The following is a 45,411-nucleotide window of genomic DNA, read 5'->3' on the forward strand; positions in this document are numbered from 1 at the left end:
GGTCGTCCTCGTCGTAGCGGACCTCTTTGAAGTCCACCGTCCGCCACTTCAGGTCGCCCAATTCGTAGTCGAAGTAGCGGTCGACCGGACCCGTGTACACCACTGGCACGCCGGCCGCGTTCAGCGCGGCCTTGTTGTACGGCTGGGATGCGTCGAAGAAATCCACGCCCAACTCCACGGTGATGCGCGGATCGTCGATCATCCGCTCGAACCAGGCCGTGTACCCATCCTTCGGCAGGCCCTCCCAGGTGTCCTTGAAATACCGGTTGTCGTAGTTGAATCGTACCGGCAGACGATTGATGATCGACGCGGGCAGCTCGCTGGGGTCGGTCTGCCACTGCTTGGCCGTGTAGTTTTTGATGAACGCCTCATACAACGGGCGTCCAATCAACGAGATGCCCTTGTCGTTCAGGTTCTGCGGATCCTTGCCTGCCAGTTCGCCCGCCTGCTCCTCGATCAGCGCCTTGGCTTCAGCCGGCGTGTAGTGTGCACGGAAGAACTGGTTGATCGTGCCCAGATTCGTCGGCAGCGGATATACCTCGCCGTCATGTGTGGCGTACACGCGATGCACGTAGTCCGTGAATTCGGTGAAACGGTTGACATACTCCCACACGCGCTGATTCGACGTATGGAACAGATGCGCACCGTACTTGTGGATTTCGGCACCGGTCTCTTCGTCGAAGTACGAGTACGCGTTGCCGCCGATGTGGTCGCGCACGTCGATGATATGCACGCGCGCGCCAGCCTTCTCCACTGCCTGCTGCGCCACCGTCAGACCGAACAGGCCCGCGCCGACCACCACCAAATCCGGATACGTCACATCCTCAGCCATCATCACTCCTTCAGTCGTAGGGCTGTTGTCGGCCGGCCGCGGAACGGCACGGACCTCGTGTGCGTTTCCCTCCATGCTACCCACCGCCTTGGCCCAACCGCGGGTGGCACGGTTGGCTGCGCATGGAACGGACAAGCGGAAGCGGTCACGATATCGCGCGGTCGGCGTGCGGAAGGCACGCGGAACGCAGAGTCCTCGTCCCGGCATGGTGTACACTGGTGCAAGCCTCCATGTGGCGTTATGTCACCCAACTCCCCCAGGGCAGGAATGCAGCAAGGGTAAGTGGCCTCTGACGGGTGCGTGGAGGTTTTTCGTATCCGATCGCTGTTTGTGCGGATTCCGACGCAAGGAACGGTAGATATCTACCCTGTCGGGAGTCATCTCGTAGAGTCGTGGGTATGACAGACGAACAGCAGATGCATTCAGAATCGCCGCAGGCCAAGCAGGCCGCGCCGGCGTTGGATTTTGCGCCGATGAGCACGCCGGAGTCCCCGGTGGTGGTCGATCCCGCGGCGCCGGTGAATATGCTGGCGTCCAATACCGGTGAGCATGGTCCGTCCGCGGTGCCGCTGCCGGGATCCGCGGCCGTGTTGGATGATGCGGCGGTGGAGCAGGGGCTGGCGCGGCTCGACCCGTTGACGGTGCGGCCACGCATCTCCAGCCGCGTGCTGTGCGTGGTGTTCGCGTTGATGATGGCGGCCATGGCGGCGGGCGTCTGGTGGCTGGGGGTGTGCACCGAGGATGGGCAGGCCTATGACGATATGGTGTGGAGCCATCTGGTGGAGCGGCTGCCGGATTGGCTCGACCCGGTGGTCGGTGTGTTCACCGTCTCCCTGGTGGTCCAGATCATCAGCGCGGTGTTGGCTGTGGGGGCCGTGATCGTGGCGATCGTGCGGAAACGTTGGTGGCTGCTGGGGCAGTCGGCGGTGTTCGCCGTGCTGTGTTTGGCGTCCTCGCTGCTGAAGGAGCATCTGCCGCGTCCGTTCATCATCCATGTGGAGGCGCCGGAGGTGAATTCCGCGCCGTCGGGACATACGATACTCGCCGCGGCGGCGGGCATCGCCCTGCTGTGCGTGGTGCCGCGGGCCTGGCGCGCGCTGACGGGCGTGATCGGCGCCGTGTTCGCGCTGCTGGTCGGGGCCTCGGTGGTGGTCGGGAAGTGGCATCGCCCGACGGATGTGGTGATGGCGTTGTGCATTGCGGGGGCGATGGCGATGCTGACGTTGGCGTTCACCCGGACCTCCGGCATGGACGAGCCCGGTAAACGCGCCTCGTCGCCGGCGGTGCAGATCGTCGGCACGGTGATGATCACCGGTGGCGTACTGCTGCTGGCCTATACCGCGTATGTCATCTGGCAGATCGTGCCGGGGCTGGAACTGAGCGCCGAATGGTGCATCGAGGGGGCCTGTGTGTCCGCGATGACCGGGGTGTCCGGCATGGCGCTGCTGGTGTTCGGCATGACGTTGGCCATGCGGCAGATCACGGCTTCGCCGTTGACCAGACTCGGCCTGGTCGGGGCGCCCCCGGCGCCGCCCCGCCGGTGATGCCGTGCCGACGGCGGCCGTCCGCCACACTGGGGATTTGCCGATAGTTGTCGGGACATGAGTAAGATGACGTGCAAACGCAAGTCGTAAGGAGAAGACATGGGTAACGGCACCAAGCTCGTCATAGTGGAGTCTCCCACCAAGGCCAGGAAGATCGGGGGATACCTGGGCAACGACTATACCGTGATGGCGTCGGTGGGCCATATCCGCGATCTTGCACAGCCCAGCCAGGTGCCCGCCTCCGCCAAGGCGAAGTTCGGCAAGTTCGGCGTCGACGTGGAGGACGGATTCAAGCCGTACTACATTGTGGGCAGCGAGAAGAAGAAGACGGTCGCCGAACTCAAGGCCGCCCTGAAGGACGCCGACGAGCTCTATCTCGCCACTGATGAGGACCGCGAGGGTGAGGCCATCGCCTGGCATCTGGTGGAGACCCTCAAGCCCAAGGTGCCGGTCAAGCGCATGGTGTTCCACGAGATCACGCCCGAGGCCATCAAGGCGTCGCTGGGCAAGACCAGGGATGTGGACGCCCATATGGTCGACGCGCAGGAGACCCGCCGCGTGCTCGACCGTCTCTACGGCTATGAGCTTTCCCCGGTGCTGTGGCGCAAGGTCGGGCCGGGCCTGTCCGCAGGGCGCGTGCAGTCCGTGGCCACCCGTCTGATCGTGGAACGCGAACGCGAACGCATGGCGTTCGTCCGTGCGCCGTACTGGGATGTGAGCGCCACGCTCGCCGCCCCTGACACCGAAGGGCAGGAGGTGCGCTTCGCCTCGCGCATGGTGTCGTTGGATGGCAGGCGTCTGGCCGGTTCCAAGGACTTCGATACCACCGGCCAGCTGACGCCGGACGGGTTCGCCGGCAACGTGCGCCAGCTGGACGAGACCCAGGCCACGGCCGTGGCCACAGCGCTTGAACAGGCCGCGTTCACCGTCATGTCGATGGAGACCAAGCCCTACCGCCGTCGTCCGCAGCCGCCGTTCACCACCTCCACGCTGCAGCAGGCGGCCGGCAACCGGCTGGGCATGAGCTCGCGCCAGACCATGCGCGCGGCGCAGGGGCTGTACGAGAACGGCTATATCACCTACATGCGTACCGATTCGGTCACGCTCTCGCAGGAGGCCATCGAGGCGGCGCGCAATGCCGTGGAGTTCCATTTCGGCAAGGCCTTCCTGTCCGAGGGGCCCAAGCAGTACACCACGCGGACCGCGGGCGCCCAGGAGGCGCATGAGTGCATCCGTCCGGCGGGCGCGCGGTTCCGTGATCCGCAGGAGCTCGCCACCAAGGTGCCGGCCGACCAGTTGAAGCTGTACACGCTGATCTGGCAGCGCACGCTGGCCTCCCAGATGGCCGACGCCACCGGTTCGACCGCCACCGTGAGGCTGTCGGCGCCCGCCGGAACCTACGGCGAGGCCGTGTTCCAAGCCTCCGGCACGGTTATCGAATTCCCAGGCTTCATGAAGGCCACCGGGGAGGGCCGTCGCGCGTCCGCGGAACCCAAGACCGAACAGGCCGCGCAGCCGGCTGGCGGCGCGGAACCCTCCGCAAGCGCGGCTGCCGCGTCGCAGGCAACCGGCCGTACCGCCAAGACCAAGCAGGCCGAGTCCGACGAGAACGCGTCGCTGCCCCCAATGCGTACCGGTGACGTGCTGCACGCGGTCGCCGTGCAGGCGGACGGGCACGAGACCCAGCCCCCGGCACGCTACACCGAGGCGTCGCTGGTGCGGACCTTGGAGGCCAAGGAGATCGGCCGCCCGTCCACATACGCCAGCATCATCTCCACGATCATCGACCGCGGGTACGTGTATGAGCGCGGTCGCGCGCTGATCCCCTCGTGGCTGGCGTTCGCGGTCACCAAGCTGTTGGAGACCAAGTTCCCCAAGTACGTGGACTACCAGTTCACGGCCGACATGGAGAACGGGCTGGACCAGATCGCGCACGGGCAGGAATCCGGCCGCGACTGGCTGACCCGGTTCTACTTCGGATCCGGCGATGGCGCGGCCGCGAACGCGGACGAGGCGCATGCCGGCCTGCAGCAGCAGGTCGCACAGCTGGGCGAGATCGACGCCCGGGCCATCAACACCATCGAGATCGGCGATGGCCTGCACGTGCGCGTCGGCCGGTACGGCCCGTATCTTGAGGACATGAACCATCTCGACGATCAGGGCAACCCGAAGCGCGCATCGCTGCCGGACACGCTCGCCCCCGACGAGCTGACCGTCGAGGTCGGCCATGAGCTGATCGAGAAGAACGCGGGCGGCCCTCGCGCACTGGGCGTGGACCCGGCGACCGGCGGCACCGTGGAGGTGCGCAACGGCCGTTTCGGCCCCTACGTGGCGCTGGTGCCGCCCGAACCGGCCGCGCCCGCCGCCGGGGAGTCCTCCGACACGAAGCCCGCCAAGCGCGGTACCCGCAGCAAGGCCGCTTCGGCCCCCAAGCCCAAGATGGCGTCATTGTTCAAGACCATGACCCCGGAGACCCTGACCCTTGAGGATGCGCTGAAACTGCTGAGCCTGCCTCGTGAGGTCGGCACCGTGGAGGAGACGAACGCCGAAACCGGCGAGGTCTCGCAGGCCGTCATCGCGGCGAACAACGGCCGGTACGGCCCGTACCTGACCAAAACTGGCGCGGACGGCAAGTCGGAGACGCGCTCGCTGGGCAGCGAGGACGAGATCTTCACCGTCGACCTGGAGAAGGCCAAGGAGCTGTTCGCCCAGCCGAAGTACGGCCGCGGCCGCGGCCGGGGCGCCGCCAAGCCGCCGCTGCGCGAGTTGGGGCCGGATCCGGAGACAGGCAAGGCCGTGACCATCAAGGACGGCTTCTACGGCGCATACATCACCGACGGCGAGACGAACCGCACGCTGCCCAAGCAGTACACCCCGGAATCGATCGATCCGGCCGAGGCCTTCCGCCTGCTCGCCGAGAAGCGAGCGGCCGGCCCGACCAAGCGCCGGACCCGCCGCACGGCGTCGTCCAAGTCGTCCACGGCCAAGAAGACCACGACCCGCAAGACGACGACAAAGAAGAAGTCCACGGCCGCCAAGACCAAGGCCGAGTAGTTCGCGTCGGACTGACGGGAGCGTTGCGCGAACCGTGGTGTGTCGTCTTGGTGGAACCGTATGAAAGGGAAGTCGATGGCAGGGCTGTTCATCTCGTTCGAAGGGGTCGACGGCGTGGGCAAGACCACGCAGGTCGGCCGGCTGCGCGACTACGCCCTGTCGCTGGGCTATGACGTCGTCGTGACCCGCGAACCCGGCGGCACGCCGCTGGGCCGGGCCCTGCGCCAGCTGTTGCTGCATGGCGTGCCCTCCGGCGCGGATGACGATGCCGCGGCAGCGCCGCAGCCCGCGTCCGCCGCCGACATCGCGCCTCGGGCCGAAGCCCTGATCTTCGCGGCCGACCGCGCCCAGCATGTGGCGGAGAAGATCCGGCCGGCGCTGGAACGCGGGGCCGTGGTCATCACCGACCGGTACCTCGACTCGTCGCTGGCCTACCAGGCGGGCGGGCGTGAGCTGACGCCTGCGGAGATCCGGAACCTCAGCCTGTGGGCCACCGGCAACCTGCTGCCCGACCGCACCTATCTGCTGGATATGGACCCCTCGCAATCGCATGAGCGGCTGACCCACAGCGCTGATCGCATGGAGGCCGCCGGCGACGATTTCCAGAACCGCACGCGGCGGGCGTTCCTGGACTTGGCCCAGGCCGAGCCGGAGCGGTTCCTGGTCGTCGATGCCGCGCGTCCCGTGGAAGAGGTATGGCGGACGATCCGTGCCGATATCGATGCCGTGCTGGCTCGCCATGCGGTGCCCTTGTCCGACCCGAGCCGTACGCCGGGGGATGCCGGCCGGGTTCCCACAGGGGCCGAGGGAGGTGCGCGATGAGCGTGTGGGATGCCATCGTCGGCCAGCGGCAGGTCGTTGAGCAGTTGAAAGCCGTTGCCGCCGGCGATCCCGCGTCCATCGCCCAATCGTGGCTGATCTGCGGGCCTCCCGGATCCGGACGCTCCAACGTAGCGCGCGCGTTCGCCGCCGCATTGGAAAGCCCCGACCACGGGCTCAGCGACGTCCCGACGCGCACGACCGAGCAGATTCTGGCCGGCACCCATCCCGATGTGACCGTGCTGGCCACGAACAAGGTCACAATCGGCATCGACGAGGTGCGCGGCCTGATCGCCAAATCCGAGCAGATGCCCAGCACGGCGCCGTGGCGGGTCATCATCATCGAGGATGTGGACCGCATGCTGGAACGGTCCACGAACGTGCTGCTCAAGGAGATCGAGGAACCCAGCGAGCATACGATCTGGCTGCTGTGCGCGCCCAGCGCCCAGGACGTGCTGCCGACGATCCGCTCGCGCACCCGCATCGTGAACCTGGCTGTGCCATCCACGCCGGCGGTGGCAGAGTTCCTGCAGCGCCATGACGGCGTGGACCAGCACCTGGCCGCACGCGCGGCACGCCTGGCGGAGGGGCATATCGGGGTGGCGCGCCTGTACGCCACGAACGAGCGGGTCATGACCGATCGCGACGAGCTGGTCGTGGGCGTGCTGAATCTCAACCGTGCCTCGGACGCCGTGCTGTTGGCCGGCCGGCTGATCGAGAACGCGCAGGAGCAGGCGCAGGAGGACGTGAACAGGCAGGCCGCGGCGGCGGAGGCCGATTTCCGGCGCGTCAACGGCCTGGGGGAGAAGGACCGCATCCCGCCCGCACTGCGCGGCGCATACAACGCCATCGCCAAGAAGGACGAACTCAAACGCCGCGCAACCCGCCGCAGCCGCGATGTGCTGGACCGGGCCCTCAACTCGGTCGCCAGCATCTACCGTGACGTGGCCGTCCTGCAGAACAACGCGGAGGATGCGGTCGGGTTGATCAACTTGGAGAACCGGGCGTCCATCACCGAGCTGTCGGTGCGGCTGAGCCGCGCGGATGCCGTGCGGCGTCTGGAGGACATCGCCACGGCGCGGCGCAGGCTCAACGGCAACGGCAACCCGACACTGGTGTTCGAGGCCCTGTTCTGCGCGTTGATGCCGTAAGGCGGTTCGCACTACCTCGGGGTTCGGATGCGGGAGGGGCCATATTCCTGACCTCCGATATTGAAAACCGAGGTAGTGCGAACCTATACTTGGGCACATGAGAATCACAGCCGATTTCACCGTCATTCCGGACGTGTTCGCCAAGGCGGCGGACCCCGAGTACAAGACCGCCGGCACGCCGGTCGTGTCGTTCCCCTTCTACATCGAGGACTTCGATAAGTCCCGCATCAAGTACCTGCATTGGGAGTTCCTCGACCCCGACTCGATTCCCGTGTGCGGCTTCGAGTGGATCCATTGGTCGGTGGCGAACCTGCCGGTGGATGCGCTGATGTTCGACTTCAACGATTCGCGCGCGCTGCAGATCCCGCCGGACTTCTCCCGCCAGATGCCCGCGATGGTCCCCGAGGCCGTGCAGGGGCGTACCTCCGCCGCCTCGCGGTTCGTCGGCGAGACCGATCCGTCGGTCACGATGCGCTACAACGGCCCGAACCCGCCGGACAAGGACCACGAGTACTACCTGCACGTCTGGGGCACGTCCAAGCCGCTGCCGGGCCTGAACCAGGGCTTCTGGCTCAACGAGCTGCAGCACGCCATCCGCGATTGCGGCGAGACCCCGGACCAGGCCGGCATCTTCCTGACCGGCAGGGCCTGAGACCCTGGCTGGGGCGAATCCATGTTGCCAGCCGGACGTCGTGCGCGTGCCGCTGTGCCGTTGGTCTAGAATCGTCTCGGTTCTGTCTGCAAGGCCGCACGGCGGCCAACCTCCCCATGGCGGGGACGGCGCACAATGAAAGGAAATGAAGGTACATGGCCTGCACCACGATTCTGGTCGGCAAGGATGCCAGCTACGACGGCTCCACGATCATCGCCCGCAACGAGGATTCGGCGAACGGCGAGTTCTGCCCGAAGCGTTTCATCGTCGTCAAGCCCGAGGAACAGCCGCGGCGGTACCGCAGCGTGCTGAGCCACGTGGAGATCGACCTGCCGGACGATCCGATGCGGTACACCGCCGTGCCGAATGCGGACCTCAAGGAGGGCATTTGGGGCGAGGCCGGTGTGAACGAGGCCAACGTGGCGATGAGCGCCACCGAGACCCTGACCACCAACGAGCGCGTGCTGGGCGCCGACCCGTTCGTGGAGCTCGTGCCGGCCAAGGGCAAGGAAGGCGAGGAGGGCTATGTGCCCGAGGTCCCCGGCGGCATCGGCGAGGAGGATTTCCTGACGCTGGTCCTGCCGTACGTCAAGACCGCGCGTGAGGGCGTGCTGCGCCTGGGCGCGCTGCTGGAGGAGTTCGGCACCTATGAGATGAACGGCGTCGCGTTCTCCGATGTGGATGAGATCTGGTGGCTGGAGACCGTCGGCGGCCATCATTGGATCGCCAAGCGCGTGCCCGACGAGGCGTACGTCACGATGCCGAACCAGCTGGGCATCGACGAGTTCGACCTGGAGGACGCCCTGGGCGACCAGGAGAACCACATGTGCTCCGCCGACATGGCCGAGTGGATCGCCGAGAACCATCTGGACCTGTCCGTGGAGGCGACCACCCCGTTCAACCCGCGCGACGCGTTCGGCTCCCACTCCGACGCCGACCACGTCTACAACACGCCGCGCGCCTGGGTCATGCAGCGCTTCCTCAACCCGTATGACGAGGTGTGGGACGGCCCGGACGCCGACCACAAGCCGATGAGCGACGACATCCCGTGGGCCCGCCAGCCGGAACGCAAGATCACCATCGAGGACGTCAAGTACGTGCTCAGCTCGCACTACCAGGGCACCCCCTACGATCCGTACGGCAAGCTGGGCGACGAGCACACCCGCCACATGTTCCGCCCGATCGGTATCAACCGCCAGAGCCAGCTGGCCGTCATGCAGATCCGCCCGTACTGCCCGCAGGCCAGCCGCGCCCTGCAGTGGATCGCCTACGGTTCCAACCCGTTCAACACCCTCATGCCGTTCTACGCGAACATCGACGCCACCCCGAAGTATCTGGAGGACACCACCACCCGCGTGACCACCGAGAATTTCTACTGGGAGAACCGCATCATCGCCGCGCTGTGCGACGCCGCGTTCGCCGACACCTCCAACGCCGTGGACCGCTACCAGGAGAAGACCGGCGGCTGGGGACACCGCCATGTGGCGCAGACCGACGCCGCGATCGCGGATCTGCTCGCGTTCGAGCCGTTCGAGGCCGAGGCGGATGACGACGATCTGGACGATGTGCAGCCGATGGAGCCGGACGATATCATCGCCGCCGTGCGTAACGACGAGGTCCGCGCCGCGCTGACCGACGCCAACCAGAAGCTGGCCGACTTCCTCAAGGAGGAAACGGACAAGCTGCTCGACTCCGTGCTCTACACCACGAGCATGAAGATGAAGAACGGCTTCCACATGTCCGACTTCTGATCGGTCTTCTTCGGGGGCGGTGTTCCCTCCGGGCGGTAGTCTGGTGGCATACCCGTATATCCGCATGAAAGGACGGCAATGACCGGTATCGAAGAGTTCACCAGCCAATACGGCCTGGTCAGGAAGATCGACGCATTCGGCTATCTGGATTACCTCAAGTCCAACCCGGATGCGCCGCGCAAGCACGGCAAGGTTGTGCTGGTCACTGCGGATACCCCGCTCAAGGCCTCTCGTGGCGAGGGCAAGACCACCACCACCATCGCGCTGATCGATGCGCTGAACGCGCGCGGCATCGATGCGGCCGCCGTGCTGCGCCAGCCGAGCATGGGCATCACCGCCGCCGGTTCCAAGGGTGGCGCGTCCGGTGGCGGCAAGGCGTCGCTGACCCATCCGGAACTCATTGACTGGGGTCTGACCGGCGAGATGGCCGCCATCGCCGCCGCGCAGAACCTGCTGGTCTCCTTTGCGGAGAAGGCCGTGGACGAGGGCCGCATCGACACGATCCTCGTGCCGCGCGTCTCCGAGGTGCCCTCGCGCTCGCTGCGTCAGATCACCGTGGACAGCGGCAAGAACAACGTGGCCGAGCGTGTGGTGCTCACCCCGACCTGCGAGATGATGCAGATCGTGGTCGTCTCCCGTTCGATGGAGGAGATCGGCGAGCGTGTGGCCGCCATGATCGCGGGCACCAAGGACGGCAAGCCGGTGGCCTTCGGCGAGTTCATCGACCTGTGGCGCATCACCAACATGCTGGCCGACGCCGTCAAGCCGGCCCTGACCGAGACGCTCAACGGTTCGCCGGTGTATGTGCACGGCGGACCGTTCGCCAACGTGTCGCTCGGCATCCCGACGCTGGTCTCGGTTCAGATGGCGTGCGCGCTGCACGACGTGGTGATCGTCGAGGCCGGTTACGGCGCCGACGCGGGCGCGCAGAAGTGGCTGGACATCGCCTGCCGCGAATACGGCGCCCAGTGGCCGTCCGCGGCCGTGGTTGTGACCCGTGCCTCCACCTGGCGAGACGATCCGGCGCTGTCCTGGCGCTACCCGTTCCATGTGCAGCGTCTGGAGAACTACGACATCCCGACCTTCCCGCTGATCAACCTGTGGGAGGGCGAGGACGACCAGATCGAGGGCCTGAAGGCGGTGGCCGTGGAGCAGCGGTTCCGCGAGCCGATTCTGGGCAACCTGTTCCGCGACGGCGGCGAGGCGCTGGCCCCGCAGCTTGACGGCTTCATCGAGGCGCTGACGAATGCGCCGATGGCGCCGCAGTTCCACAGCCGCAAGGGCATGGACCTGGTGGAGAATGTCAAGTGGATCGCCAAGAGCGCGTATGGTGTGCCGGAGGATCGCATCCTGCTCAAGGACGGCTTCATTGACTCGCTGACCGCCGCGCGCGAGCTGTGCCGCGAGGCGGGCGTCAGCTTGGATGATCTGGCGGTGGTGGCGGTCAAGTCGCCGGCCACGATGACCGACGACGACACCAAGCCGGAGGAGGAGCGCACGGTGACGCTCAAGAAGGTCGAAGTGCATGCGGGTGCCGGCGTGGTGCATGTGAACCTGACCACGTCGCTGACCACCCCGATGCCGAAGATCGTCTGATCGCTGCGACTACGCGAAACGGCCTCCCACCCCCGATGGGGCGGGAGGCCGTAATCGTATGGGGTGAGGCCGGGACTAGAAGTTGCCGCCGTTCCAGCCCCAATCCGTGGTGGCCGTATAGCGGATGTAGGTGCGATCCTGTGGAATGCCCAGCTCCTGCTCCAGCGCGGCCATGATCTGCCGGGTCAGCTTCTCCCATGCGGAGCCCGGCACGGAGGAGCCGAAGACGTTGACCTCCACATAGGCGGCGGGCTTGGAATCGTCGCCGGCGAAGTAGATCGGCATATTGTCCTCGAACGGGCACATCAGCCAGCCCTCGGACTTGCCGGGCACCGCGGTGATGGCCTTGCCATAGGCGGACTTCAGCGCCTCACGCTGCTCGGGCGTGGTGGGAACGGACACATGGGTATGGATGACGGGCATGGGAACCTCCTTCTATCGGCTGCAATGATGCTTACCCGCCAGTGTAGTCCCGTATGCTGCACACGCGTTGACTTGTCGTTTTGGCCGAATCGGGGGATTCTTTCGATGGTAGCGTTCCCATAGAACCCAAAACGAAAGAATCCCCCGAATCGGACAAAAGGCGTGTGGGCGCAAGGAGCGCGTGCGGGCGCCACCCGGTCACTGCCGCCTAGTTAAATGGGCGGATGTGAGAAAGCTTATTGAACAATTGATGAAGTTCGGTGTGGTGGGCGTGATCGCCGCCGTCATCGACTTCGGCGTCCTGAATCTGCTGGTCGGCGTCTTCCATATGCACAACGTGATCGCCGGCACCATCTCGTTCCTGGTTTCGCTGGTCTTCAACTATCTGGCCAGCATGAAGTTCGTGTTCAAGCACCGTGAGGATATGGCCCGCTGGATGGAGATCCTCATCTTCGTCGGCGCGTCCCTCATCGGCCTGTTCATCAACGCGGCCATCATCTGGCTGTCCACCTACGGCATGAACCGCGATGCGTTCATCAGCCAGCACGCCGAGTACCTGCTGCGCACCAACGTCGGCAAGATCGTGGCCACGGTGGTGGTGGCTATCTGGAACTTCGTAATCCGCAAGTGGCTGCTGGATGATACGCACACCAACGCCATGAACCGGTTGAAGCGCGCGGACAACCGCCTGACGGCCGAACAGCTGGAGGAGAAGTGGCAGAACAGCTTCTCCCACAAGCTGGGCGTGTGGTCGCTCGAACATACCCCCAAGGGCTGGTCGAAGTAACCCCGGTCCCTTAGCCTGTTCCGCCCCGCAACGGCGCTCAGACCGCCAGTTCGGTCAGATCCGGGGTCTCAGTGCTTTCCTTGATCTGCTTGAAGCCCACGAACGCAATGGCCAGCGACGCCAGCGCCAGCACGGTCACCACCATGAACCCGCCATGCGCGCCGAACCGGTCGATGAACTGCCCGGCGATGGCGGAGCCGGCCGAGGAACCGATCGAATTCATCGCGCCCATCCAGGCCATGCCCTCGGTGAACCGGGTCGGCGGCACCAGATGCAGCATGAGCTGGTTGCCGTTGACCCAGGTCGGCGCCTGGCATACGCCGATCAGCAGGTAGATGAGCATGATCACCCACAGATGCTTGGCGAACAGGAACGATCCGATGCCGATGTTCACCACGGCCAGGCAGAAGTAGAAGCGCTTCCACAGCGGGATGCGCCAGTTCTTCGCGCCGTAGACGAGCGCGCCGACCAGCGAGCTGAACGAGAAGCAGGCGAACACGAATCCGGTGTACTGCTTCATGTTCTGCTCGGTGGCGAACGCGATGATCGAGATGGATGTGGCCGACTGGAACGCGCCGATGGAGAACCAGGTGACGCACACGGCAATCAGGCCGGCGCTGATGATCGACCCCTTGGCGGCCTTCTCGCCGTCCTCGTCCTTGCCACGCAGCGCCGCCGCCTGAGCCGCCACGTGCGCGCGGTATTCGGCGCGGGTCATGCCGGCCTCGCGCGCCAGCTGCGTCTGCGACTTCGGCTCGGTCGTCAGCTCGGTCAGGAACATCAGCGCGCCGACCAGCACGCACACGCCGGTGAACGTGAAGGAGAGCACGCCGGAGATCACCGCCAGCGTGGAGGCCAGCGGGTTGCCGATCACCCACATGCATTCGTCGAACACGCCGCACAGGCTCAACGCACGGTTGGTCTTCTCGGGCTGCCCCTTGAGCAGGTGCGTCCAGCGGCTGCGGTTCATCGCGCCCCACGGCGGAATCGCGGCCATGAACGGCACGATGCAGAACAGCACCCATTCCGGGGCGTGCGAGGTGATCGCCGTCACCAGCGAGAACGCGGCCACCATCCACACGCAGATCGTCGGAATCGAGACCTGACGCTGGCCGAACTTATCGACGAGTTTGCCGAGCATCGGGCTGGCGATGGCCAGCGAGATGGCCTGCACGGCGGTCAGCGCGCCCGCCAGCGAATAGTTGCCGTAGTAATGCTGCACGGAGATCGTGATCGTCATGCCGACCATCGGGAACGGCATGCAGGCGATGACCGCGCCGATGGCGTACCGTGCGGTGTGGGGTATGCGCAGAAGCTCGGCGTATCCGCCGAACACGCGACTGCCGACATCCTTGATGCCGGCGATGACAGGATTGGCCATGACCGTCTCTCTTCTTGGTATCAACAGGTCGTAGGAATAAAATCACCGTTAGTCTAACGTTGTCCTAACGGCGACACGCTGTACATTGAACAGTAGACGGCGGAAGTTTTCCCCACGCCAGACACCACCACCCCGAAGTCGTCCCGAAGGAGTTTCAGATGCAGGCGACCACCATCCATTTCGTCCGCCACGGCGAGGTCCACAACCCCGACCACATCCTCTACGAGCGGCTCCCCGGCTTCCACCTGTCCGACCGCGGCCGGCGCATGGCCGGGGCCACCGCCCGCTACCTCGCCGCCAACCCCCAGACGAACACCGCGGCCGCCATCTACTCGTCGCCCCTGGATCGCACTCGTGAAACCGCGCAGGCCATCCTCACGGCGCTCAATGAGACCCGCGCGGCCCGCAACGAGGAGCCGCTCGAACTGGTCACCGACCAGCGCATCATCGAGGCCGGCAACAACTTCCGCGGCACCCGCATCGGGCATGGCGAAGGCGCGCTGTGGCGCAACGGCAACTGGAAACTCGTCACCAACCTGTGGAAACCCAGTTGGGGCGAGAGCTACCGGCAGATCGCGGCCCGCGTCGGCGCGTTCGCCCAGGAGAAGGTCAGGGAGCACGCCGGACAGCAGATCATCGTCGTCAGCCACGAGTCGCCGATCTGGTCCTACCGGCACCTGCTGGAAACCGGCCACCCCGAGCACAATATGCTGCTGCGGCACACAGCGCTCGCCTCCGTCACGTCGATCACCTACGACTCACAGACCGGGAATGTGATGAGCATCACCTATGTCGACCCCGCGGCGGGCGTCAGGTGACGGCACAATGGAACAGTAGGTCGCCCGGCGCGACGGATGACGGATTACAGTGGAAGGCAACGGCTGCTGCCCAAGGCAAAGGAGCGAACATGACGGCGGAATTCCAGTTGGATGAGACGGTGGTCGATCGAATCGCGGCGTTGCCCGCCGTGCGCGAGGCGGTGCAGGCCGCGGCGGCGCTGATCGCGCTGTGGCCGCTGACCGACGCCATGCAGATGGACAACGACGCCAAGTACGCGGAGAACCTGCAGGTGCGCATCACCCGCACGATGGCCGCGATGATGACCGGCGAGAACGTGACCATGCCCGACGCCGAATACGTGTACGAAGGCGCCGACTGGATCCCCGGCCGTCCGCAGACGATAGTGGACGCGCTGCTCGCCGCGAACGACGCCTATGATGCGATGGCCGACTACAGCGAGACCGGCGATGTGACGTTGGTCGCGGACGTCGCCGCTACCCTGGGCTGCGGCGGCATGGGCGACGACACGACCGGCGACGACGTACGTGCCATGCTGGAGGCCGTGGAATCGTTGATCGCACCGAAGGCCACCGACGATGGGCATGTGCCGCCGAGCGGTGACGAGGATGAGATCGCGCACCGGTTCGCGATCGTGATCGTGGCCTGCGACGCGTTGTTCCGGATTCTGGCCGGGCGGGGGGCCGCCGACGCCGCGCGTGCCCTGCCGGTGATCCTGTACGCCAACGAACTGGGGGAGCGGCTGGCGATTCCGCGCGTCTGTATGGACACGGAGGCGTTCCGTGGGCTGCTGGACGCGGTGGCGGGCTCGGACGACGCAGCGACGGCGCTGGCGGGAATCGTGGCGCCGCTGGCCGCCTCGGAATGGACGAAGCACCGCGAGGACGTGCTGTGGGATCCGGAGGAGGCCAAGAAGCGCGCCAAGGAGGAGGACGAGCGCAAGAGCAAAGAGGCGCTCGCCGCCAAGTTCGCGCACGTCAAGGACGATCCGAACAAGGAGACGGTCGAGCTGTGAGATGAGGCATGTGCCGCGTTGCAACGATTAGCACATGCCTCAGTCGCCATACCAGCGTCATACCTGCTGATCCCGGACGGGTGTCAGCGCGATTTATCGAAACGGGCGCCGGCCGGGTTGCTGGGCCAGGCCATGCAGACGGCATAGGCGATGCCGGCGACGGCGGTGATGACCGCGCCCAGCAGAATGAAGTCGAATCCTTGCTCCACCACATCCGGCACGAGGAACAGCACGAATACCGCCGCCATCGCCCCCATGAAGGCCAGGACGGAACCGAGGGCGGTCAATCCCGCAAACGGAATCAGCCAAGCCCCGTTGAGATTGATGTCATGCAGGCGACGCACGCTGACGGTCAGCGACGGCACCAACAGCGCCAAGGACAGTACATTCTGCATGATGCCGAACACGCTGATATCGGACGCCGCGCCGAACGCTCCCAGAGCGGCTTCGGCAACGCCCATCAGCAGCATGGCCCACCAGAACTCGCTGCGTGAGGCGCGGCCGGAGAACGTGGCGTAGTTGCGGAAGAACCGTTCGACGGCCTGGATCGGCGGACAGCCCGGATACGGGAGATTAAGGGGATGACCGGTGGAATCCGGCCTGCCGACGTCTTGAACGATCGTGTCGTCGCCCCGGACGCCGGTCGTATCGGTGCCGTACGGAGCGCCATCGGCGTGGTGCGGGGACCTCCACGAGGGCTGCCCGTCGGCTGATGGGGCGTCGAACGGCACCTGATACTGCTTGTGCATGGCTGGTTGTCCTTTTGGCGGGAACTACTGGTTCTGCGGGGAGAAGGGGTTACCGCTCTGGGTATACGGGTTGTTTCCCGTCTGGGCGCCGCTGCCGTAGCCGGGGGCGTTGTAGCCGGCGGCTTGCGGGGCTGGGGAGTCGGGGCGAGCGGCGTCGAAACGCGCTCCGGCCGGATTCGGTGCGGCGCACATCAGCACCAGGCCGGAGATGAGGTAGATGAGGCCGCAGACGGTCATGATCGCCGACGGTCCCATGAGATTTTCGACCTGATGGATGAAGATCTGCGTGGCGACGTCCTCATCGGCACCGGCCGCGACGCTCATCAGAGTGTTCGTGATCTGATCGGTGGCGGGGGCGACGACCGCGTAGTTGAGAATCTGCGAAATCACATAGGGGACGCCGGGCAGCAGCACCCACCAGCCGGATCTGTTCGAATCATGCACACGGCGTACGGCCAAAGCCACGTACGGCACGATCGTGGCCAGCGACCACACCACGCTCAGGATGGTGGGCACGGCCGTGGAGATGAAGGCGAACATACCGCCGATGATTCCCAACGCGATGCTGCACAGCACGAAGAACAGGATGACCCACCAGAATTCGCGGCGTGAGGCGCGGCCGGAGAACACGGCGTATTTCGTGAAGAAACGCTTGACCGCGTTGCCGAAGGTGCAGCGGTAATCGGGCTGATCGAGCGGCACGACGCCGATCGACTGATCGCCGGGCATGTAACCGGGCACGCCTTGCGGCAGCGGGGCGCCGTACTGCGGCGCCTGGCCGTACGGGTTGGCGCACTGGCTCTGATACTGGTTGGCGCTGCTGGTATAGGGTGCACTCTGCGACTGGGTGTATGGGGCGCCAGTCGGAGTCGGTCCGGTATACTGGCCGCCGATGTAGGGATTGCCGGGCTGCTGATCGGCGGAGGTGTTGGCCTGACCGGTGTATTGGGCGTATTGGCCATACTGGGGCGTGGCCGGTTGCGTGTTGGGATTATTCGCGGACTGGGCGTACTGACCGTACTCCGGGGTCGGCTGAGCCGGTTGATCCGGTTGAGCCGGTGCATAGGCACCGTATTCCGGCGCCGGCGTATAGGCCGGGGTCTGCGGCGTGGAGGCTCCGGCGTCCGTGGTCTGGGCGGGCTGCTCGGGCAGCGGGGTTTGCTGGTTGTCTTCGGGCGTGGTCCCGAACTGGTTGGAATCGGACATGATTCCCCTTTCATCGACGGGCGTCTTCCACTCCATTGTCTCAGATGTCCGCGTGTTCGATGATGCGATGTTCATCCGGGAGGTGGGGATTCATGTCCGGTCGGGAACCGTTACGGGAACGCCAGCGTACCGGTGACGACTGTGTCACTGCCCGTCTGACCCCAACGTCACCGTATCATCCCCGCCCAGCAGCAGGCGTTCGGCCAGCGCCACCAGCCCCAGCAGAATTGCGGTTCCGGCCACCACCACCACGGCGGCGGCGAAGATCAACGGCGTGCGGAACGAGTTGAACGCGGCCTGCAGCCAGATGCCCAGACCGTCGACCGCGCCGAGGTATTCGGCGGTGACGGCCGTGCCGAACACGTAGGCCGCCGAGATGCGGATGCCGCCGAAGATCTGCCGTGCCGCCACCCGCAACGTGACATGCCAAAGCGTCCACGTGCGGGTCGCGCCGCAGGTCAGCGCCACATCCTCATAGAATCGTGGCACGGCGTTCAGTCCGCGCGTGGTCTCGACAGCGACCGGAAACACGCCCAGCACGGCCACGAGCACGATCTTGCCGAACGGCGCGAACCCGAACCAGATGACGAACAACGGCGCGATGGCGATCAACGGAATCGTCTGTGCGGCCACCAACAACGGACTGACCGCGCGGTTCAACGTCTTCGACAGATGCAGTCCGATGCCGATGACCACGCCCGCCACCACGGCGATCAGGAAGCCGGCCACCGCCTCCAGCGTGGTTATGGCGGCGGCCGCCATCAGGTCGGGCCAGGTGCGGATCATCGAGGCAACGATTTGGCTGGGAGCGGCCAGCGTGCGTTCGGAAACCCCTCCGATGCGCACGCATAACTCCCAGGCCACCAGCAATCCGCCGACGGTCAACGCCGTCGGCAATGCCTTGCGCCACCATCGTTCGGTTCGGTTCTCGGCCATAATGCTGCTCCTGATTGATGCGGGTTCTTTGGCTACATGGTCACGCCGCCGGCGTCCGGGAACGCCGCTCGGGAAAGGTTCGTTTACCCCAGATACTCATTGGTGGCCAGGTCGGCGGCTTGCGGGGCGGCTGGCAACGGCGAGCCGTCGGCGGCGGTGTAGGTGCCGTTCTCGTAGAGGAAGTCGATGTACGCCTGCGCGGCCTTCAGATTCACGGTGCCCGGCACGGCGGTCGGGTCGTCGGTGGTCCAATAGTTGCCGTCCACGATCTCCTGCATCGAGGCGTGCGTGAGTTCCGGGTCGAGCTGCGCCTCGCCAGCCTGGTCGACCAGTATGTCCGCCGCCTCGTCCGGGTTGGCCAGCGCGTAGTCGTAGCCGCGGCGCACCGCCGCCAGGAACCGGCGCAACGTGTCGCCGTGGGAGGCGTCCTTCAGCCAAGCGGCGTTTACGGCGAATCCGAGCTGGTCCGGGTTGCCTGGCACCCCCCAATCGGAGGCCACGAAGCAGTGCAGCGCCGGCCCGTGCAGCTCGCTCTCCACGTTCTCCCACGTGGCGTAGAAGCCGCCGAAATCGCCCTGGCCGTTGGTCAGCGCCTGGAACGTGTTGGTGCCTGCGGTGGCGGTCTCGAAATCGCCGGTGCCGCCGGCGGTGTGGATCATCTGCCGCAGCACGGCGGTCTGTTCGGCGGAACCGAAGCTCACGAAGGTCTTGCCGTCGAAATCCTTCGGCGTGGAGATGTCGGTGCGTGAGGCGAGTGCGCACCAGCGGGCCACCGGCTGCTGCGTCAGGTCGAACACCATCTTCAGGTTCGCGCCCTGCGCGTTGAAGGCGGTGACATTGCTCAGCGTGGTGAACCCGACGTCGGCCACGCCGTTCTCCACCGAGGTCTCCGCACCGGCCTGCGCGGTCGGCAGGATGGTCACGTCTACGCCCTCGTCATCGAAATAGCCGAGCTTCTGCGCCACATACAGGCCGATATGGTTCGTGTTCGGCGTCCAGTCCAGCATGAACGAGATCGACGAATCGCCGTCGGAACCCCCTGCGCCGCCGCTGCCGCAGCCGGCTGCGGCGAAGAGCAGGCCGAACCCCAACGTCAGCGCGGTCATGCTGCGGATCATCGCCGTCAGCCGTGCGCGCCAGTGCTCCATGGCGGATGCCTGCGTCGTCATCCGGTGGTTCGACGGGCCTGACACCCGTGGTGTGTGTGAAATCCTCAACCTCATGTCATCACCTTGCCTTCCGCGCGGTTACGCGATACCTGCGATCCGAGGCGATGGAGGCGGGAAGGTGAGGAGCCCGCGCGTCGCATCGAACCGGCACCCGTTCGGATGTTCGGCCAGGTGCGTCGTCTCCCGGACTTCCGGGTTCTGGCCGGCCGGAAAGCGGTCGTGGACCGCCCGGCGCCGTTAAGGTGCGTATGGATTGTCGATGTGTGGCACGGCTGCTGCCACCAACCGCGCGAACAGGTCCAGTATAGCCGTTCCGGAGATTTTCCGGACCGCGCCGCATGCCATTCCACTTTTCAACTGTTGACTAGTCGGCTGGAAGGGCCCTTCCGGCGCAGACTTTTCCACAGCCGCGTCAGGAAAGTGGCGAGGAGGGGCGCGTCCCGGTTGCGCGGCACAATAGGGGCTATGACTGAAGCTGAAAACATGGAAAAGACCGACGGCAAGCCCGAGCTGCCCGCGAACGTGCGCGTGCGCTTCTGCCCCTCACCGACCGGCACCCCGCATGTGGGCATGGTCCGCACCGCCCTGTTCAACTGGGCCGAGGCCCGCCACACCGGCGGCACCTTCGTGTTCCGCATCGAGGACACCGACGCCGCCCGCGATTCCGAGGAGAGCTACAACCAGATCCTCGACGCGCTGCGCTGGCTCGGCCTGGACTGGGACGAGGGCGTGGAGGTCGGCGGCCCGCACGGCCCGTACCGCCAGTCCGAGCGTTCCGCCATCTACAAGGAGGTGGCCGACCGACTGCTGAAAGCCGGGTATGCCTATGAGTCGTATTCGACGCCGGAGGAGATCAAGGAGCGCAACATCGCCGCCGGCCGTCCGGCCGAGTTCGGCTATGACGGGTTCGACCGCGACCTGACCGAGGAACAGAAGGCCGCGTTCCGCGCGGAGGGCCGTCAGCCCGCGCTGCGCATCCGCATGCCCGACGAGGATATCGTGTTCGACGATCTGATCCGTGGCCGCATCGAGTTCAAGGCCGGTTCGGTGCCGGATTACGTGATCGTGCGTCCGAACGGCGATCCGCTGTACACGCTGACCAATCCGGTTGACGACGCGATGATGGACGTGAACGTGGTGCTGCGCGGCGAGGATCTGCTGAGCTCCACCCCGCGCCAGATCGTGCTCTACCGGTATCTGATGGAGCTGGGCGTGGCCAAGGAGATGCCGGTGTTCGGCCATATGCCGTACGTCATGGGCGAGGGCAAGAAGAAGCTCTCCAAGCGCGACCCGGAGTCGAACCTGTTCCTGCATCGTGAGAACGGCTTCATCCCCGAGGGCCTGCTCAACTATCTGGCGCTGCTCGGCTGGTCGATCGCCCCGGACCGTGACGTGTTCTCGATGCAGGAGATGGTCGAGAAGTTCGACGTGCGCGACGTGAAGGCCAACCCCGCCCACTTCGACCTGGACAAGGCGATCTCGATCAACGCCGAGCACATCCGTATGCTCGATGCCGACGATTTCCTGCGCCGTTCCGTGCCGTACCTGCACCGCGACGGCGTGGTGTCCGTCGACTCGTGGGATGCGCTGACCGACCGTGAGCGCGAGGTACTGACGGCCGCCGCGCCGCTGGTCCAGCCGCGCGTGCGTCTGCTGGGTGAGGTGTCCGGCATGGCGGGTTCGCTGCTGTCGACCGAGGGCTATATCGAGCCGGACGCGGACGCCCGCAAGCAGTTGAAGGATTCCGCCGGCGATGTGCTGGACAAGGCGATCGCGGCGCTGCGTGGCGTGGATGAGGACGATTGGAAGGCCGAGCCGCTGCATGCGCTGCTGGACAAGGCGCTGGTGGAGGAGGGCGGCTATAAGCCGCGTCTGGCGTACGGGCCGGTGCGTGTGGCGATGTCGGGCCGCCGCGTGTCCCCGCCGCTGTTCGAGTCGATGGAGATCGTCGGCAAGGATGTGTCGCTCGCCCGTCTGGAGGGTCTGCGCGCGCATCTGTGACCGGATTGGGGCCCGCTGCCGTGGAGCGGCGGGCCCCGTATATCCGGCATGGAGCTATCGGAATCGTTGAAAAATAAGGCGACACGCCGTGGCTTGCGCTGGTGAGGAAACCTCTGTATATTAATCATCTGTTGCCGCTCAGCGAGCAACGAAAACTGAACAGGCCCCCATCGTCTAGCGGCCTAGGACTACGCCCTCTCACGGCGCCAACACCGGTTCAAATCCGGTTGGGGGTACGAAGACGACGCAGCTGGTAGCTGTATCGCCTCCCATTGGGGTGTGGTGTAATTGGCAACACAGCTGATTCTGGTTCAGCCATTCTTGGTTCGAGTCCAGGCACCCCAGCCAAGGACCCTCGCAACAGCGAGGGTTTTTTGTTTTCACAATCGTCACCTGTGGTTTACCCTGTAACCATGAACGAACAGCAGCACGGTGAGAAAGCCACGCAGTCCTCGCGTCCGCGCATCCGCCCGGCCGACACCACCGACGAACGCCCGGTGTCCGTGTCCGCGCGGCTGGGACGCCTGCAATTCCATGAATCCGGCAAGTTCCGCGTGCTGCAGTTCGCCGATATCCAGGACGGCCCCAAGGTCTCCTCGGACACGATCCGGTTGATCGAGGCCTCCCTGGACGCCACGCGACCCGACATCGCGATCTTCACCGGCAACCAGATCGCCGGGTACGACACGGCCTACGCCGACACCTTCCGCAAGCGCAGGTGGTCGAACGGGTGGGCCGCCGTCCAGCAGTCCACCGACCGGCGTGCGGCGGAGCGCCATGCCGCCGACCTGGAGCGCACGCGTGAGAAGGTCCGCGGCATGATCGCCCAGTTCACGGCGCCGCTGGTGGAACGCGGCATCCCTTGGGCGGTGACCTACGGCAACCATGATTTCCAGTGCGGTCTGGATAACGCCGAGCTCGACGCCATCTACCGCGAATTCCCCGGGTGCCTGAATCCGGAATCCACCGCGGCCAGCATGGACCATCCGCGCACGATGCCGGGGTCCGGTCTACTGGACCAGATGGTGTACCCCTGCGAGCCGGGTACGTTCGCGTTGCCGGTGTCCGACGTGGACCACACCCATACGGTGCTGGGGCTGGTGCTGCTGGACTCGGGCGATTACGCGCGGTCCGGCGGGTACGGGGCCCCGTCCGGCAAGGGGTTCGAATTCCTGCGCCGGGTGCCGGAGCTGCTGGGGGAGCAGTCGATGCTGTTCCAGCATCTGGCGCTGCCGCAATACTACGATCTGCTGCGTGAGGTGCCGGCGAACGCGGCGAATGCGATCCAGGGGTATCGCGCGTTCGACGGGCACAGCTACGTGCTGGATGAGACGAAAACCGAGCCCGGCAGCTATCTGGGTGAGGGTATCAGCTGTTCCGACCACGATTACGGCGAATTCGCGCTGCTGAAGGAGACACGTGGGTATTTCGCCGTGACGGTCGGTCACGACCATCGCAACGGGTTCGTGGGCACGCATAACGGCGTCATGCTGGTGGCCACGCCCACCTGTGGGTTCGGCTCATACGGCCCGGTGCCGGAGAAGCGCGCCGCGCGCCTGTTCGAATTCGACATCCGTCATCCGCATGAGCCCAGAACCCAGCTCCTGGAATTCGGCAGTCTGGTCGGCAAGCCGAATTCCAAGAAGGCGTACGCCTACGGCATGACCAGTGTCAAGCCGGACAGCGAGGGCATGGATCTGCTGCGCAAGCCCGGCCTGTGGTCCTGGCTGGCCGGCGTCTTCCGCCGTCGGCGCTGACCGCAGGAACGGGCCCGGCTTCAGCGGCTGGCGCTGGCCTTGACCAACGCGTCGGTCAAGTACTTGCCGGCGGCCATGACCAGCGGTGCATACCGGCGGCCTGGTGCGGCGCCCATGCGGCTGTTCGGGCCGGAGATGGAGATGGCGGCGATGACCTGTCCGGAGGCGTTGCGGATCGGCGCGGATACCGAGCACACGCCCTCGTCGCGTTCGTTGATCGACTCCGCCCAGCCGCGCTTGCGCACGGCGGCGAGCTTGGCCGCGGTGAACTTGGCGTGACGCAACCCCTGATGCAGCCGCTCCGAATCCTCCCATGCGAGCAGGATCTGCGCGGCGGAACCGGCCTCCATCGAGAGCATGGCGCCCACCGGAATCGAATCCCTCAGGCCGGAGGCGCGTTCCACGGCCGCAATGCAGACGCGCTGATCGCCCTGACGGCGGTAGATCTGCGCCGACTCGCCGGTGCGGTCCAGCAGGGTCTGCAGCATCGGACCGGCGGCGGTGAGCAGGCGATCCTCGCCGGCGGCCGCGGCCAGCTCGGCGAACCGCGAGCCGAGCGTGAACCGCCCGTGCTGGTCGCGCAGGACGAAACGATGCCGCTCCAACGCAATCGCCAGACGGTGTGCGGTCGGCCGCGCCAAACCGGTTGCGGAGACCAGCTGCGCCAGCGTGGCCGGGCCGGATTCCAGCGCATCCAGGATCTTGACGGTTTTATCGAGCACGCCGACGCCGGAGTGGATCTCGTTATCCGGGACAACATTGAGCGCGGACTCGGCGGTCTGATCCGCAATCTGGTCAGTGGTGTTGGAAGCAGTCATACATTGGATTATGCCATCTCATATTTCGAAACGCAAAAGTTCGCGCCCCCGTTCAGGCTCCATACTCGTACAGGAGAGGCCATGTGGATACCGCATGGCTGAAGTTTTTTACGGTGAGAAACCCAAAACGGTTGACACCAAAGGAGACTTGGAATATGGGAAGTACGTTGGCCGAAAAGGTCTGGGCCGATCATTTGGTACGCAAGGGTGACGATGGCGCGCCCGATCTGCTGTACATCGACCTGATGCTGATGCACGAGGTCACCAGCCCGCAGGCGTTCGAAGGACTGCGTCTGGCCGGACGCAAGCCGCGCCACGTCGATCAGTTGATCGCCACCGAGGATCACAACACGCCCACCGTGGACATCGACCGTCCGAACCCGGACGAGACGAGCGCCACGCAGCTGACCACGCTGGAACGTAACTGCAAGGAGTTCGGCGTGCGCCTGCACCCGCTGGGCGACGCCGACCAGGGCATCGTGCACGCATTCGCCCCGATCCTGGGTCTGACCCAGCCGGGCATGACCATCGTGTGCGGCGACTCGCACACCTCCACGCACGGGGCGTTCGGCGCGCTCGCGTTCGGCATCGGCACCAGCGAGGTCGAACATGTGATGGCCACGCAGACGCTGAGCCTCAAGCCGTTCAAGACCATGGCCGTGAACGTGGAGGGCGAGCTGCCCGAAGGCGTGACCGCCAAGGACATCATCCTGGCCATCATCGCCAAGATCGGCACCGGCGGCGGCCAGGGCCACGTGATCGAATACCGCGGCGAGGCCATCCGCAAGCTGTCGATGGACGCGCGCATGACGATCTGCAACATGTCCATCGAGGCGGGCGCACGTGCCGGCATGATCGCCCCCGACGAGGTGACGTTCGAATATCTGAAGGGTCGCCCGCATGCGCCGGAGGGCGAGATGTGGGACAAGGCCGTGGCCTACTGGAAGACGCTGAAAACCGACGACGACGCCATCTTCGACAAGGAGGTGACGCTCAACGCCGCCGACCTGCAGCCGTACGTGACCTGGGGCACGAACCCCGGCCAGGGCGCGCCGATCACCGCCACGGTGCCGGTGCCCGAGCGGATCGCCGACGAGACCGCGCGCAACGCCGCCGCCTCCGCGCTCAAGTACATGGGCCTGGAACCGGGCATGCCGATCAAGGACATTCCGGTGGACACGGTGTTCATCGGCTCCTGCACGAACGGCCGCATCGAGGATCTGCGCCAGGCCGCCGCAATCATGAAGGGTCACCATAAGGCCGAGTCGATCCACCGCGTGCTGGTGGTGCCGGCCTCCTCCCGCGTCCGCCTGCAGGCGGAGAAGGAGGGCCTGGATCGGATCTTCAAGGACTTCGGCGCCGAATGGCGCAACGCCGGCTGCTCGATGTGCCTGGGCATGAACCCGGACAAGCTGGTGCCGGGCGAACGCTGCATCTCCACGTCGAACCGCAACTTCGAGGGGCGCCAGGGCAAGGGCGGCCGCACGCATCTGGCCTCGCCCGCCGTGGCCGCCGCCACCGCCATCCGCGGCACCATCTCCTGCCCCGCCGATCTGTAAAGGAAAACACCGATGGAAAAGCTGACTGTTGTAACCGGCGTGGGCGTTCCGCTGCGCCGTTCGAACGTGGACACCGACCAGATCATCCCCGCCGTGTTCCTGAAGCGCGTGACCAAGACCGGTTTCGAGGACGCCCTGTTCTATGCTTGGCGCCGTGACCCGGAATTCGTGCTGAACAAGCCCGAGTATGCCGGCAAAGGCCGCATCCTGGTGGCCGGGCCGGACTTCGGCATCGGCTCATCCCGCGAGCATGCGGTGTGGGCGCTGCACGATTACGGCTTCCGCGTGGTCATCTCCCCGCGTTTCGCCGACATTTTCTACGGCAACACCGCCAAGAACGGCGTGCTGGCCGCCATCATGCCGCAGGAGTCCGTGGAGCTGCTGTGGAAGCTGCTGGAGGAGGAGCCCGGCCGCGAGATGACCGTGGATCTGGGCGAACGTACCGTGACCTGCGGCGACGTGACGCTGCCGTTCGAGGTCAACGACTACACCCGTTGGCGTCTGATGAACGGTTATGACGACATCGACCTGACGCTGCAGCACGAGGACGAGATCGCCGCCTATGAGGCGATGCGCGCCGAGAGGTTCCCGTTCAAGCCCAAGACGATTCCGGCCAGGCATCTGTCGGAGGAGCCGGTCGAATCCGCGCGAGACGTGGAGTACCCGGACTGGCAGGGGCCTCTGTGCGCGCGGTCGTGAGCGTGTGACGCGTTCGGCGGGCGTCCGCCGAGAGTAACGGAGAGGGTCGCTTCGGCGGTCCTCTTTGCGTATACGGTGACGGTGGGTGCGGGCGGCAAGCCGGTTCGCGGACGTCACCGTAGGTAACGTCGAGTAACGGCCGACCGGTTCCACCGTGTCTACCGGCCATAACTGAGACGGGCCCTCATCGCAACCGATGGGTATCCGCCTCGGCGTTTGCCGCCCTAGGGCCCTCAAATCAGATGGACTCGGCATATATCGCCTGCTAGAAAACCCGTGCGGATTTTATTTGCCTGGTATTTGCTCCGTAACCGTCATTTCCGGGCCTGATTGCCAAAATCGTTGGAATTCCGCCAAAATTTTATTTGCCTGGTATTTGCTTCGTATATGCGCGGTGAGCTATTATGGGAACCGCTAATGGAACGGAGCATGCCATGCCTGAGGACTATGAAGAGCTGATTGCTCGATTGATTGCGAACTCGTCGGAATCGCAGACCGTTGAGTTCAAGGAATCCAATGATGACGCCTTCATGATCGGCAAAGACATCTCCGCCCTGGCCAACTCCGCCGTGATTGAGGGGCAGGACTACGCGTATATGGTGTGGGGTGTCCGTGACGACACCCATGAGGTTGTGGGGACCACGTTCAATCCGTTGACGGCCAAGCATAGCCGTCAGGAACTGGAGTTATGGCTTCGGCTGAAACTCTCCAAGAACGCCGAATTTCGGTTCATTCGCACTACGTTTCGGAACAAGCCGATGGTGGTGCTGCGCATCTGGCCGGCTGCCGGATATCCGGTGTCGTTCGATGGCATGGAATACATCCGGTCCGGCACCTCCACGCAGCCTGTGGCCAAGAATTCCCAGCGCGAACAGCGATTGTGGGAGATTACCAAATCCGAGTCGTTCGAGGACCAGATTGCATTGCAATGGTTGCACGAAGACGAGGTCTTGGCGTTGTTGGACTGGGACCGGTACTTCAAGCAAACCGATACGCCTGTTCCCGCCAACCGTCTGGCGATACTCCATTTTCTGGAGACCGATCGGATCGTCAAACAGCTTGACAGCGGCCAGTACGCAGTCACTAACCTCGGCGCGTTGCTGTTTGCGACGGATATGCAGCGTTTCCCCACGGTCGCGCGCAAGGCGTTGCGCATCATCCGCTATGACGGGAGCCGGCGTTCCGCGCCGAGCCGCAGCAAGATATGGTCGGCGGGGTATGCGGATATGGACGCCATCATCGACTATGTGGAGGCGTTGTTGCCCGAGCGGGAGGAGATCGGGCGTGCTCTGCGCGTCACGCTCAAGGGGTATCCAACCCTTGCGGTGCGCGAGCTGGTTGCCAACATGCTGATTCATCAGGATCTGACGATTCGCGGCGCGGGGCCTCTTATTGAGATTTTCGATGGGCGGATCGAGTTCTCCAATCCCGGCAATTCGCTGATTCGTGTGGAGCGACTGGTGAATGACCCGCCTGCCACCAGGAATCCGAGGTTGGCCTCGCTGGCCAGGCGGCTGCATATGTGCGAGGAAGCCGGATCCGGATGGGACAAGATCATTGATGCCTGTGAGGAATCGCAATTGCCGTCGCCGGAGATTCAGCAGTCGGAAGGCGACGCTCCAAGTATGAGCGTGAGGCTGTTACAGTACAAGGCGTTCGCCGACATGAGCGGAGAGGAACGCCGGCAGGCATGCTACTGGCATGCCTGCATACAGTACGCGAACTCGCAATCGCTGACGAACGCATCATTGCGCGAACGGTTCGGCATGGCGGATTCCGGGGCCTCACAGATTTCACGGCTGATCAGGGAATGCGTGGATAACGGGTTGATCCGGCCGGTGGATGCCGACGCCGCGCGGAAGAAAATGCGGTACGTGCCTGCCTGGGCATAGTGAACTGTTTTATTTGCCTGGTATTTGCCTCGTAACCGCATTTTTGGAGGTCAATCTCGCAAAAACGTTGGTATTCCGCCAAAAATTTATTTGCCCGGTATTTGCTTCGTTCATGTCCGACGCGGCGTTGGCGCACGTTGCGGAATCGCGTATCGCCCCGACGGTTGTCCAATAACGTGCGAACGCTGCGCGTTGGGCGTAACGGGTGCCCCCGTATGCCGACGAGGGGTTCCGGACGGACTAGCCTGAGTGAAACTCAGCGATTCGAACTATCGGAAAGAACCCCATGCACGTCACCCCCTCCCGGCAGCAAGCCGGTCGCATCCGCTATCTGGCTGCCGTCATCATCGCCATCGCGGTGACCTTGGCGGCATCGCCCCTCACGGCGAGCGCAGCCGACGATCCACTCGCCCCCTACACCGTGGATGGCGTTACACCGCGCGGCACCACCATCAACCTCTTCGACTACTGGCTCACCGACCGTGGCGCAGCCGACAACATCGACCCCGACAACATCGCCGACCTCGGCATCAACGCGGGCCACGTCCTCGACTTCAACAAAAACACCAGCCGTTCCGCCGCGCCCTACGAGGCCAACCTCGACAACGTCAACAAATGGACGGCCAGCGCCCATCCGCGCACCGCCATCGTGGCCTCCACGCTCGGTGCAGACGGCTACCCGGCCCTCTCCACAAACCTCGGCGGCGAATCGCTCGCCTACCTGTTCGCCAACACTGGCGGCCCCAACAAACAGGCGTTCCCCGGCGTCACCGGTCTGCTCCAGGTCGACGACCAAGGCTACTACTCCTATAACAGCCAGACGAACTTCGCTCAATTCAACGAGTCGACCAACGCGTTCACCCTGTACAACGCAGGCGGCGTGAACACGGGCGGTGCCTCGCCCAACGGCCAGTTCTTTCCGTTCAACACGGGCGCGCAGGTATTCAACGTGTCCGGCGGCGCGCTGCAACGCAACGGCGTGACCTCCGTCAGTCCCGTCATCAACCACTACTTCGGCATGAGCATGGCCACCCGGTTCATCCAACAGTACGGCGGCCACGTCGACGAATCGCAGACCACGCCCGTCACCTACAACTTCTCCGGCGACGACGATGTGTGGGTGTACATCGACGACGTGCTCGTCGGCGACCTCGGCGGCATCCACAACGCCTCATCGCTCGAAATTGACTTCGCCACCGGCTCGGTGACCGTGTACTGGGACCGGAACAACAACAACGCGTACGACGCGGGCGTCGACACCCCATACCAGCAGATCACGCTGGCCGACGCGTTCGCCGCCGCCGGCTCGGACACGGCGCAGTTCGCCGGCCCCACCTTCGCCGACGATACCTACCACACGCTCGATTTCTACTATCTGGAACGCGGCAACACCGACTCGAACATGAGTCTGAAATACAACCTCGTCTCCATTCCGGAAAGCGGCATCCGCAAGGTCGACCAGAACGGCGCGGCGCTCGGCGGGGCGCAATTCCAGCTGTTCCCCGCCGACTCCCAATCCCAGCCGATAGGCGAGGCGGTGTACGAGGGGGCCACCGACCCCAATGGCGAACTCGTGTTCACCAATGAGCGCGGCTTCCCGATCACCCTCGAACAGCTAGACGCGCAATACGACTACATGGTGCTGCGGGAGGTGGGCGCGCCCGCCGGATACCGGCACCCCGGAGACATGCACCTGCGATTCGAGAACGGCGTGCTCCTATCCACCAACGAATGGGACACGGGCGCATGGTCGCAGGCCAAACTCACCGCCACCGCCACCGATCCGATCCGCATCGACAACGGCGACGGCACCATCAGCGTCGTCGACCCGTCCGGTGGCAGCATGTTCGCCGTCATCATGAAACGGCGCAGCATGAGCGCACCCGTCGACGACCCGGCCAACTGGGCGCCCGTCTCAGGCGACGCACTCGCCGGCTGGCAGGTCGGCGCGGACAGCAGCCTGGCCTCGATCGTGCAGGCCGTGCGCGCCACCCCATACTCGTTCGCGCTCGGCACCAACGGCGCCTACCAGGTGGAGGTCGACAACCTGCCCGGCGACGTAAACCAGTACTACGGTATGCTCGCGAACAACGGCGAGGACACGTCGGGCGCGCAGTACACAGTGCAGTACTACTACGTAGCCGGCAGTGGCGGGGCGGACGGAGCGTCCACTCGCACGATTCACCGCATCCTCACCGAACCGGACGCGGGGTATGCGGGGTTCAGTTACGCGTATTCGGTGCGGCTGTACATCGCCAACATTTGCAACGGGTTCCTGGTGGCGAAAACCGACACTGCGGGCAATCCGCTGGCCGGTGCTACGTTCGCGCTCTACCGTCGCGCGGACATGGTGGAAGCTGCGGACTCTGATACATCTGATACAACCGGGGCGGCATGGACCGTGCGCGGGGCCGATGGCAACGGGACCGTGACCCTGGGCGTGGCGCCTGGCGTCTCGCCGGTGGACGAGGCGACGACCGGCGACGACGGCGGGCTGGCGTTCCCGACCGCCGGCCATACGCTCGACCCGGGCGACTATGTGCTTGTGGAGACCGTTGCGCCGGACGGGTACGTGGCGAATACGCGGGCGGTGCCGGTTGTGGTGAACGATCAGGGCGTATTCGCCGATGCGGGCGTAGCCGACGACGGGGTGCGCGTGGACCTTGGCGTCGGATACCTGGTGCGCAGCATGGTGCAGTTCGCGGCGGACGATGACATCGACGCGACGCTGCACGACGTGACCGCCGCGCTGCAGACCTCGGCGACGGCTTCGGGGGAGTCCGCCGCTTGGCGGCCGACCGGCGAGACCACGCATCTGCGCTACGCGGGCGACGGCAATCTGCAGTACGTTCCGGACGGGACGGGATACCCGCAGACGTTGGGAGCGGATGCGGGATGGTCGCGTCTGACGGTGACGCAGTGCATGGAACACAACACGGCCAGCAGCCCCAAGCAGAATCTGGGCGGACAGGACCTGAGTAACCTGTTCACCGGGTCCGTAATCGTGCGCGTCGCCGACCGCCGCGTCGACGAGGAGGAACCAGACCAGCCCGACGACCCGATCGGTCCTTCGGATCCTTCGGAGCCGGACGGTGGGGACGCGGATTCCGCGGAGCCGCCTGAGGCAATAGCGGACTCCGGTGCCAGCGTCGTAACGCCGATTGCGGTTGTCGCGGCGTTGCTCGTCGGGGCTGTCGTATTGCTCGGTACCCGCCACTTCCACCCCTGAGCGGTGGGACTGGTTCTAGTGTCACCTTTTTAACTGTTGACTTATGGGTCCTGTGGAAAAGGTGGCGCCAAGTCCGGGGTTTGGGGGTGCGGATGTTTTTTGGACGGTCATGCGGCCAGTCCAAGGCTTTTCCTGTATTGCACAGGGCTTTGCCAGCCCAGCGACTTCTTGATGCGTGTCTCATTGGAGTGGGTCAGGTAGGCGGCGAGCCGTTCGCGGAACCGTTCGTAGCCCACGCCCCGCCAGTCGCGGCAGTGGAAGAACTCGTTCTTGAGCCTGCCGAAGAACCCCTCCATGGCGGCGTTGTCCGGCGAGCATCCCTTGGCGCTCATCGACCGGATCAGCCCGTTCTCCTCGCAGATGCGGATCCACCCGGGCCACCGGTAATGGCACCCGCGGTCGGAATGGATCACGGGACGCTCCCCGTCACCAAGCGTGGCTATCGCGTCGAGCAGCATGCCGTCGGCCATGGCCGCGCCGGGGCTGCGCGACAGCGCCGCACTCACCCCGCACGCCGCCGACCTCGTCGCCTACGAGGGCGGCATCGGCTCCAACGAGGACGGCGTCACCGGCAACGCGAACATGCCCGTGAACGACGACGCGCGCGTCGGCCTGCTGCAGGACGAGTTCCTGCCGGACGTGCTCGGCTCCGAGTCGCGCTTGGCCATGCTGGACGCCAAGGCGCGGGCGGCTCCGAACCGGGGTCGGACGATTCCGGGGATTCCGGGGAGCAGCCCGGCGGGCAGCCTGGCGTGGATGACGATTACGGGCACGGTGGCGGGCAGACCGCGGACACCGGTGCCGCGGTAATCGCGGTGGCCGTGGCCGCAACGGTGGCCGCCGCCATGGGCGTGATCCTGTTCGTGGTGGTCCGCCGTCGTCGGAAGGAAGCCTGACGGGCGTCGGGGCGCGGCCTCTACTGGTCCGCGGGCCCATCCTCCCCGCGGCGGCGGAAGATGCGCTTCCACGAGTCGCGCACCTCGTCGCCCGACATCGACAGGTACAGTCCGATGGCCATGGTGGCGATGTCGTCGTCGTACAGGGTCTGCGCCACGTTCATCTCCCGCAGCTCCGGCCAACGGCGCAGAATCGCCAGAATCCCGCCGACGGCGAAGTCGATGTACAGGTCGCTGCGCAGCGTCATGTCGTTCTCATCCAACTTCAGCGCCGTGAACAGAGTCATACGCGTGAAGTCGCGCAATGATTCCATCAGTTCGGGAGAACTGTGTGGGCCGGCCAGGAGCGCCATGTGGTTGAGCCTCGTGCGGTGTTCGGAGGAGTTGATGGCGGTGCTGATCCGCTTGTGCCAGTGCGCCCGCACGGCGTCGTCGGCCATGGAGGGGATGCCGTGGTCGTCGGTGGTCTCATCGACCAGCTGGGCGATGGACGTGTTCTCCACCTCCTGCAGGATCGCGTCGTCGGCCAGCTCGCTGAGGCTGCCGTAATGATAGTAGAAGGAGTTGCGATTCACCTGCGCCTCGTGCACAATGTCCGTGACGGTGATCTTGCGGTATTCGCGGTCCTCCAGCAGCGCCCAGAACGCGTTGCGCATCCGTTCCTTGGCTGGCAGCAGTTCCGAATCGTGACGTGGGCGCGGCATGTGCATCATCTCCTTGGCCCAATTAATTAGACATATCGTCTATATGATACCTGACCTGTGGTGTGAGTCGGCTGACGGCGAACCCGCCGTCTCGGATGGAACGCCACCCCGTGCGGTAGGATGGGGCGAAATCCTGCTGACAAGGAGGTTGCCATGGCGGTACCGCAGCGAGTGCTGGACACCATGCAGTCCGGCGACGTGTACCTGTGCGACGATGAGGAGATGCTCGACGCCCAGCGCGCCCAGCTGGAACTGCTCTATGACTTCAACGCCACCCGGCCGGGGGAGGCCGGTCGCCGCGCCACCCTCCTGCAGCGACTGCTCGGCGGCATCGGCGAGGGCTCATACATCGAACCGCCGCTGCACGCGAACTGGGGTTGCAACACATTCGTCGGCGCCCGGTTCTACGCCAACTTCAACCTGACCCTGGTCGACGACGGCGTCGTGACCATCGGCGACGACGCGATAATCGGCCCGAACGTGACGATCGTGACCACCGGCCACCCCATCCGTCCCGACCTGCGCAAGGCCCCGACCGTCACCCAGTACTCACTGCCCGTCACCATCGGCAGCGGCGTGTGGATCGGCGCGAACGTGACGATCCTGCCAGGCGTCACCATCGGCGAGAACACCGTGATCGGCGCAGGGTCGGTCGTCACCAAGGACATTCCGGCGAACGTCGTGGCGTATGGGAACCCGTGCCATGTGGCGCGTGAGATCGGTGAACGCGACGATGTCTATTACTGGCGCGACCGCGTGATCAACGCGCCGTTCGGGAAGCCGGAGGCGTAGGTTTCCGCGGGCGGGCCTGCACCCCCGTCAGGAGGAGGGGCGTGCGGACTGCCAGGGGAGCGGGAAGGAGGCCCTGAGCAGGATGCCGGCGGCCTCCAGGATGTGCTGACGCTCCTCGTCGGTCAGTCCCGCGAACGCGCCCAGCATCGCCGGGATCGTCTTCGGGCCCGCCTCCATCAGGCCGATCAGACCGTGCTCGTCGCTGGCGGCGAGCACCTTGAACATCGCGTCCACCGCACGCTCCAGCTGCTCGGGCGTCATCTCATTGAGCATCCGGTCCAGCGAACGTTTGAATTCGCGTGACGTCGCCGAAACCTCCGGCACGGTCACGAACCGGTCGCGATCCACCTGCCAGGAGAACGCCAGATGCTGCATCGGGCCGTACTCATTCGACTTGACCACCACGCAATGCTCCGGTGAATCCAGGATCATGCCCACGATCGACGAATCCGGAATGATCTTGACGATTCTGTCAGCCACGGCGCGGTACCGATCGCCCGCCACCACGTCGGCCGGGAATCCGGGGCCGTCCAACGAATAGACGCGGCGGATGCGCGGCAGCACGTCGTCACCGGCCTGCAGCGCCGCATACACGGCCAGGTTCCCGCCCTTGGAATGGCCGAGCAGCACCAGATCGCCCTGCCAGAGCCGCGCCACGCGCGTCACGTAGTCGGCCGCAAGCTGCTGGGCGGGCACCGGATACTGGAAGGCCATGTTGAAGTCCTCCTTCCAGCCGACGAACGAGGTGTCCGTGCCGCGGAACGACACCACCAGCGTGCCGTCGGGCAGCAGCAACGTCATCGCCGCGAACTGGGTCTGGTGTTCGCGGCTGAACCGCTCGTCGACCGCGCCCACGTGAATCGACGAGAAACGGGGGTTGCGGGCCATTGCGGCGAACAGGGCCTCGGTGAGCTTCGGGTCGGCCAATCCGGTGTAGCCGGCGTTGTAGTCGAAATCCTGCGGGTGCAGGTCGGCGGCTGCGTCGGCCAGCGTGGCGGCGGGGAAATCGGGCTGGCGCAGCGCACGCAGCGAGTTCAGCGGATGGCGCAATGCGGTCTTCGGGTCGGACATCAGGGTTCGCCAGCGGTCGGCGGCCGTACCGTACCGGTGCTCCCAGTCGGTCAGCGTGGGCACCACGTCCGGCATCGTCTGATAGGCGAGCGAGGCCAGCACCAGCGCGTCCACGTCGTTGAACGGGCGTTCTTCGAACGACCCCGTGCGCGTGCGCGCGTAGTCGATGATGTTGCCAGTGGCTCTTGAGGTCTGGCTTGCCATGGCGGCCTCCTTCCTGCCCACCATCTTAGCCGGGACGTCCGTAAGTCCTTCGCCGGACCTTCACGGACTCTGACGCATTGTGACTCTGAACCATCCTCCTGAATGGCGGAATCCCAAGGACGAGGGACAGGAGATGGGAGTGAATGTGTCAGAGTCCGGAATCCCGACGTTCGCGGCAGGTTTGGCCCAAGCGGCGGGAAAGGGCGATCGGGTCCAGCAGGGCGTCCAGCTGGACCGCCGGCAAGTCGGTGCGCTCGCCGGCCACCTCGCGCACCGTGCGGCCCGTCGCCACGGCCTCCTTGGCGATCGCGGACGCGCGCTCGTAGCCGATCGCGTCGTTCAGCGCCGCCGAGATGGACGGCGAGCCCTCCGCGTACCGGCGTCCGGTCTCCAGGTTCACCTCGATGCCCTCCACGCAGTTCTCGCGGAAGATGCGCATTGCGTTGTCCATCAGCTCCATGCCGGTCAGGATCTCGTGCGTCATCACCGGGTCGAACGCGTTGAGCTGCAACTGGCCCTCGGCGGCCGCCCAGTTCACGGTCACATCCATGCCGAAGATCACGAAGCAGCATTGGTCCACGCATTCGGGAATCACCGGGTTCACCTTGGCGGGCATGATGCTCGAACCGGCCTGCCGCGGCGGCACACGCAGATCGCCGAAGCCGGAGCGCGGGCCGGAGTTGAGCAGACGCAGGTCGTCGGCGGCCTTCTTCAGGTGGATCGCCAAGTTCTTCAACGCGGCCGACGCGGCGATGTACGCGCTCATGTCGGTTACGGCGGCCAGCGGGTCGGGGGCGGCGGTCACCGGCAGGCCGGTGATGCGGGCCAGATGGTCGATCGCGGCCTCGCGGAACCGCAGGTCGGCGCAGATGCCGGTGCCGATGGCGGTGGCCCCCAGGTTGAGCACGGCGAGCTGCGGAACCAGGGCCTCGAGCGCGGCCACGTCCATCTTGAGGAACGTGGCGAAGGTGTGGAACTCCTGGCCGAAGGTCATCGGCACCGCATCCTGCAACTGGGTGCGGCCGATGGTGACGTCGTGGATGTGCTTGTCGGCCAGGTCGTGGAAGGCGCGGGCCAGGTTGCGGCACTGCTCGGTCAGCGGGCCGAGCGCGTCGATGATCGCCAGCTTGCAGGCCGCGGGATACGTGTCGTTGGTGGACTGCGAGTGGTTGACGTGGTCATTGGGGTGGATGAACGCGTAGTCGCCGCGCGGCCGGCCGGCCAGTTCGAGCGCGCGGTTGGCGATGACCTCGTTGACGTTCATGTTGGTGGAGGTGCCGGCGCCGCCCTGCAGGACGTCGACGGGGAACTGGTCGGCGAGTTTGCCTGATTCCACCTCCAGACAGGCGGCTTCGATGAATCGTGCACGGTCGTGGTCGAGCAGACCGAGCTCGTCGTTGGCTTCGGCGCAGGCGCGCTTGACGGTGGCATAGGCGCGGATCAGGTTCGGGTGCTGGGAGTCGGTGATGCCGGACACCGGGAAGTTGCCGATGGCGCGTTGCGTGTTGATGCCCCAGTAGGCGTCGGCCGGTACGGGCAGTTCGCCCAGCGAATCGTGTTCGATGCGGTAGGCGTGGGCGAGCGTGGTCTTGGAATCTTCGGTCATGACGATCTCCTGCTGGTTGGTTTGGAACAATCATGGCGCGAAAACGCGGAAAACGCCATATCAATGGGGGGATTACGCTCAGAGCCGGTGCGCACTACCTCAAGTTTGATGATCTAACTAGGCTGTTTCCGCGAAGTCAAATCATCTAACTTGAAGTAGGGCGCACCACTGCTCCTAAGCCGTCGGATCCTTCTGCACAATCAGCAGCACCAAGGCCGCCACCAGCAGCACCGCAATCGACAGCACGCCGAAAGACGCATTGCCCGTCACCGCCGTGGTCGTGGCCACCAGGAACGTGCCCAGCACCGAGGCGGTCTTGCCGAAGATGTCGTAGAAGCCGTAGTACTCGTTGGCGTGGTCCTTCGGAATGATCTTGCCGTAGTACGAACGTGAGAGCGCCTGGATGCCGCCCTGGAACATGCCCACCAGAATCGCCAGGATCCAGAACTCCACGGCTGTTTTGAGGAAGAATGCGGCGAACATCACAATACCCAGATAGGCGATCACCGCGATCACGATCATCCGCTTGGCGCCGAACCGTCCGGCCAGACGTCCGTACAGGATCGCGCAGGGGAACGCCACGAACTGCGTGACCAACAGCGCGATGACCAGCTGTGTGGAATCGATGCCCAATTGCGTGCCGTACGAGGTGGACATGGAGATGACGGTGTTCACCGCGTCGATGTAGAAGAAGAACGCGATCATGAACAGCAGCAGCGACTTGTCGCGCGCGATCCTGCGGAACGTGGCAGCCAACTCCCGGAACGTGCCGCGCACCGCCTCGGCCGTATGGTCGGCGGTCGTGCGGTAGTGGACCTGCCGATAGCTGCGCAGCAACGGCACGGTGAACGCCACCCACCATACGGCGGTGATGAGGAACGAGATGCGCGTGCAGGCGGCCGTGTCCAGACCCAGCAGCGCCGGGCCGCCGAAGATCACCGCGATGCACACGATGAACGGGACCGTGGACCCCACGTAGCCCCACGCATAGCCGTGCGAGGACACCTTGTCCATCCGCTCGTTCGACGTGGTGTCGATCAGCATCGAATCGTAGAACGTCAGCGAACCGTTCAATCCGATGGTGGCCAGCACGTACACGATCAGGAACGCCAGCCACCCCAGCGGCAGCGACATGCCCAGGCACATCACCACGCCGGTCAGGAAGAAACCGAGGAAGAACCTGATCTTCATGCCCTGCACATCGGCGATCGACCCCAGGATCGGCATCAGCAGCGCGATCACCAGCGAGGCCACGGTCTGCGCGTACCCCCACGTGGACACGATGTTGTCCTGCCCCGCGGCCTCCAGCAGCGAGTTCGCGCAGATCGGCACCACCGCGGTCGACAGCAGCACGAACGCGGAATTGCCGACGTCGTACACAATCCACCGCTTCTCGCGCGGCGTGAGCTTGCCCGCCGGCTGCACCGGAAACTCCCCGGTCGAAAGCGCTTCGGGGGCATCCTGCCCCTTGAAGGCGCCGGCCAGGTTGCCGGCGTTCCGAGTGTGTTGTTCCATAACGCTCCTTTATCACTGTTCATCCTAAATGGTGTGTCGCCGTCGCGCATGCTCAAACATGAACGGCGGATGAATTTCCGCGCCGCCGCCGGCCGGGCGGGCCGGAACCGGACGGGTTGGGCGGACGCCCGCCAAGTGGGCCGGAACCGGCTAGGATGGAACAGCATACGAGGACAAGGAGGTCGTTATGGACCAGGATCCCGCCGTCATCAAACTGCCGTTATTCTCCAAAACGAGCAAGTTAGCCGCCATCCCCGGACAGTCCGAAGGCGTGACCTATGGCGTGGTGTGGGATGCCTGCCGCGATCCCGAGCACGGCTTCGGCTATGTGGCCGAGCTGCTGTCCGGACGTCGCGCGCGGCTGCTCGCCTGGCTGGCCGCCGACGGCAAGGTCTACTCGTGCGACCGGCCGCTGAGCGGTCTTGCCGGCATGAGCCCGTCGCTGGAACTCGCCCAATGGCGGGATCGGAAGGGACAGGGAGCCATCCGCGTCCCGGCTCCGGACGGTGGCGGCCGGCCGGTGATCGTCGGCGAATATCAAACGACATGGGATGGGAAATACGGCTTTCTCAACCCCACGCGCGATCCCGGGCGGTTCTTCCTCACCCGCAGCTGGGAGCTGCGGTACTTCCTGGCGGTCAGCTGGCTCACCTTCGTCCACATTCCGCAGACGCAGGGCGTTGCGGCCGGCACGGGCGGCGGCCGCATCGGGGAGGTCATCCTCGACCTGCTGGACGGTCCGCTGCCCGATGCACTCGACGCGTTGATCTGGCGCGGCACCACCCAGCAGGGGCAGGCGAGCGGGTTCGAGCGCTTCGCCGCCCGCCAACTGGTGGAGGCGGGGGCGGCCGATGTGCGTGCCATCGCCGCGGAACACAACGTGACGTTGGTCCGTCTGGGCTCCACATCGCTGTTCTGGCTGCGGTTCGACGACGACGTGTCCCCGGAGCAGCGGGCCACGCTGCTCGCCGTTGAGGCGGCGCTGAACCGCCTGTGGTTCGTGGAGTGGGCGGCGGGCGCGGCCGATGGCGGCACCGGCATGCTCCACGCGTTCGACGAACGGTTCTGCGCGCAGGCCGCCCAGGGGGCGCTGCGCGAGATTTCGCGCAATGCGGGGGCGGTGGCGCAGCGCGAGCGCGCCGACAACCCGTACCGCACCATTCGGGGCGCGGAGGGCGCTCGCGGCGGCATCTGGGACGTGTCCACACGATTCGTTGACACCTGCGAACGGTTGAAGCTGCCGTTCCGGCTGGAATACCGGTTCGACATGGATCTTGACGCCGGGGTGATGGCGGTGCGGTTCACCGTGCCCTCGGCAGACGCCTTCCCCGCTTCCCGCATGGGGGAGCGAGGCTGGTACGACGCCCGCGCCGGACGTCCGGCCTGCGCGGCGGCCTATGCCATACGATTGGTCGGTCTGATGGCGCAGGTTGCGTTTGTCTCCAGCGTGCGGGTGATGGCGGTGGATGTGACCGCGCATGAGGACGGCCTTGCGGGCCGTCCGCTGCTGTCGTTGGGGTTTGATCGCACGCCGTTCCTGATGGAGGCGTTGCCGCCGCTCAAGGATGGCAGGCTTGATAATCCGATGTTCGACGATGATCCGCTGGCCGTGTTGAATGTGTTGAAGCCCGTCCGTCATGCGGTGCGGTTTGCGGGCGACCGCGGATTGTGCGAGATCACGCCGCTGCCGGTGCACGCCTCATTGGCCGCGAAGCGCCAAGAGGTGTGGCGCGATCGGCGGCCGTTGCCTGAACCGCTGCGCGGGTTGCTCCGTGCCGACACGGTGGCGGAGCTGGATGTCATGCACGATGGCGCGGTCGTCGGCGACGACGAGGTGCGGGCGATCCTGGAAGAGAACGAGGAATCGCCGCTGATCGCCTCGGTGCAGCTGGAGGCGGTGCTGAGCCGAATCGGAGAGATCGGTTTGGACGAACAGGGGCGGCTGCCGTTGTACTGCGCGTATCCGATGGCCCGGCTCATCGTGTCGCTGGACTCGGGGATGGGCACAGGGTCGGTCCTGCCGGACGCGGAACCGTTGCGGTCTGCGGACACCCGGTATTGGAAGGCGCCTGATGCGGCGTACGGGGCGCACCTGTGGCTTTCGAGGTTCGCGCGGCAGGAGGGTGACACAGACCGTGGATTGGCCGAGGCGTTGCAATGCCTGTCGCTTGCGCCGACCACCGCCAGGGCGTATATCGAGGTGGCGGTGTGCCATGCCGAACAGGAGCAATACGCGCAGGCCGCGGAGACGTTGACCCAGGGGCTTCGGGTGGCGTTGCTGCCGGGTGACTTCCTGTATATGTACTATCGGCTGGCGTACGCGCTGTGGCGCATCGGTCGGACGAACGAGGCGGTGGCCTGCTACACGATGGTGCTGCGCGAGCCGAACACCGCATTGGCGGAGACCGCACGCGGCGAGTTGGCGGAGCTGCGGCAGCAGATCGACGACACGCGGCCGCCGATGGCACTGGCCGAGGCGGAACAGGTGCTGCACGCCGCCAACATTCCGGTTTCGCCGACCGAAGCCGCGTTGGATGCGATGGCCGCTGCCGCGGTCGGGCTTACGGATGCCGGCGTGCCGATGGCCGCGCACGATGCGGTGTGGCTGATGAGCCGCCACATGCGCAATAGCGACATGTATGACTCCATGGCTGCGAGCCTCCGTGACGGCGTGGCCGATCGGAGCTGACCTGCCACGCCGGTGCCGTCGTTCGCGGAATCCTTGAAATTCCGCGGGTGCAACCTCAGGTTGCGAGGACTTTGGTTGCGTTTTGGCGGTGCAACCGAAAGCTGGTGGCAGGCAACCGAGGTCCTCGGGCAGGATGGAGGCAACAGACGGCTTGATTCAGTTTGCTGATGATCTGCGACCTGTTCGGTTGCACACTTGACGATTTGGTGCTCGGCGATGTTCGCGCTCCTCGATCCGTGCCTGACGCATTCGGAGTTCGTGCGCAGGCACCCGTTCATCGAGGACTTCTACACCGATGATGACCGGTCCCGCCGCGCCAAGGAATTGGCCGTCGGCGTGGTGGGCGGCATCGGGCTGATCCTGCTCGGCGTGGCCGTCACCGTCTACGGCGAGGAGACCCTGGGCATCGAGGAGGGCTGGCCAGTAAGCGTGATGCTGCTGTGCGTGGCCGCGGGTGTGTTCTGTTTCATCTACTTCGGCATCTGCTACGGCATGATGAACATCGACGCCTATAACCACGAGGCCGAATCCGATCGCAGGGAACGTGAACGCGAGGCGCAGGGCGGCGATTTCTACGACAAGCTGACCGGACTGGTGTGCGGCATCATCATGCTGATCGCCACGGTTGTCGGACTCTGGATGCTGTTCACCGGCGGACCGATCGACGGTGGTGGCCATGAACGGTGGTTGTCCGGCAACGGCCTGTTCTGGCTGGCCTGGCCGATCGGTGGCATCCTGTGCGGCGTGGCCACCTGCATCATCCAGATATTCCGGTCATCCCACGACCGTGACCGCTGACGGCTTATACGTCAGCCAAGCCGGCTCCGCCAATCAATGTTCCGAGGCCGCGCCGCGTTCGACGAGCGCCAGCACTTCGTCACGCGCAGGCGGGACCGGGATACCGTTCTCGCTGTGCTCGATCGACAGCGACGCCGCCGCATTGGCGACCCGAGTCGCATCCACCAGCGACTTGCCGACCGCAAGCATCGCGCACAGTGCGCCGGTGTGCACGGTGCCGGCCGACCGCTTGTGCACGGCCTTGGTCGGGAACCCGTCCACATGCGTCACTTCGCCGCCGGGCAGCCGCACCCAAGCGCCGCGGGCGCCCGCGCGGATGAGCAGCGGGGCGCGCAACGTGGTGCCCAGATTGTCGCACAACGCCTTCATCTCATTGTCGAACGTGCCTCCTACGGTCACCGGCACTTCGTCGAGCGGCGCCCCCAATCGGTCGGCCAGCTTGACTGCGGCCTGACGGTTGCAGGTCCAGATCGGGCGCGCCAGCACCAAATCCTCAAGCAGCCTGTCGTTGACCCGTTCCAGGGAACTGGTCGGGCTGAGTACGATCTGATACGGGCGGGCATCCGGGTCGCTGCCGGCCTGCCGGATGAACGCGTCAACGCCCGCCGCGGTCGCGTCCATCAGCGAGTTGCTGCTGATCGACACCACGTCGCCCGGCTGCGGGTCGATGCCGTCGAACGTGTCCACGTCGCCCTGCGCCTCCGCGCCATAGGTGGCGATGAACGTCTTGCCGCCGTTGGTGTCGTTGAGCACCAGTCGGAACCCGGTGTCGGCGTCCAGCCGGTCGGGACCGATATGCGCGATGTCGTGCTCGTAGAAGGCGTGACGAATCATCGAGGCCCATGGGCCCGCGCCGATGATGCCCGCATGGGCGGTCGGGGTTCCCATCAGCCGTGAGGCGAGTAGCGCGCGGTATGAGCCGTCGATGGTGGGAATGGTGCTGCGTGAGGCCGCGAATCCGCCTGCCTTGGGGAGCGAATCGACATCCATCATGATGTCCACCCACACCTCGCCGAGCGAGATGACGCGTGCGGGTCGGGTGGCCGAAGCGTCATCTGCGACGGTTTCCTCAGACAGCGTCGGTGCGGATGGCACGGGGGCCGGTGAGTCGTCTACGTCGGTCGCCGCGAGTGTCGTCGTCGGCGGCGTTACGGATGTAGGTGCCGCGGTGCCGGAGCCGTCCCCCGCCTCGGTGGTATCGATGATTTCCTGATCGGTGCTGCCGGAGATTTTCGCGGTCAGCCGCCGCCATGCCGTGCGAATGTCGAACATCGTTGCCTCCTTACCCCGGGTGCCCCTTTGCGCTGCAATGACAAAGTTGTATCGCAGCTGCATGAATATTGCCTGAAAACGGTCCCTTTCCTTGATATTAGCGTGTCGGGGCAGGACCGCACTCATCCTCCGGGTTGATTCGCGAACGGCTGAGCGGCCGGGGAAAACGGGCAGGACGGTGTCGTAACGCATGTTTTATGGATTTTCGTCGGGATTCGGCGCCGACCGCGAGCGGATCGAGGTGCTTGGGGTTGGCGGGATGCCGCCGCGATGGGAGGCCCGAAACGTGAGACGGTTGCGGTGTGCGAGGGTATGATACACGCTGCGTTTGCGGTTTGTCGGATATAGGGGATATATTTGTGAAGTTGTGTTCTGGCAGACGTGCCAGAGCAAAGACTTGCAAGCAAGTAATAAGGGAGTCCATTATGGCAGCTCGTTGCGCAGTGTGCGGCAAGGGACCGCAGACCGGTTACACCGTGTCGCATTCGCATATCCGCAATAAGCGCACCTTCCGTCCGAACCTGCAGCCGGTTCGCACCACGGTCGACGGCGAGAACGTCCGCGTCCGCGTGTGCGCCAAGTGCCTGAAGGCCGGTAAGGTCGCTCGCGTCGCCGCGTGAATCACGCGCTAACGCTTCAGAAGCCCCGGAGTCGCCCAGAGCGCCCCGGGGCTTCGTTATAACTGTCGGCGTGAACGGGGAGAATAGGTGGCTATGAGCGTTACAGTGGGCACCCCGGTCTCGTCGGTGATGACGAACAAGCGACGTGTGGGCGCGCTCAAGTCGCTCGGCGTGCTGACCGTGGGCGATGCGCTGACCTACTATCCGTTCCGTGTCACCGACCCGGTTCCGCTGCGTTCGATCCGCGAGGCCAGGATCGGCGAGCTGATGGCGTTCACCGCCGAGGTGCGCGCCGTGCGTGTGGCGTCTTCGGGGGCGCGCGGCAACGGCCGTTTGGAGGTTGTGGTCGACGATTCGGCGTTCGCCGCCTCGCGTCGCCAGCCTGGCGCGATAGCCCGTCTGGTGTTCTTCTCCCACAAGAAGCAGTATCTCGACTGGATGAGCGGGCGACTGCGCCAAGGGACGTGTGTGGTTGTTGCGGGCACTCCGGGCGTGTTCAACGACCAATTGCAGTTCACCCACCCCGAGGTGCTGACGGTGGGGATGCACCCTACTTCGAGGTACAAATTTGTACGTGAGGAAAATCAACCCCTTGATGTGCATAACGTGAGTTTGGGCGCACCGACTTCCCCGAGACCCGACGTGGAATCGCCCGAGGAGGGCCTGGCCCGTGTCTGCCGGCCCCGACCGGTCTACCACGCCAGCTCCCGCATCTCCAGCGACCACATCCATGACTCGATCCTCGACATGCTGCGGCTCCTGGCCGAATCAGAGGATTCCGCCGTATCGGAGGAAAAGGAAGAAGAGGACTCGCGCGCCTGCTTGATGTCCGGATTGGCCCGCGCCATCCCCGACATCCTGCCCGAACGCATCCGCGCGGACAAGAACCTCATGCATCGTGCCGAAGCGTTCCTGAACATTCACGACCCGGTCTCCACCAAGGAGTTCCACCGCGCCATCGCCACCCTGCGCTATGAGGAGGCGTTCGTCTGCCAGACCGCGCTGCTGCAAGCCCGCGCCCATGCCGGCCATGCCTCCGCCGAGCCCTGCCCCGACACCGCCCTGCGGGATGCCATGATCGACTCCCTCCCGTTCGACCTGACCGACGGCCAGCGTGAGGTCATCGACTCAATCGCTGCCGACATGTCCCGCGACCATCCGATGCAGCGTCTCCTGCAAGGCGAGGTCGGCTCCGGCAAAACGGTGGTGGCGCTCGCCGCCATGCTGCAGGCGGTCGGGTCCGGGCACCAGGCCGTGCTCGTGGCCCCCACGCAGGTACTCGCCGAACAACATCACCAGACGATTACTGCAATGGTCGACCGGATGACGGAACAAGTCGTTTCGGATTCCGACGGCCATCCGCTATCCGCTCCGCCGGTGATCCTCCTGACCGGCGGTATGAAGCTCGCCGCCCGTCGTCGGGCGC

General features: G+C 65.3%; 35 protein-coding genes, 2 tRNA genes, 1 other RNA gene and 1 pseudogene. 25 read left to right on the forward strand and 14 right to left on the reverse strand.

Going from position 1 to position 45,411, the window contains the following annotated elements; translation table 11 throughout:
* Window positions 1-832, reverse strand: an 832-nt coding sequence (locus B4C31_RS03735) for a UDP-galactopyranose/dTDP-fucopyranose mutase family protein (RefSeq protein WP_291531388.1), incomplete at its 3' end; no start/stop codon positions are given.
* A 219-nt stretch (window positions 833-1,051) separates the two neighbouring features.
* Here B4C31_RS03735 and ffs point away from each other — a divergent pair.
* The 8 genes from ffs to B4C31_RS03775 all read left to right on the forward strand — a co-directional run bounded on the left by ffs (window position 1,052) and on the right by B4C31_RS03775 (window position 11,399).
* Window positions 1,052-1,148, forward strand: an RNA gene (ffs, locus tag B4C31_RS03740) — signal recognition particle sRNA small type.
* A gap of 157 nt (window positions 1,149-1,305) precedes the next feature.
* On the forward strand, window positions 1,306-2,376 hold the full coding sequence (locus tag B4C31_RS03745) for a phosphatase PAP2 family protein (RefSeq protein WP_291531435.1): 1,071 nt from the start codon (window positions 1,306-1,308) through the stop codon (window positions 2,374-2,376).
* A 99-nt stretch (window positions 2,377-2,475) separates the two neighbouring features.
* Window positions 2,476-5,430: a type I DNA topoisomerase gene (topA, locus tag B4C31_RS03750; protein WP_291531389.1), complete on the forward strand. Its 2,955-nt coding sequence runs from the start codon at window positions 2,476-2,478 to the stop codon at window positions 5,428-5,430.
* Window positions 5,431-5,505: 75 nt separating this feature from the next.
* Window positions 5,506-6,252: a dTMP kinase gene (gene tmk, locus B4C31_RS03755; protein WP_291531390.1), complete on the forward strand. Its 747-nt coding sequence runs from the start codon at window positions 5,506-5,508 to the stop codon at window positions 6,250-6,252.
* Window positions 6,249-7,400: a DNA polymerase III subunit delta' gene (locus B4C31_RS03760; RefSeq protein ID WP_291531391.1), complete on the forward strand. Its 1,152-nt coding sequence runs from the start codon at window positions 6,249-6,251 to the stop codon at window positions 7,398-7,400. The genes tmk and B4C31_RS03760 overlap by 4 nt, the downstream gene beginning before the upstream one ends.
* A 97-nt stretch (window positions 7,401-7,497) precedes the next feature.
* A complete protein-coding gene (locus tag B4C31_RS03765; RefSeq protein WP_291531392.1) occupies window positions 7,498-8,052 on the forward strand; it encodes a YbhB/YbcL family Raf kinase inhibitor-like protein in 555 nt (184 codons plus the stop codon).
* 155 nt (window positions 8,053-8,207) lie between these two features.
* The gene (locus B4C31_RS03770) at window positions 8,208-9,803 is read left to right on the forward strand and encodes a C69 family dipeptidase (RefSeq protein ID WP_291531393.1); all 1,596 of its coding nucleotides are present in this window, start codon (window positions 8,208-8,210) and stop codon (window positions 9,801-9,803) included.
* A 78-nt stretch (window positions 9,804-9,881) separates the two neighbouring features.
* On the forward strand, window positions 9,882-11,399 hold the full coding sequence (locus B4C31_RS03775) for a formate--tetrahydrofolate ligase (RefSeq protein ID WP_033505454.1): 1,518 nt from the start codon (window positions 9,882-9,884) through the stop codon (window positions 11,397-11,399).
* 75 nt (window positions 11,400-11,474) lie between these two features.
* On the opposite strand, the gene B4C31_RS03780 is transcribed toward B4C31_RS03775, so the two are convergent.
* Complete coding sequence (locus B4C31_RS03780) at window positions 11,475-11,822, reverse strand: phenylpyruvate tautomerase MIF-related protein (RefSeq protein WP_033505452.1); 348 nt, start codon at window positions 11,820-11,822, stop codon at window positions 11,475-11,477.
* A 250-nt stretch (window positions 11,823-12,072) separates the two neighbouring features.
* On the opposite strand from B4C31_RS03780, the gene B4C31_RS03785 reads away from it, so the two are divergent.
* The gene (locus tag B4C31_RS03785; RefSeq protein ID WP_291531436.1) at window positions 12,073-12,609 is read left to right on the forward strand and encodes a GtrA family protein; all 537 of its coding nucleotides are present in this window, start codon (window positions 12,073-12,075) and stop codon (window positions 12,607-12,609) included.
* Between the two features lie 37 nt (window positions 12,610-12,646).
* On the opposite strand, the gene B4C31_RS03790 is transcribed toward B4C31_RS03785, so the two are convergent.
* Entirely contained in the window at window positions 12,647-13,990 is a 1,344-nt protein-coding gene (locus B4C31_RS03790) for an MFS transporter (RefSeq protein ID WP_193530577.1), read from the reverse strand.
* A 158-nt stretch (window positions 13,991-14,148) separates the two neighbouring features.
* On the opposite strand from B4C31_RS03790, the gene B4C31_RS03795 reads away from it, so the two are divergent.
* Both B4C31_RS03795 and B4C31_RS03800 read left to right on the forward strand, forming a co-directional pair.
* Window positions 14,149-14,808, forward strand: a complete 660-nt coding sequence (locus B4C31_RS03795) for a histidine phosphatase family protein (protein WP_204463687.1) — start codon at window positions 14,149-14,151, stop codon at window positions 14,806-14,808.
* 89 nt (window positions 14,809-14,897) lie between these two features.
* The gene (locus tag B4C31_RS03800) at window positions 14,898-15,803 is read left to right on the forward strand and encodes a hypothetical protein (RefSeq protein WP_291531394.1); all 906 of its coding nucleotides are present in this window, start codon (window positions 14,898-14,900) and stop codon (window positions 15,801-15,803) included.
* An 83-nt stretch (window positions 15,804-15,886) separates the two neighbouring features.
* On the opposite strand, the gene B4C31_RS03805 is transcribed toward B4C31_RS03800, so the two are convergent.
* The 4 genes from B4C31_RS03805 to B4C31_RS03820 all read right to left on the reverse strand — a co-directional run bounded on the left by B4C31_RS03805 (window position 15,887) and on the right by B4C31_RS03820 (window position 19,863).
* Window positions 15,887-16,552 (reverse strand): DUF805 domain-containing protein, encoded by a 666-nt coding sequence (locus tag B4C31_RS03805; RefSeq protein ID WP_291531395.1) that lies wholly within the window; start codon window positions 16,550-16,552, stop codon window positions 15,887-15,889.
* Between the two features lie 24 nt (window positions 16,553-16,576).
* Window positions 16,577-17,758: a DUF805 domain-containing protein gene (locus B4C31_RS03810; protein WP_291531396.1), complete on the reverse strand. Its 1,182-nt coding sequence runs from the start codon at window positions 17,756-17,758 to the stop codon at window positions 16,577-16,579.
* A 144-nt stretch (window positions 17,759-17,902) separates the two neighbouring features.
* A complete protein-coding gene (locus B4C31_RS03815) occupies window positions 17,903-18,694 on the reverse strand; it encodes an ABC transporter permease (RefSeq protein ID WP_291531397.1) in 792 nt (263 codons plus the stop codon).
* An 83-nt stretch (window positions 18,695-18,777) separates the two neighbouring features.
* Window positions 18,778-19,863 carry an ABC transporter substrate-binding protein gene (locus B4C31_RS03820; protein WP_291531398.1) on the reverse strand — a complete coding sequence of 362 codons (1,086 nt, stop codon included), beginning with the start codon at window positions 19,861-19,863 and terminating at the stop codon, window positions 18,778-18,780.
* A gap of 465 nt (window positions 19,864-20,328) precedes the next feature.
* Between B4C31_RS03820 and gltX the strand changes: the two genes are divergently transcribed.
* The 4 genes from gltX to B4C31_RS03840 all read left to right on the forward strand — a co-directional run bounded on the left by gltX (window position 20,329) and on the right by B4C31_RS03840 (window position 23,621).
* A complete protein-coding gene (gene gltX, locus B4C31_RS03825) occupies window positions 20,329-21,864 on the forward strand; it encodes a glutamate--tRNA ligase (protein WP_291531399.1) in 1,536 nt (511 codons plus the stop codon).
* A gap of 163 nt (window positions 21,865-22,027) precedes the next feature.
* Window positions 22,028-22,100 (forward strand) — tRNA-Glu (locus B4C31_RS03830).
* 37 nt (window positions 22,101-22,137) lie between these two features.
* Window positions 22,138-22,212: transfer RNA gene (locus B4C31_RS03835), tRNA-Gln, on the forward strand.
* A 65-nt stretch (window positions 22,213-22,277) separates the two neighbouring features.
* Window positions 22,278-23,621, forward strand: coding sequence for a metallophosphoesterase family protein (locus B4C31_RS03840; protein ID WP_291531400.1), 1,344 nt, complete (start codon window positions 22,278-22,280; stop codon window positions 23,619-23,621).
* A gap of 20 nt (window positions 23,622-23,641) precedes the next feature.
* On the opposite strand, the gene B4C31_RS03845 is transcribed toward B4C31_RS03840, so the two are convergent.
* Entirely contained in the window at window positions 23,642-24,439 is a 798-nt protein-coding gene (locus tag B4C31_RS03845; protein ID WP_033508196.1) for an IclR family transcriptional regulator, read from the reverse strand.
* Between the two features lie 155 nt (window positions 24,440-24,594).
* Here B4C31_RS03845 and leuC point away from each other — a divergent pair, with 155 nt between their 5' ends.
* From leuC to B4C31_RS03865, 4 genes are all read left to right on the forward strand, one after another.
* The gene (gene leuC / locus B4C31_RS03850) at window positions 24,595-25,998 is read left to right on the forward strand and encodes a 3-isopropylmalate dehydratase large subunit (RefSeq protein WP_291531401.1); all 1,404 of its coding nucleotides are present in this window, start codon (window positions 24,595-24,597) and stop codon (window positions 25,996-25,998) included.
* A gap of 12 nt (window positions 25,999-26,010) precedes the next feature.
* Window positions 26,011-26,697, forward strand: a complete 687-nt coding sequence (gene leuD / locus B4C31_RS03855) for a 3-isopropylmalate dehydratase small subunit (RefSeq protein WP_291531402.1) — start codon at window positions 26,011-26,013, stop codon at window positions 26,695-26,697.
* A gap of 434 nt (window positions 26,698-27,131) precedes the next feature.
* Entirely contained in the window at window positions 27,132-28,589 is a 1,458-nt protein-coding gene (locus tag B4C31_RS03860) for an ATP-binding protein (RefSeq protein WP_291531403.1), read from the forward strand.
* A gap of 286 nt (window positions 28,590-28,875) precedes the next feature.
* Complete coding sequence (locus tag B4C31_RS03865) at window positions 28,876-31,818, forward strand: SpaA isopeptide-forming pilin-related protein (RefSeq protein ID WP_291531404.1); 2,943 nt, start codon at window positions 28,876-28,878, stop codon at window positions 31,816-31,818.
* 107 nt (window positions 31,819-31,925) lie between these two features.
* Here B4C31_RS03865 and B4C31_RS03870 read toward each other — a convergent pair.
* A pseudogene (locus B4C31_RS03870) lies at window positions 31,926-32,324 on the reverse strand (transposase); the annotation flags it as partial.
* On the opposite strand from B4C31_RS03870, the gene B4C31_RS03875 reads away from it, so the two are divergent.
* Window positions 32,275-32,628: a hypothetical protein gene (locus B4C31_RS03875; protein WP_291531438.1), complete on the forward strand. Its 354-nt coding sequence runs from the start codon at window positions 32,275-32,277 to the stop codon at window positions 32,626-32,628. The pseudogene B4C31_RS03870 and the gene B4C31_RS03875 overlap by 50 nt on opposite strands.
* 106 nt (window positions 32,629-32,734) lie before the next feature.
* Here B4C31_RS03875 and B4C31_RS03880 read toward each other — a convergent pair whose 3' ends face one another.
* On the reverse strand, window positions 32,735-33,418 hold the full coding sequence (locus tag B4C31_RS03880) for a TetR/AcrR family transcriptional regulator (RefSeq protein WP_291531405.1): 684 nt from the start codon (window positions 33,416-33,418) through the stop codon (window positions 32,735-32,737).
* 153 nt (window positions 33,419-33,571) lie between these two features.
* Between B4C31_RS03880 and B4C31_RS03885 the strand changes: the two genes are divergently transcribed.
* Window positions 33,572-34,210: a sugar O-acetyltransferase gene (locus B4C31_RS03885; protein ID WP_291531406.1), complete on the forward strand. Its 639-nt coding sequence runs from the start codon at window positions 33,572-33,574 to the stop codon at window positions 34,208-34,210.
* 27 nt (window positions 34,211-34,237) lie between these two features.
* Here the strand turns inward: B4C31_RS03885 and B4C31_RS03890 are convergent, their stop codons facing one another.
* The 3 genes from B4C31_RS03890 to B4C31_RS03900 all read right to left on the reverse strand — a co-directional run bounded on the left by B4C31_RS03890 (window position 34,238) and on the right by B4C31_RS03900 (window position 38,606).
* A complete protein-coding gene (locus tag B4C31_RS03890) occupies window positions 34,238-35,485 on the reverse strand; it encodes a DUF2974 domain-containing protein (protein WP_291531407.1) in 1,248 nt (415 codons plus the stop codon).
* Between the two features lie 148 nt (window positions 35,486-35,633).
* Window positions 35,634-37,091 (reverse strand): aspartate ammonia-lyase, encoded by a 1,458-nt coding sequence (locus B4C31_RS03895; RefSeq protein ID WP_291531408.1) that lies wholly within the window; start codon window positions 37,089-37,091, stop codon window positions 35,634-35,636.
* A gap of 174 nt (window positions 37,092-37,265) precedes the next feature.
* Complete coding sequence (locus B4C31_RS03900) at window positions 37,266-38,606, reverse strand: MFS transporter (protein ID WP_291531409.1); 1,341 nt, start codon at window positions 38,604-38,606, stop codon at window positions 37,266-37,268.
* Between the two features lie 187 nt (window positions 38,607-38,793).
* Here B4C31_RS03900 and B4C31_RS03905 point away from each other — a divergent pair, with 187 nt between their 5' ends.
* Together B4C31_RS03905 and B4C31_RS03910 are read left to right on the forward strand one after the other, a co-directional pair.
* On the forward strand, window positions 38,794-41,295 hold the full coding sequence (locus B4C31_RS03905) for a tetratricopeptide repeat protein (RefSeq protein WP_291531410.1): 2,502 nt from the start codon (window positions 38,794-38,796) through the stop codon (window positions 41,293-41,295).
* Window positions 41,296-41,511: 216 nt separating this feature from the next.
* Window positions 41,512-42,093: a hypothetical protein gene (locus B4C31_RS03910; protein WP_291531411.1), complete on the forward strand. Its 582-nt coding sequence runs from the start codon at window positions 41,512-41,514 to the stop codon at window positions 42,091-42,093.
* A 33-nt stretch (window positions 42,094-42,126) separates the two neighbouring features.
* Here the strand turns inward: B4C31_RS03910 and B4C31_RS03915 are convergent, their stop codons facing one another.
* A complete protein-coding gene (locus tag B4C31_RS03915) occupies window positions 42,127-43,365 on the reverse strand; it encodes a PfkB family carbohydrate kinase (RefSeq protein WP_291531412.1) in 1,239 nt (412 codons plus the stop codon).
* 425 nt (window positions 43,366-43,790) lie between these two features.
* Here B4C31_RS03915 and rpmB point away from each other — a divergent pair, with 425 nt between their 5' ends.
* Both rpmB and B4C31_RS03925 read left to right on the forward strand, forming a co-directional pair.
* On the forward strand, window positions 43,791-43,985 hold the full coding sequence (gene rpmB, locus B4C31_RS03920; protein ID WP_033505414.1) for a 50S ribosomal protein L28: 195 nt from the start codon (window positions 43,791-43,793) through the stop codon (window positions 43,983-43,985).
* Window positions 43,986-44,078: 93 nt separating this feature from the next.
* A partial coding sequence (locus B4C31_RS03925) for a DEAD/DEAH box helicase (protein WP_291531413.1) occupies window positions 44,079-45,411 on the forward strand: 1,333 nt, incomplete at its 3' end.

It is taken from the genome of Bifidobacterium sp. UBA4282 (genome assembly GCF_002394995.1).
Taxonomy (GTDB): domain Bacteria; phylum Actinomycetota; class Actinomycetes; order Actinomycetales; family Bifidobacteriaceae; genus Bifidobacterium; species Bifidobacterium pullorum_B.

What these genes read in the sequence shown, in the direction of transcription:
- B4C31_RS03745 (WP_291531435.1), top strand. Translation starts at nt 1,306, where the DNA reads ATGAGCACGCCGGAGTCCCCGGTGGTGGTCGATCCCGCGGCGCCGGTG.
- topA (WP_291531389.1), top strand. Translation starts at nt 2,476, where the DNA reads ATGGGTAACGGCACCAAGCTCGTCATAGTGGAGTCTCCCACCAAGGCC.
- tmk (WP_291531390.1), top strand. Translation starts at nt 5,506, where the DNA reads ATGGCAGGGCTGTTCATCTCGTTCGAAGGGGTCGACGGCGTGGGCAAG.
- B4C31_RS03760 (WP_291531391.1), top strand. Translation starts at nt 6,249, where the DNA reads ATGAGCGTGTGGGATGCCATCGTCGGCCAGCGGCAGGTCGTTGAGCAG.
- B4C31_RS03765 (WP_291531392.1), top strand. Translation starts at nt 7,498, where the DNA reads ATGAGAATCACAGCCGATTTCACCGTCATTCCGGACGTGTTCGCCAAG.
- B4C31_RS03770 (WP_291531393.1), top strand. Translation starts at nt 8,208, where the DNA reads ATGGCCTGCACCACGATTCTGGTCGGCAAGGATGCCAGCTACGACGGC.
- B4C31_RS03775 (WP_033505454.1), top strand. Translation starts at nt 9,882, where the DNA reads ATGACCGGTATCGAAGAGTTCACCAGCCAATACGGCCTGGTCAGGAAG.
- B4C31_RS03780 (WP_033505452.1), bottom strand. Translation starts at nt 11,822, where the DNA reads ATGCCCGTCATCCATACCCATGTGTCCGTTCCCACCACGCCCGAGCAG.
- B4C31_RS03785 (WP_291531436.1), top strand. Translation starts at nt 12,073, where the DNA reads ATGAAGTTCGGTGTGGTGGGCGTGATCGCCGCCGTCATCGACTTCGGC.
- B4C31_RS03790 (WP_193530577.1), bottom strand. Translation starts at nt 13,990, where the DNA reads ATGGCCAATCCTGTCATCGCCGGCATCAAGGATGTCGGCAGTCGCGTG.
- B4C31_RS03795 (WP_204463687.1), top strand. Translation starts at nt 14,149, where the DNA reads ATGCAGGCGACCACCATCCATTTCGTCCGCCACGGCGAGGTCCACAAC.
- B4C31_RS03800 (WP_291531394.1), top strand. Translation starts at nt 14,898, where the DNA reads ATGACGGCGGAATTCCAGTTGGATGAGACGGTGGTCGATCGAATCGCG.
- B4C31_RS03805 (WP_291531395.1), bottom strand. Translation starts at nt 16,552, where the DNA reads ATGCACAAGCAGTATCAGGTGCCGTTCGACGCCCCATCAGCCGACGGG.
- B4C31_RS03810 (WP_291531396.1), bottom strand. Translation starts at nt 17,758, where the DNA reads ATGTCCGATTCCAACCAGTTCGGGACCACGCCCGAAGACAACCAGCAA.
- B4C31_RS03815 (WP_291531397.1), bottom strand. Translation starts at nt 18,694, where the DNA reads ATGGCCGAGAACCGAACCGAACGATGGTGGCGCAAGGCATTGCCGACG.
- B4C31_RS03820 (WP_291531398.1), bottom strand. Translation starts at nt 19,863, where the DNA reads ATGACGACGCAGGCATCCGCCATGGAGCACTGGCGCGCACGGCTGACG.
- gltX (WP_291531399.1), top strand. Translation starts at nt 20,329, where the DNA reads ATGACTGAAGCTGAAAACATGGAAAAGACCGACGGCAAGCCCGAGCTG.
- B4C31_RS03840 (WP_291531400.1), top strand. Translation starts at nt 22,278, where the DNA reads ATGAACGAACAGCAGCACGGTGAGAAAGCCACGCAGTCCTCGCGTCCG.
- B4C31_RS03845 (WP_033508196.1), bottom strand. Translation starts at nt 24,439, where the DNA reads ATGACTGCTTCCAACACCACTGACCAGATTGCGGATCAGACCGCCGAG.
- leuC (WP_291531401.1), top strand. Translation starts at nt 24,595, where the DNA reads ATGGGAAGTACGTTGGCCGAAAAGGTCTGGGCCGATCATTTGGTACGC.
- leuD (WP_291531402.1), top strand. Translation starts at nt 26,011, where the DNA reads ATGGAAAAGCTGACTGTTGTAACCGGCGTGGGCGTTCCGCTGCGCCGT.
- B4C31_RS03860 (WP_291531403.1), top strand. Translation starts at nt 27,132, where the DNA reads ATGCCTGAGGACTATGAAGAGCTGATTGCTCGATTGATTGCGAACTCG.
- B4C31_RS03865 (WP_291531404.1), top strand. Translation starts at nt 28,876, where the DNA reads ATGCACGTCACCCCCTCCCGGCAGCAAGCCGGTCGCATCCGCTATCTG.
- B4C31_RS03875 (WP_291531438.1), top strand. Translation starts at nt 32,275, where the DNA reads ATGCCGTCGGCCATGGCCGCGCCGGGGCTGCGCGACAGCGCCGCACTC.
- B4C31_RS03880 (WP_291531405.1), bottom strand. Translation starts at nt 33,418, where the DNA reads ATGCCGCGCCCACGTCACGATTCGGAACTGCTGCCAGCCAAGGAACGG.
- B4C31_RS03885 (WP_291531406.1), top strand. Translation starts at nt 33,572, where the DNA reads ATGGCGGTACCGCAGCGAGTGCTGGACACCATGCAGTCCGGCGACGTG.
- B4C31_RS03890 (WP_291531407.1), bottom strand. Translation starts at nt 35,485, where the DNA reads ATGGCAAGCCAGACCTCAAGAGCCACTGGCAACATCATCGACTACGCG.
- B4C31_RS03895 (WP_291531408.1), bottom strand. Translation starts at nt 37,091, where the DNA reads ATGACCGAAGATTCCAAGACCACGCTCGCCCACGCCTACCGCATCGAA.
- B4C31_RS03900 (WP_291531409.1), bottom strand. Translation starts at nt 38,606, where the DNA reads ATGGAACAACACACTCGGAACGCCGGCAACCTGGCCGGCGCCTTCAAG.
- B4C31_RS03905 (WP_291531410.1), top strand. Translation starts at nt 38,794, where the DNA reads ATGGACCAGGATCCCGCCGTCATCAAACTGCCGTTATTCTCCAAAACG.
- B4C31_RS03910 (WP_291531411.1), top strand. Translation starts at nt 41,512, where the DNA reads ATGTTCGCGCTCCTCGATCCGTGCCTGACGCATTCGGAGTTCGTGCGC.
- B4C31_RS03915 (WP_291531412.1), bottom strand. Translation starts at nt 43,365, where the DNA reads ATGTTCGACATTCGCACGGCATGGCGGCGGCTGACCGCGAAAATCTCC.
- rpmB (WP_033505414.1), top strand. Translation starts at nt 43,791, where the DNA reads ATGGCAGCTCGTTGCGCAGTGTGCGGCAAGGGACCGCAGACCGGTTAC.